Annotated in this window: 52 protein-coding genes (1 of these 52 running past the window's edge); 25 read left to right on the forward strand and 27 right to left on the reverse strand. The window is 67.8% G+C overall.

The window, feature by feature from the left end:
- The first annotated feature begins 188 nt into the window (after positions 1–188).
- Entirely contained in the window at positions 189–974 is a 786-nt protein-coding gene (locus A7D27_RS10465; protein WP_069564826.1) for an ABC transporter substrate-binding protein, read from the forward strand.
- Between the two features lie 10 nt (positions 975–984).
- Here the strand turns inward: A7D27_RS10465 and A7D27_RS10470 are convergent, their stop codons facing one another.
- The 7 genes from A7D27_RS10470 to pqqA all read right to left on the reverse strand — a co-directional run bounded on the left by A7D27_RS10470 (position 985) and on the right by pqqA (position 7,276).
- Complete coding sequence (locus A7D27_RS10470; RefSeq protein ID WP_069564827.1) at positions 985–2,667, reverse strand: NahK/ErcS family hybrid sensor histidine kinase/response regulator; 1,683 nt, start codon at positions 2,665–2,667, stop codon at positions 985–987.
- Positions 2,651–3,814 carry an alcohol dehydrogenase-like regulatory protein ErcA gene (gene ercA / locus A7D27_RS10475; RefSeq protein WP_069564828.1) on the reverse strand — a complete coding sequence of 388 codons (1,164 nt, stop codon included), beginning with the start codon at positions 3,812–3,814 and terminating at the stop codon, positions 2,651–2,653. The genes A7D27_RS10470 and ercA overlap by 17 nt, the downstream gene beginning before the upstream one ends.
- A gap of 241 nt (positions 3,815–4,055) precedes the next feature.
- The gene (gene pqqE / locus A7D27_RS10480; protein WP_069564829.1) at positions 4,056–5,219 is read right to left on the reverse strand and encodes a pyrroloquinoline quinone biosynthesis protein PqqE; all 1,164 of its coding nucleotides are present in this window, start codon (positions 5,217–5,219) and stop codon (positions 4,056–4,058) included.
- Positions 5,191–5,469 carry a pyrroloquinoline quinone biosynthesis peptide chaperone PqqD gene (pqqD, locus tag A7D27_RS10485; RefSeq protein WP_069563618.1) on the reverse strand — a complete coding sequence of 93 codons (279 nt, stop codon included), beginning with the start codon at positions 5,467–5,469 and terminating at the stop codon, positions 5,191–5,193. The genes pqqE and pqqD overlap by 29 nt, the downstream gene beginning before the upstream one ends.
- On the reverse strand, positions 5,466–6,218 hold the full coding sequence (gene pqqC, locus A7D27_RS10490; RefSeq protein WP_069564830.1) for a pyrroloquinoline-quinone synthase PqqC: 753 nt from the start codon (positions 6,216–6,218) through the stop codon (positions 5,466–5,468). The genes pqqD and pqqC overlap by 4 nt, the downstream gene beginning before the upstream one ends.
- A gap of 28 nt (positions 6,219–6,246) precedes the next feature.
- A complete protein-coding gene (gene pqqB, locus A7D27_RS10495) occupies positions 6,247–7,161 on the reverse strand; it encodes a pyrroloquinoline quinone biosynthesis protein PqqB (RefSeq protein ID WP_069564831.1) in 915 nt (304 codons plus the stop codon).
- A 43-nt stretch (positions 7,162–7,204) separates the two neighbouring features.
- Complete coding sequence (gene pqqA, locus A7D27_RS27110) at positions 7,205–7,276, reverse strand: pyrroloquinoline quinone precursor peptide PqqA (RefSeq protein WP_072432761.1); 72 nt, start codon at positions 7,274–7,276, stop codon at positions 7,205–7,207.
- 426 nt (positions 7,277–7,702) lie between these two features.
- Between pqqA and A7D27_RS10500 the strand changes: the two genes are divergently transcribed.
- Genes A7D27_RS10500 through A7D27_RS10510 form a run of 3 tightly spaced genes read left to right on the forward strand, consistent with a single transcriptional unit; the run spans position 7,703 to position 9,832 of the window.
- Positions 7,703–8,245 carry a PQQ-dependent catabolism-associated CXXCW motif protein gene (locus A7D27_RS10500; protein WP_083265596.1) on the forward strand — a complete coding sequence of 181 codons (543 nt, stop codon included), beginning with the start codon at positions 7,703–7,705 and terminating at the stop codon, positions 8,243–8,245.
- Positions 8,246–8,286: 41 nt separating this feature from the next.
- Positions 8,287–8,949, forward strand: a complete 663-nt coding sequence (locus A7D27_RS10505) for a response regulator transcription factor (protein WP_069563621.1) — start codon at positions 8,287–8,289, stop codon at positions 8,947–8,949.
- Positions 8,950–8,974: 25 nt separating this feature from the next.
- Positions 8,975–9,832, forward strand: a complete 858-nt coding sequence (locus A7D27_RS10510; RefSeq protein ID WP_069564832.1) for an EamA family transporter — start codon at positions 8,975–8,977, stop codon at positions 9,830–9,832.
- Positions 9,833–9,897: 65 nt separating this feature from the next.
- On the opposite strand, the gene A7D27_RS27115 is transcribed toward A7D27_RS10510, so the two are convergent.
- From A7D27_RS27115 to A7D27_RS10535, 5 genes are all read right to left on the reverse strand, one after another.
- Positions 9,898–10,986 (reverse strand): DUF3396 domain-containing protein, encoded by a 1,089-nt coding sequence (locus A7D27_RS27115; protein WP_083265597.1) that lies wholly within the window; start codon positions 10,984–10,986, stop codon positions 9,898–9,900.
- A gap of 16 nt (positions 10,987–11,002) precedes the next feature.
- Complete coding sequence (locus A7D27_RS10520) at positions 11,003–11,710, reverse strand: VRR-NUC domain-containing protein (protein ID WP_069564834.1); 708 nt, start codon at positions 11,708–11,710, stop codon at positions 11,003–11,005.
- Positions 11,707–12,222, reverse strand: a complete 516-nt coding sequence (locus tag A7D27_RS10525) for a PAAR domain-containing protein (protein WP_069564835.1) — start codon at positions 12,220–12,222, stop codon at positions 11,707–11,709. The genes A7D27_RS10520 and A7D27_RS10525 overlap by 4 nt, the downstream gene beginning before the upstream one ends.
- Before the next feature lie 382 nt (positions 12,223–12,604).
- The gene (locus A7D27_RS10530) at positions 12,605–13,537 is read right to left on the reverse strand and encodes a p-hydroxyphenylacetate 3-hydroxylase reductase component (RefSeq protein ID WP_069564836.1); all 933 of its coding nucleotides are present in this window, start codon (positions 13,535–13,537) and stop codon (positions 12,605–12,607) included.
- A 59-nt stretch (positions 13,538–13,596) separates the two neighbouring features.
- Entirely contained in the window at positions 13,597–14,766 is a 1,170-nt protein-coding gene (locus A7D27_RS10535) for a p-hydroxyphenylacetate 3-hydroxylase oxygenase component (RefSeq protein ID WP_069564837.1), read from the reverse strand.
- Positions 14,767–15,086: 320 nt separating this feature from the next.
- Here A7D27_RS10535 and A7D27_RS10540 point away from each other — a divergent pair, with 320 nt between their 5' ends.
- Positions 15,087–16,283, forward strand: coding sequence for an MFS transporter (locus tag A7D27_RS10540; protein WP_069564838.1), 1,197 nt, complete (start codon positions 15,087–15,089; stop codon positions 16,281–16,283).
- On the opposite strand, the gene A7D27_RS10545 is transcribed toward A7D27_RS10540, so the two are convergent.
- The 4 genes from A7D27_RS10545 to A7D27_RS10560 are packed head-to-tail and all read right to left on the reverse strand — an operon-like array spanning position 16,247 to position 20,367.
- Positions 16,247–17,440, reverse strand: coding sequence for a Bcr/CflA family multidrug efflux MFS transporter (locus A7D27_RS10545; protein WP_069564839.1), 1,194 nt, complete (start codon positions 17,438–17,440; stop codon positions 16,247–16,249). The two genes, A7D27_RS10540 and A7D27_RS10545, sit on opposite strands and share 37 nt — an antisense overlap.
- 55 nt (positions 17,441–17,495) lie before the next feature.
- Positions 17,496–18,818: a TRAP transporter large permease gene (locus tag A7D27_RS10550; protein WP_069564840.1), complete on the reverse strand. Its 1,323-nt coding sequence runs from the start codon at positions 18,816–18,818 to the stop codon at positions 17,496–17,498.
- Positions 18,815–19,339, reverse strand: coding sequence for a TRAP transporter small permease (locus A7D27_RS10555; protein WP_069563640.1), 525 nt, complete (start codon positions 19,337–19,339; stop codon positions 18,815–18,817). Before A7D27_RS10555 ends, A7D27_RS10550 begins: the two co-directional genes overlap by 4 nt.
- Positions 19,340–19,344: 5 nt before the next feature.
- Positions 19,345–20,367, reverse strand: coding sequence for a TRAP transporter substrate-binding protein (locus A7D27_RS10560; protein WP_069564841.1), 1,023 nt, complete (start codon positions 20,365–20,367; stop codon positions 19,345–19,347).
- A gap of 314 nt (positions 20,368–20,681) precedes the next feature.
- Here A7D27_RS10560 and A7D27_RS10565 point away from each other — a divergent pair, with 314 nt between their 5' ends.
- Complete coding sequence (locus A7D27_RS10565; protein ID WP_069564842.1) at positions 20,682–21,944, forward strand: OprD family porin; 1,263 nt, start codon at positions 20,682–20,684, stop codon at positions 21,942–21,944.
- Positions 21,945–22,042: 98 nt separating this feature from the next.
- On the opposite strand, the gene A7D27_RS10570 is transcribed toward A7D27_RS10565, so the two are convergent.
- The 3 genes from A7D27_RS10570 to hpaR all read right to left on the reverse strand — a co-directional run bounded on the left by A7D27_RS10570 (position 22,043) and on the right by hpaR (position 24,040).
- The gene (locus tag A7D27_RS10570; protein ID WP_069564843.1) at positions 22,043–22,540 is read right to left on the reverse strand and encodes an AAA family ATPase; all 498 of its coding nucleotides are present in this window, start codon (positions 22,538–22,540) and stop codon (positions 22,043–22,045) included.
- A gap of 157 nt (positions 22,541–22,697) precedes the next feature.
- The gene (gene hpaA / locus A7D27_RS10575) at positions 22,698–23,597 is read right to left on the reverse strand and encodes a 4-hydroxyphenylacetate catabolism regulatory protein HpaA (protein ID WP_069564844.1); all 900 of its coding nucleotides are present in this window, start codon (positions 23,595–23,597) and stop codon (positions 22,698–22,700) included.
- Between the two features lie 20 nt (positions 23,598–23,617).
- Positions 23,618–24,040, reverse strand: coding sequence for a homoprotocatechuate degradation operon regulator HpaR (gene hpaR / locus A7D27_RS10580; RefSeq protein ID WP_069564845.1), 423 nt, complete (start codon positions 24,038–24,040; stop codon positions 23,618–23,620).
- A gap of 332 nt (positions 24,041–24,372) precedes the next feature.
- On the opposite strand from hpaR, the gene A7D27_RS10585 reads away from it, so the two are divergent.
- The 9 genes from A7D27_RS10585 to A7D27_RS10625 all read left to right on the forward strand — a co-directional run bounded on the left by A7D27_RS10585 (position 24,373) and on the right by A7D27_RS10625 (position 33,342).
- Positions 24,373–25,053, forward strand: coding sequence for a fumarylacetoacetate hydrolase family protein (locus A7D27_RS10585; protein ID WP_069564846.1), 681 nt, complete (start codon positions 24,373–24,375; stop codon positions 25,051–25,053).
- 11 nt (positions 25,054–25,064) lie between these two features.
- Complete coding sequence (locus A7D27_RS10590) at positions 25,065–25,838, forward strand: fumarylacetoacetate hydrolase family protein (protein ID WP_069564847.1); 774 nt, start codon at positions 25,065–25,067, stop codon at positions 25,836–25,838.
- A gap of 2 nt (positions 25,839–25,840) precedes the next feature.
- Positions 25,841–27,301, forward strand: coding sequence for a 5-carboxymethyl-2-hydroxymuconate semialdehyde dehydrogenase (gene hpaE / locus A7D27_RS10595; RefSeq protein ID WP_069564848.1), 1,461 nt, complete (start codon positions 25,841–25,843; stop codon positions 27,299–27,301).
- 132 nt (positions 27,302–27,433) lie between these two features.
- On the forward strand, positions 27,434–28,357 hold the full coding sequence (gene hpaD / locus A7D27_RS10600; protein WP_069563557.1) for a 3,4-dihydroxyphenylacetate 2,3-dioxygenase: 924 nt from the start codon (positions 27,434–27,436) through the stop codon (positions 28,355–28,357).
- 10 nt (positions 28,358–28,367) lie between these two features.
- Complete coding sequence (locus A7D27_RS10605; protein ID WP_044405200.1) at positions 28,368–28,760, forward strand: 5-carboxymethyl-2-hydroxymuconate Delta-isomerase; 393 nt, start codon at positions 28,368–28,370, stop codon at positions 28,758–28,760.
- An 81-nt stretch (positions 28,761–28,841) separates the two neighbouring features.
- On the forward strand, positions 28,842–30,152 hold the full coding sequence (locus A7D27_RS10610) for an MFS transporter (protein ID WP_069564849.1): 1,311 nt from the start codon (positions 28,842–28,844) through the stop codon (positions 30,150–30,152).
- Between the two features lie 13 nt (positions 30,153–30,165).
- The gene (hpaH, locus tag A7D27_RS10615) at positions 30,166–30,969 is read left to right on the forward strand and encodes a 2-oxo-hept-4-ene-1,7-dioate hydratase (protein WP_069564850.1); all 804 of its coding nucleotides are present in this window, start codon (positions 30,166–30,168) and stop codon (positions 30,967–30,969) included.
- A 22-nt stretch (positions 30,970–30,991) separates the two neighbouring features.
- Complete coding sequence (gene hpaI, locus A7D27_RS10620) at positions 30,992–31,795, forward strand: 4-hydroxy-2-oxoheptanedioate aldolase (RefSeq protein WP_069564851.1); 804 nt, start codon at positions 30,992–30,994, stop codon at positions 31,793–31,795.
- Between the two features lie 92 nt (positions 31,796–31,887).
- Positions 31,888–33,342, forward strand: coding sequence for an NAD-dependent succinate-semialdehyde dehydrogenase (locus A7D27_RS10625; RefSeq protein WP_069564852.1), 1,455 nt, complete (start codon positions 31,888–31,890; stop codon positions 33,340–33,342).
- A gap of 225 nt (positions 33,343–33,567) precedes the next feature.
- On the opposite strand, the gene A7D27_RS10630 is transcribed toward A7D27_RS10625, so the two are convergent.
- The 3 genes from A7D27_RS10630 to pedF form a co-directional block, all read right to left on the reverse strand.
- Entirely contained in the window at positions 33,568–34,500 is a 933-nt protein-coding gene (locus tag A7D27_RS10630) for a quinoprotein relay system zinc metallohydrolase 1 (RefSeq protein ID WP_069564878.1), read from the reverse strand.
- Between the two features lie 80 nt (positions 34,501–34,580).
- Positions 34,581–35,330: a quinoprotein dehydrogenase-associated SoxYZ-like carrier gene (locus A7D27_RS10635; protein WP_083265598.1), complete on the reverse strand. Its 750-nt coding sequence runs from the start codon at positions 35,328–35,330 to the stop codon at positions 34,581–34,583.
- 3 nt (positions 35,331–35,333) lie between these two features.
- Positions 35,334–35,774: a cytochrome c-550 PedF gene (pedF, locus tag A7D27_RS10640; protein ID WP_069564853.1), complete on the reverse strand. Its 441-nt coding sequence runs from the start codon at positions 35,772–35,774 to the stop codon at positions 35,334–35,336.
- 309 nt (positions 35,775–36,083) lie between these two features.
- On the opposite strand from pedF, the gene exaA reads away from it, so the two are divergent.
- Positions 36,084–37,949, forward strand: a complete 1,866-nt coding sequence (gene exaA / locus A7D27_RS10645; RefSeq protein ID WP_069564854.1) for a quinoprotein ethanol dehydrogenase — start codon at positions 36,084–36,086, stop codon at positions 37,947–37,949.
- 53 nt (positions 37,950–38,002) lie between these two features.
- Positions 38,003–38,689, forward strand: coding sequence for a pentapeptide repeat-containing protein (locus A7D27_RS10650; RefSeq protein WP_069564855.1), 687 nt, complete (start codon positions 38,003–38,005; stop codon positions 38,687–38,689).
- Between the two features lie 706 nt (positions 38,690–39,395).
- Here the strand turns inward: A7D27_RS10650 and A7D27_RS10655 are convergent.
- On the reverse strand, positions 39,396–40,604 hold the full coding sequence (locus A7D27_RS10655) for an ammonium transporter (RefSeq protein ID WP_069564856.1): 1,209 nt from the start codon (positions 40,602–40,604) through the stop codon (positions 39,396–39,398).
- 368 nt (positions 40,605–40,972) lie between these two features.
- On the opposite strand from A7D27_RS10655, the gene A7D27_RS10660 reads away from it, so the two are divergent.
- The 6 genes from A7D27_RS10660 (at position 40,973) to A7D27_RS10685 (ending at position 45,850) form a co-directional block, all read left to right on the forward strand.
- Positions 40,973–41,287, forward strand: coding sequence for a YqjD family protein (locus A7D27_RS10660; protein ID WP_044406086.1), 315 nt, complete (start codon positions 40,973–40,975; stop codon positions 41,285–41,287).
- 1 nt (position 41,288) lies between these two features.
- A complete protein-coding gene (locus A7D27_RS10665; RefSeq protein ID WP_044406089.1) occupies positions 41,289–41,678 on the forward strand; it encodes a phage holin family protein in 390 nt (129 codons plus the stop codon).
- Positions 41,675–42,010, forward strand: coding sequence for a hypothetical protein (locus A7D27_RS10670; protein ID WP_069564857.1), 336 nt, complete (start codon positions 41,675–41,677; stop codon positions 42,008–42,010). Before A7D27_RS10665 ends, A7D27_RS10670 begins: the two co-directional genes overlap by 4 nt.
- Positions 42,011–42,118: 108 nt before the next feature.
- Positions 42,119–43,282 carry an EAL domain-containing protein gene (locus A7D27_RS10675; RefSeq protein ID WP_069564858.1) on the forward strand — a complete coding sequence of 388 codons (1,164 nt, stop codon included), beginning with the start codon at positions 42,119–42,121 and terminating at the stop codon, positions 43,280–43,282.
- 102 nt (positions 43,283–43,384) lie between these two features.
- Positions 43,385–44,716, forward strand: coding sequence for a deoxyguanosinetriphosphate triphosphohydrolase (locus tag A7D27_RS10680; RefSeq protein WP_069560846.1), 1,332 nt, complete (start codon positions 43,385–43,387; stop codon positions 44,714–44,716).
- Positions 44,717–44,725: 9 nt separating this feature from the next.
- Positions 44,726–45,850: an FUSC family protein gene (locus tag A7D27_RS10685; protein ID WP_083265599.1), complete on the forward strand. Its 1,125-nt coding sequence runs from the start codon at positions 44,726–44,728 to the stop codon at positions 45,848–45,850.
- Positions 45,851–45,896: 46 nt separating this feature from the next.
- Here the strand turns inward: A7D27_RS10685 and A7D27_RS10690 are convergent, their stop codons facing one another.
- The gene (locus tag A7D27_RS10690; RefSeq protein ID WP_069560921.1) at positions 45,897–46,538 is read right to left on the reverse strand and encodes a response regulator transcription factor; all 642 of its coding nucleotides are present in this window, start codon (positions 46,536–46,538) and stop codon (positions 45,897–45,899) included.
- Positions 46,539–46,911: 373 nt separating this feature from the next.
- Here A7D27_RS10690 and A7D27_RS10695 point away from each other — a divergent pair, with 373 nt between their 5' ends.
- Complete coding sequence (locus A7D27_RS10695; protein WP_069564859.1) at positions 46,912–49,875, forward strand: HD domain-containing phosphohydrolase; 2,964 nt, start codon at positions 46,912–46,914, stop codon at positions 49,873–49,875.
- Between the two features lie 70 nt (positions 49,876–49,945).
- On the opposite strand, the gene A7D27_RS10700 is transcribed toward A7D27_RS10695, so the two are convergent.
- A complete protein-coding gene (locus tag A7D27_RS10700; RefSeq protein ID WP_044406107.1) occupies positions 49,946–50,287 on the reverse strand; it encodes a YggL family protein in 342 nt (113 codons plus the stop codon).
- Positions 50,288–50,480: 193 nt separating this feature from the next.
- On the opposite strand from A7D27_RS10700, the gene dacB reads away from it, so the two are divergent.
- A complete protein-coding gene (dacB, locus tag A7D27_RS10705) occupies positions 50,481–51,929 on the forward strand; it encodes a D-alanyl-D-alanine carboxypeptidase/D-alanyl-D-alanine-endopeptidase (RefSeq protein WP_069564880.1) in 1,449 nt (482 codons plus the stop codon).
- Between the two features lie 31 nt (positions 51,930–51,960).
- On the opposite strand, the gene A7D27_RS10710 is transcribed toward dacB, so the two are convergent.
- Both A7D27_RS10710 and rlmKL read right to left on the reverse strand, forming a co-directional pair.
- The gene (locus A7D27_RS10710) at positions 51,961–54,714 is read right to left on the reverse strand and encodes a diguanylate cyclase (RefSeq protein ID WP_256557156.1); all 2,754 of its coding nucleotides are present in this window, start codon (positions 54,712–54,714) and stop codon (positions 51,961–51,963) included.
- A gap of 132 nt (positions 54,715–54,846) precedes the next feature.
- Positions 54,847–55,919: the 3' end of a bifunctional 23S rRNA (guanine(2069)-N(7))-methyltransferase RlmK/23S rRNA (guanine(2445)-N(2))-methyltransferase RlmL gene (gene rlmKL, locus A7D27_RS10715; protein WP_069560849.1), read on the reverse strand. It continues 1,114 nt past the right edge of the window; 1,073 of the gene's 2,187 nt are visible here — the last part of the coding sequence; the start codon falls outside the window, past its right edge — the gene reads right to left on this strand; the stop codon is at positions 54,847–54,849.

Below are 55,919 nucleotides of genomic sequence, written 5' to 3' on the forward strand. Positions count from 1 at the left end.
TTTTTTATTGCCTGTCGAAAACCCCCAGGCGCATCACCCCACCCTTTCTGCCTGCGCAACCGCCGTAGAACGCAGACCGGTTCACATCCTCACCAACGAACCGGGACGGCCATTGGCCAGCATGGTAGAAAGCCGCCCCGTTCCCCCGGTCTACACTTCTCCGGGCACTCGCCCGGGATTGCCTGTTCATGCCGAGCTTCAAGCCACTTGTCTGCCTCCTCGCCTGCCTCCTCTGCCTGTCAGCCCGAGCGGACTCCACCGGTCCACTGGTGTTCTGCTACGAGGACCAGGACTCCTGGCCCTGGGTGATGCTCGATGGCAGCGGCCTCAACCAGGCCCTGCTCAGCCAACTCGGCAAGGACCTGCACCTGGACATCCGCCAGGTACCGATGCCCTGGAGACGCTGCCTTGACGGCCTCTCGCGGGGTACCTACGACGGCGCCGTCGCCGCTTCGTTCAACCTGGAACGCCAGGCGCTGGGCCTTTACCCCGGCCTCAAGGACGGCCTCCCGGACCGCGACTACCGCCTGCACGACGCCAGCTACTCGCTCTATCGCATCAAGGGCAGCGCCGCCGACTGGGACGGCCAGGCCTTCCACGGCATCAACGGCCGCGTAGCCTCCCTCGGCGGCTTCTCCATCATCCCGATGCTGCTCAGACACGGCCTGCAGGTGGAAGAGACCAGCCGCGACCCGGTGGCGCTGATGCGCATGCTCCACAGCCACCGCTTCGACGTGGCGGCCATGCAGACGCTGCGGGCGGACAAGGTCCTGGCAGACCACCCGGACCTGGCAGCCGACATCGAGAAGCGCCCCATTCCCCTGGAGCAGAAGGACTACTACCTGATGCTGTCCCACCAGCGGGTGCAGGGCTCGCCCGAACTGGCCCAGGCGATCTGGGATGAAGTGCGCCGCCAACGCGAGTCGGACGCCCACCACCAACGCCTGCAGCACGCCCTCGGCAAGGCACCCTGAACCGCCTTCGCTAGCCCAGCAGCTGGCTCAACACCGCCCGCAGCTTGCCCGGCTTCACCGGCTTGTTGAGCAACGGCGCGCCCAGCCCCTGCAGCTCGCGGCGGCAGTCGTCGCTGCGGTCGGCCGTGATCATCACCGCCGGGATCGGCCGCTCGAACTCATTCCGCAGGGCCCGCACCACCTCACAGCCGGTCACCCCATGGTCCAGATGGAAGTCCGCCAGGACCGCCTCGGGCGCCTGCCCCTGCAGAACCGCCCGTGCGGCCTCCAGATCCGGCGCCACCAAGACCTCGCAGCCCCACTGCCCGAGCAACGCGGCCATGCTGTGGAGAATGCTCACCTCGTTGTCCACCACCAGCAGGCGCCGCCCCGGCAGCGGGTCACCGGCCAGCGGGCGCGCCACCGCGCTATCACGGGCCGGCACCTCCGGCAGCGGCGCCAACGGCACGCGGATGGCGAAGACAGAGCCCCGCCCCGGCTTGGAGCGCACCTCCACCGGGCAACCGAGGATGCCGGCGATGCGGTCGACGATGGCCAGGCCCAGGCCCACGCCCTTGCGCTCGGCTGCCCTGCCCCGGTCCAGCTGGTTGAACTCCAGGAAGATCGCCCGCAGCTGGTCCGCCGGAATGCCCCGGCCGCTGTCCCACACCTCCAGGCGCACGGTATCGCCCTGCCGGCGGCACCCCAGCAGCACACGGCCACGCTCGGTGTAGCGGCAGGCATTGCTGAGGAAGTTGCGCAGGATGCGCGTCAGCAGGCGGAAGTCGGTGCGCACCGCCAGGTGCCGGGGAATGCGCGCGCGCAACTGCAGCCCGGCGGACTGCGCCACCCCCTCGAACTCCGACACCAGCGGCGCCAGCAGGTCCTGCACAGGGTAGGCCTCCACATCCGGGCGGATGGCGCTCTGGTCCAGCTTGGAAATCTCCAGCAGGTCGGTGAGCAGGTCCTCCGCCCCCTCCAGCGCCAGGTGGGTGCGCTCCACCAGTTGCTGCTCGGCGCTCGGCAGGCTGCGCTCGCGCAGGGTCGCCACCAGCAGCCGCGCCGCATTGAGCGGTTGCAGCAGGTCGTGGCTGGCCGCCGCCAGGTACTTGTCCTTGCTCAGGTTCGCCGCCATGGCGGCATCCCGTGCTTCGCGCAGCTGGCCGTTGAGCGCCTCCAGCTCGGCGGTGCGCGCCGCCACCCGCTGCTCCAGCTCATCGTTGAGGTGCTGCAGGCGCTGCTGGGCGAGGATGCGCTCGGTGATGTCGGCGACGAAGCCCTCCACCAGCCCCTCCTCGTCCGGCTTGAGCAGCAGGTTCATCAGCACGTCCACATGGCTGCCGTCGCGCCGCCGCAGGCGCGTCTCGTAGCCGAACAGCCCCGGCTTGCCGCGCAGGCGGGTACGGATGCGCTCCAGCTCCGCCGCGCCGTCGGCGAACAGCAGCGCAGCGAAATCCGCCGGCATCGCCAGCAGCTCGTCGGCCTGGGCGTAGCCCAGCATCCGGGCCAGCGCCGGGTTGGCCGCGCGCAGCCCGTCCTGCAGGCTGGCCTGGAAGATGCCGTGCACCGCGTGCTCGAACAGCCACTTGTAGCGGTTGCGCTCGGTCTCCAGCTCCTCCAGGCGGCTCAGCAGCTCGGGGTAATGGCTCTTGCGCGCGGAGTGGCTGCCCAGGCCCAGCAGGGCCTGGCGCTGCTCCTCAGAGTGCCTCGGCATACACCACTTCCACGTCCCGCTGGCTGGACTCGCGGGGGTTGGTGAGGATGCACGGGTCCTCCATGGCGTGGCGCGACAGGAAGGGGATGTCCGACACCGACACCCCGTGCAGGCTCAGGGTGTCGGCAAAGCCCACCGAGCGTTTGAAGGCCACCAGGTGTTCCACCAGGCGCTGGCGGGTCTGCGTCTGGTTCAGCCCGCGCACGTCCAGCCCCAGGGTCTCGGCCACCACGCGGAAGCGCTCCGGCGCGGCGTTGTAGTTGAAGGCCACCACGTGCTCCACCAGCGCTGCGTTGCACATGCCGTGGGGCAGGTCGAGGAAGCCGCCCAGGCTGTGGGACATGGCATGCACCGCCCCGAGGATCGCGTTGGAGAACGCCAGCCCCGCCTGCATGCTGCCGAGCATGATCTTCTCCCGGCGGCCGATGTCGTCGGGGTTGGCGATCATCTCCACCAGGTTGCCGCTGATCAGCCGCATCGCCTCCAGGGCATGGGGGTCGGTGAGCGGGCCGCTACCGGTGGAGACGAACGCCTCGATGGCATGCACCAGCGCATCGATGCCGGTACAGGCCGAGAGGAACGGGTCCATGCTCAGGGTGGTTTCCGGGTCGATCAGCGACACATCGGGCACCACCGCCTTGCTGACGATGGAGAACTTCATCCGCTCGGTCTGGTTGGAAATGATCACGAACTGCGAGACGTCCGCCGAGGTGCCGGCGGTGGTGGGGATCAGGATCAGCGGCGGGCTGGGCACGCGGATGGTGTCGACCCCCTCGAACTCCAGGATGCTGCGCCCGTGGGCCACCACGATGCCGATGCCCTTGGCGCAGTCCATCGGGCTGCCACCACCGACGGCGACGATCACGTTGCAGCCCTCGGCGCGGTAGACGTCCGCGCACTGGTGCACCTCCTCCACCCGGGGGTTCGGCGACACCTGGGTGAACAGCCGGTAGTCAATGCCCTGGACCGCCAGGCTGGCCTCCACATCGGCCACCCAGCCGGCCGCGACCACACCGGGGTCGGACACCACCAGCACCTTGCGCGCGCCGAAGGTGCTGGCGTAGTTGCCGACGTTATGCCGGCAGCCGGCACCGAAGATGATTTCCGGGGAGACGAATTTACGCAGTCGGCTGATGTCGTGGCGCATGAAACCGCCTGATTCTTGTTGTTATGGAATGGGCTAGCAGACTACTGCAAAAGATAACGTTTTCAATCCGACCATCGGGTGTCGGCCTGCATGAAAACCAGGCACCGCTCTCAGAATGACGCGCGGGTCGCCGAAGTCCCACGCATCGACCGCGCCGAAGGCGCTGGGCCAGGTCCCGAAAGGCAGGGCAGAGACGGCATGACGGCCCCCGTTCAGCGCCTCGGCAAGGAGCCTGCGCCCCTCACGCCTTGGCGATCAGCCGGGCGTTAGCCGGGTTGCGGAACACCAGAGCGTCCAGCCCGCCGGGCGCCTCATCGGCCTGGCGGCGGGCGTCGAGGATGATGCCGTGGTGCTTCGATTTGCTGCACACCGGATCGGCATTGGCCGCATCCCCGGTGAGCACGAAGGCCTGGCAGCGGCAGCCGCCGAAGTCGCGGTCCTTCTCGTCGCAGGAGCGGCACGGCTCGGGCATCCAGGCATCGCCGCGAAAGCGGTTGAAGCCGAAGGACTCCTGCCAGATGTGGCGGATGCTGTGCTCGCGCACGTTGGGGAACTGCACCGGCAGTTGCCGGGCGCTATGGCAGGGCAGCGCGGTGCCGTCGGGGGTGATGTCGAGGAACAGGTTGCCCCAGCCGTTCATGCAGGCCTTGGGGCGTTCCTCGTAGTAGTCCGGGGTGACGAAGATCAGCTTGCAGGGGTGGTTCTCGGCCGCCAGTTTTTCCCGGTAGGCATGGGTGATGGCCTCGGCGCGGACCAGTTGCTCGCGGGTTGGCAGCAGGCCGGCGCGGTTCAGCTCGGCCCAGCCGTAGAACTGGCAGGTGGCGAGTTCGACGTAGTCCGCCTCCAGCGCCAGGCACAGTTCGATGATGCGTTCGATGTGGTCGATGTTGTGCCGGTGGGTGACGAAGTTGAGCACCATCGGGTAGCCCGCCGCCTTCACTGCCCGGGCCATGGCCAGCTTCTGGGCGAAGGCCTTGCGCGAGCCGGCCAGCAGGTTGTTCACCGCCTCGTCGGCGGCCTGGAAGCTGACCTGGATATGGTCCAGCCCCGCCTCGGCGAACTCGGCGATGCGCGCCTCGGTGAGGCCGATGCCGGAGGTGATGAGGTTGGTGTAGTAGCCCATGCCACGTGCCGCGCGGATCAGCTCCGCCAGGTCCTGGCGCACCAGCGGCTCGCCGCCGGAAAAGCCCAACTGCGCCGCGCCCAGCTCGCGCGCCTGGCGGAACACCTCGATCCACTCGGCGGTGGACAGCTCTGCGCCCTGGCGGTCGAAATCCAGGGGGTTGGAACAGTACGGGCACTGCAGCGGACAGCGGTACGTCAGCTCCGCGAGCAGCCACAGGGGCGGGCCAGGTGGGTTGGCCGCACCGAGCGGTTCAACGCAGCTCGATCCAGAACTGAGCACTGGCCACCTCCATGAACGCGAGGATGTCCTCGTCCAGCCCCGGCACGCCGGGGAAGCGCTCGGCGAGCTGGTCGATGATGGCAGCGACGCTGCGCTGGCCGTCCACCCGTTCGAGGATCAGCCCGGCGCTCTCGTTGAGCTTCACCATGCCCTCCGGGTAGAGCAGCACGTGGCAGCCCTGGGCCGGCTCGAACTGGAAGCGGAAGCCCCGACGCAAGGCCGGTACGCGGATGCGCAGGTCCTCGCTCATAGCCCCAGCCCTCGGTGCCAGACCCGCTCGCAGGTCACCGTGTGGTAGGGCGGGCGCCCCAGCTCGTAGGCCATGCTCATGGCGTCAAGCATGCTCCACAGCACATCGAGCTTGAACTGCAGGATCTCCAGCATCCGCGCCTGCTGCTCCGCCGTGCGGTAGTGCGCGAGGGTGATGCGCAGGCCGTGCTCCACATCGCGCCGGGCCTGGGACAGGCGCGAGCGGAAGTAGTCGTAGCCGGCCGGGTCGATCCACGGGTAGTGGGTGGGCCAGGCGTCGAGGCGCGACTGGTGGATCTGCGGCGCGAAGAGTTCGGTCAGCGAGCTGCTGGCCGCCTCCTGCCAGCTGGCGCGGCGGGCGAAGTTGACGTAGGCGTCCACGGCGAAGCGCACCCCCGGCAGCACCTGTTCCTGGGACAGCACCTGCTCGCGGTCCAGCCCCACCGCCTCGGCCAGGCGCAGCCAGGCTTCGATACCGCCCGCCTCGCCCGGTGCGCCGTCGTGGTCCTGGATGCGCTGGATCCATTCGCGGCGGGTGTCGCGGTCCGGGCAGTTGGCGAGGATCGCCGCATCCTTCAGCGGGATGCACACCTGGTAGTAGAAGCGGTTGGCCACCCACCCCTGGATCTGCTCGCGGCTGACGCGGCCCTGGTACATGGCCACATGGAAGGGGTGGTGGATGTGGTAGTAGGCGCCCTTGGCGCGCAGTGCCTGTTCGAATTGCTCGGGACTCATGGCGGTCTGTTGCATGGACAGCTCCTTGTTATGCGCCACCGGCTCAGAGGCGGATGGCCATGCCATCGCGGGCCACTTCGATGCCGCGCGCGTCCAGTTCGGCGCGCTCGGCGGAATCGGCATCGAGGATGGGGTTGGTGTTGTTGATGTGGATGAGCACCCGGCGCTTGTCCTGCAGGCCGTCGAGCACCTCGAGCATGCCGCCGGGGCCGCTCTGGGGCAGGTGGCCCATCTCGCTGCCGAGCGTGTCGCCCACCTCGCACAGGCGCATCTCGTCATCGCGCCAGAGCGTGCCGTCCACCAGCAGGCAGTCGGCGCGGCGCATCCAGCCCAGCAGGGTCTCGTCCACCTGCCCCAGGCCCGGCGCGTAGAACAGCGAGCCGCCGCTGCGCCGGTCCTCGATGAACAGGCCGATGTTGTCCCCCGGGTGCGGGTTGCCCCGGTGCGGCGAATACGGCGGCGCGCTGCTGCGCAGGGGGATGGCGGTGAAGCGCAACCCCGGGCAGGCGGGAATGGTGAAGGGCTCGCCGTCCAGCGCAATGGGGTTCCAGGCCAGGCCGCCGTTCCAGTGCCGGAGCATCTCGAACAGCGGGAAGCCCCGGGTCAGGTCCTGGTGGACCATCTCCGTGCACCAGACCGCGTGCGGGCAGCCCTCGCGCAGGCTGAGCAGGCCGGTTACGTGGTCGATCTGGCTGTCCATCAGCAGCACTGCCGCGATGCCGGTATCCCGCAGGCGGCGGGCCGGGCGCAGCGGCGCGAAGGACTCGATCTGCGCGCGGATGTCAGGCGAGGCGTTGCACAGCACCCAGTTCACCCCGTCATCGCTCAGGGCGATGGACGACTGGGTGCGCGCCTCGGCGTCGAGGGTGCCGGCGCGCAGGCCGGCGCAGTTGCGGCAGTGGCAGTTCCACTGCGGGAATCCACCACCAGCGGCGGACCCGAGAATGCGGATATGCATGGGAGTCACCCCCGGACGCCCCGGCGAACCGGGGCGCTTCGGATCAGCGGTTGGCGAAGTACAGCGTCACTTCGAAGCCAATGCGCAGGTCGGTAAAGGCGGGTTTGGTCCACATGGGTCGATCCTCTTCTTATTGGAGGCCGGAGCATTCCGGCGCTTCGAGTTAAACACCGGCCCGGAGGGCTCCGAATGCTACTTTCGACGGAGTTCCGATCCTGATTTGGTAGGGGTCGGCGAGCCCCTGCGCACCGGCCGATCAGGTGACCGAACCCGCCACGACAAGGCCTCGCGTGCCTTACTCGGGGTTGGAGGGCCCGAGCCCGCCCAGAGTTCGAAGAAAACGGTGACCGGTGCCCTGCTCTCACTCACCCGACGCGACGCGCAGGTCGCCAAGCCGCGATTGACGAGGCCCTGCCTCCCCCAGCAGCCGCCCCTGGGCCCGCTCTACTACTTTGGTACCGCTTCAATCCGCAGAACGTAGGATTTGCAAGGCTCCTGCCCTGGCATGTAATGGGCCGACAAGAACAATGAGAACCTCGCCATGCGCCTCATCAAGAAGGCCCTGCTGGTCTGCCTGCTGTCCGTCCCTGCCTGGGCGGCGGACACCACCGCCCCGCTGTTCTCCCCGGACGGCTACCGCATCACCCAGTACCGCAGCCCCACCCCGGCCCGGCACGAGCAGGCCCGCACCCTCGACACCGAAAGCCTGCGCCAGTTGCTGGCCCACGAGCCGCGTACCCGTCTGGTGGACGTCTACCGGCGCACCTGGCTGAACGAGCGCTTCATCCCCGACGAGGTCCACGCCAACCTGCCCGGCAGCCTGTGGCTGGCCAACACCGGCGACGGCGCCCTGGCCCCGGACTGGCAGGCCTACTTCAGCCGCAACCTCGAACGCATCAGCCAGGGCGACAAGGACTGGCCCCTGGTGTTCTACTGCCGCTCCGATTGCTGGCTGGGCTGGAACGCCGCCCGCCGTGCCCACGCCCTGGGCTACCGCACCCTCTACTGGTACCGTGACGGCATCGACGCCTGGCAGCAGGCCGGCCTGCCGCTGACACCGGCCGAGCCGCAGCCCTTCCCCTGATCGCCGTCCACCCACAACCACAACAACGAGGTGACCTGGCCATGTACAAGATCCTGATCGCCGACGATCACCCCCTGTTCCGCGAAGCCATCCACAACGTCATCAGCGACGGTTTCCCCGACAGCGAAGTCATGGAGACCGCCGACCTGGACAGCGCCCTCGGCCTGACCCAGGAGCACGACGACCTCGACCTCATCCTGCTCGACCTGAACATGCCCGGCATGCACGGCCTCAACGGCCTGATCAACCTGCGCAACGAGGCACCGACCATCCCGGTGGTGATCGTCTCCGCCGAGCAGGACAAGCAGGTGGTGCTGCAGGCCATCACCTATGGCGCGGTGGGCTTCATCACCAAGTCCTCGCCGCGCGCGCAGATGACCGAGGCCATCGAGCAGATCCTCAACGGCAACGTCTACCTGCCCTCGGAGATCATCCGCACCCAGAAAGCCGCGCCGCGCCGGAGCCAGGACGAGCACGCCATCCCGCCGGAGCTGCTGCAGGCGCTGACCCGCAAGCAGCTGCTGGTGCTGGAGCGCATGACCAAGGGCGAATCCAACAAGCAGATCGCCTACAACCTGGACATCGCCGAAACCACGGTGAAGGCCCACGTCTCGGCCATCCTGCGCAAGCTCAACGTGCACAACCGGGTGCAGGCGATCCTCTGCGCCAGCGACATCGACTTCTCGGCCTACCTGCGCCGCTGACCAAGGCGCCCACGCCCGGAGGCCCATGCCCGCTCCACGTATCCTGCTGCTCACCGCCCTGGCCATGCTGGCCTTCGCCGGCAACTCCCTGCTCTGTCGCCTGGCCCTCAAGCACACCGCCATGGACGCGGCGAGCTTCACCGTGCTGCGCCTGGCGGCCGGTGCCCTGGTGCTCGGCCTGCTGCTGCGCCTGCGCCGCCCGCCCCTGGCCCCCAGCGGCAACTGGCGGGCCGCCGCTGCGCTGTTCGTCTACGCCGCCGCCTTCTCCTACGCCTACCTGCAACTGGATGCGGGCAGCGGAGCATTGCTGCTGTTCGGCGCGGTGCAACTGAGCATGGGCGCGGTGGGCCTGCTGCACGGCGAACGCCTGGGGCCGCTGCAGAGCCTCGGCTTCCTGCTGGCCGGCGGGGGGCTGGTGGTCCTGTTGCTGCCCGGCGCCAGCGCACCGCCCCTGGGCGGCGCCCTGCTGATGCTGCTGGCAGGCCTGGCCTGGGGCGCCTACACCCTGCTCGGCCGTCAGGCCGGCCCGCCGCTGGCGGCCACGGCGGGCAACTTCATCCGCGCCCTGCCCCTGGCCGGGCTGTTGCTGCTGCCTTTCCTCGGCCAGCTGAGCTGGGACGGCCCGGGCCTGGCCTATGCGCTGCTTTCCGGCGCGCTCACCTCCGGCATCGGCTACGCCATCTGGTACAGCGCCCTCCCCGGCCTGGGCGCCTTGCAGGCCGCCAGCGTGCAACTGAGCGTCCCGGTCCTGGCCGCCCTCGGCGGCGCCCTGCTGCTGGGGGAAGCCATCAGCCTGCGCCTGGCGCTGGTGTCGGTGGCGGTTCTGGGTGGTATCGCACTGGTGCTGCGGGGGCGGTTCCAGGCGAAGCCGGCAGGGCAGTGAAGGGCTTTCAGAACCTCTTGAGTCAGTACCACAGTTCTGTTCACCAGCTCTTTGAATAAGCCCTCTTACAAACGCTCTGGTAAGGCGTTGGAGGCATCCAGAATAGGCTCTTCATTGAGCAGCCTTTCACGCCACGCGGGGATTTCACTCTCTTCCACATCCAAACGCTTGAGCCACTGGTCAGCCGCCCACCCCACCAGCCGCAACTCACCATTGTGGGAGACGCCATGCAGCGAACCGACAGTTTCGTAACGAATGCCTTTGAGCACATGGTTCAACAGCACATAGGGGACGGGTCTGGGGTCTTCTCCGGCACTGCCCAGATACGGATAAGCACCGGATTGGATCACAACACCCGCACCATAGTCGTAGAACGCAAAATGGCTAGCAGGAAGTTGTGCACGCAGCGCATCCAGGCCGCCCACTAACTCCAGACGCGCGTTGTCGAGAACGGTCATCCAACTGACGGTTTTGATCCGGGTAAATTTGAATTTAGGGCGATTGGCCAATAACGCCGCTGTCCCAACATCCAGCCCAGGCATATGACCTGCCATAAAAGCTTCGGTGGGTTCGTTATCGTCCCAATTCGTAGGCGCAAGATTGAAAGCATATCCAGCATAGCCTTGCTCAGGAGACAACTGTCTTGAGCAATATAGAAATAGCTTTAGGAAATCCAGGGGATTCAGCTCTTGATGAAGTAGTGGAATCGAGAATTCCAAAACACTGAGGCCATTCCCCATATTGGCTTGCCAGCCGCGCTTTCCAAAAACATCAAATAGCCAAGAACTGGCATCATTCGATTTTTTGCCGCTGGTATAGCAAAAACTGAGATGATCATCTTCGTCCATTGCCCCCATCATCTCACGCAGCGAGTTTGCATCCGCATATGCCGTCAATGGCTTTCCCTCTGGGGGCTCTTCGCGCCAAAGCCAGGTGAGGTGAGGTTCAGCCAGTTGTTTGAAGGTATCAAAACACCGGCATAACGCCTCACGCACAATGGGAGTGTGAGCCTCTTTGAAGTACAGTGTGCCGCGCAAGCAAAGTAGTGCACCGATATAGTCTTCGGGGCCTCCCTTCATCAGCAAATTTCCGGGCATTTCCAGAATATGGGGCTGCTTGGCGAGTTCTTCGGCCAAGTTGATTGGCTCGTCCATAACACGTCCTCTTAATTCAATAGGCAGGAGAGGGGATTCTTGGTCCCGGTACAGGTCGACGGGTTATCACCCTCATCAATAAACGCGCGGCAGTCGCTGCCCAACCCAGTTGTTCGGCAGGCACTTTTGACTGCTGGCCTTCCTGACTGCAATCACACTCCGTTGACTTCATAACAACTACCTTACTTTCGTCGCCTGTAATTTCTGCGTATGCATCCGCTTGATCTTTTTTTCGTTGATCCGGCGGAAACTTCATCTCCACCACCTGCTTGATGTTGTCCTGCGTGGGCGGCTTCTTGGGGTCTTTGACGATGACCACGTCCGGCCTGCGAATCATCCCCCGCCCCGGTTTGAACGGTGGATGCTCCGGGTCGTCATCCCAGTACTTCTTGATCCACCCGGGTATCCAGCCGTGGGGGCTGCTGCCCGTCTCGCTATCGAGAATCGGCTGCGGTGGGCTCTTGGTCATGTCGTAGCTGACTTCAGGTTTGTAGGGGCTGCGTCCGTGCAGCACCTCGTTCAGTTCGTTCAGCCGCTGAGCGACACACGACTGCTTGAGGTTCTTGCCGTCCTCGCTGACGTTTGGGGTGCTCTCGCAGAAGCAGACGGCAGAGCACAGCACGCGCTTGTCTTGTGGGTCCAGCTTGGGGTCGAGAATGCCGACCGGGTTGGTGGTGCCCCCTGGGCTGGTGCCGCCTTGGGAGAGCCCGGGCTGGTCGCTCATGCCTCGCCCTCCTGCACCAGGTCGATGTAGATGGATTCGGAGCTGTCATGCCTGATCCATGACGTCAGGCCCTCGCTATCGGTGGTCTCGAAGGCGCTCCAGCCGCCGCTGGACCAGACCCGTACCCTGCGCCCGGCAGCCGGTTTTCCCGTTTCATGGTCGATCAACTGAAAGCGCCCGGAATAGGCGGTCGCGTTGTTGAGGGGGGTAACAGGTGTGAAGGAGGCGGGGTTAAAGGTGTCGCCGATGATGACGGTACCCGAACCGCTGATGATCACGTTGCCGTGCGCGCCGACACTGCCCAGAACCGCTGCGGGCTTGCCGTTGATCAGCACCGTGTTGGCCACGGCGGCGACTATTGCCCCGCCACAGGCCGTCAGATCGCCTTGCGCGGCGGCAGGCAAACCATCGAACAAGACATCAGGCGAGCCCTGGACGATGGGATTGACGCCGTGCCCGGGTATTGGGCACGCCGTTGGATCGGTAATGCGGGCAGCAGGATTTCCACTCATGGGGCACGTCCCTGTATCCGGTGACTGAAACTCGACACGGCTGGCCTATGGCCTTAAGGGATCTCAAAACCAAAGCCCCACTGACCGCTTCGAGACGAGCGCCGGAACCTAGCAGACCTAAGCTGTGCAACTTCTTGCGCAGCACCGCGCTAACCCTCGCGACTGCTGGCACAGCAAATTCTGTAAGTATTTATTTCTGATCATTTAGAGCCGTGCGAGAGTGTTTGCCACGACAGATTCAAGGTGGGTCCGCGTTAATTCCGAACACGCGGCATCGGCTCCTCTGCGTCGACACGGCGGCCATGAGTACTGTCGTCGTGGAGAGTCCGGGCAGGGTCTTGCACGACCCTGCCCGGCGCTTGACCGAGCCTGCCGGCACGGATCAGGCGGCGATGATGGCCTTGAGCACGCTGCGGAAGGTCTCCACCTGTTCGGTGCTGAACTGGCTGAAGACGCTGTCCTGCTGCTCCTGGGCGATGCTCCAGAGCGCTTCGGCCTGCTCCACGCCCAGCGGCGTGAGGGCGTAGCTGCCGCCCTGCTCCACCACCATGTCCTTGCGCCGGAGGATGGCGGCCGCTTCCTCGATCTCGCGCCTGGGCATCGCCACTTCGCGCTGCAGGCCGCACTCGTCGAGGCCGGCGTCGTTCTCCAGCACCATCAGCATGCGCGCCTCGCTGGTGCGCAGGCCGGTGGACAGCTGGCGCGGCTGGTAGGCGGCCTGGTAGCTGCGCAGGGCCTGGGTCATGAGGTAGTAGAGGTTGTGCCGCAGGCGGCCCTGGAAGGCGCTGGTGGCGGGGCGCTCCTCTTCCTTGCGGGTCATCCGCGCATGGGGCAGGACCATGGAATAGGCGCCCTGGTGGTAGAGCAGCGGGGAACGGCCGAAGTCGTCGAAGGCCACCACCTTGCCGATCAGGATCCAGTGGTCGCCGCCCTCGATCTGCGCCCACTTCTCGCACTGGAAGCGCGCCGAGCAGTCGGCGAACAGCGGGGAGCCGCCAAGGCCGACCTCGTGCTCGAAGCCGGCGAACTTGTCGTCCTTGGAGCGGGCGAAGCGGTTGGACAGGTCGATCTGGTCGGCGGCGAGGATGTTCACCGCGAAGTGGCTGGCCGCCTCGAACACCGGCAGGCTGCCGGAGCGCTTGTCGATGCTCCAGAGGATCAGCGGCGGGTCGAGGGACACGGAGTTGAAGCTGTTGGCAGTGACGCCGGCCTTCTCGCCCGAGGCGGTGGCGGCGGTGACGATGGTCACGCCGGTGGCGAAGTTGCCCAGCGCGCGACGGAAGTCGCGCGGGTCGAAGCACGCTTGGGTAGTCATAGTCGTCTCGCTGGCCGCCCTGCTGGCGAGGGCGGCGTTCTTGTTATCGGGTGGCGGGGTCAGACCATGCTCGGGTCCGGCTCCAGGCCCATCAGCTCGCGGCCGAGGATCTGCGCGCAGACGTCGTAGTCGGTGTAGGCGTGGGCGCCGGTCATGTGCGAGTCACGGAACAGGCGCTGCATCTCGTTGCCCTCGAACCAGGCGGTGCCGCCGGCGGCTTCGAACAGGCGGTCCACGGCCTGGATGCACATCTTCACGGCGTAGGCCTGGTTGGTGCGCCAGTAGGCCAGGGTCTCGCGGCTCGGGTACTCGTGGCGCTCGCCATGGGCGGCGTGGTCCTGCCAGGTCTTCTCCAGGAAGGCGCGGGCGGCGGCCACCTGGTGGGTCGACTCGGCCAGGCGCATCAGCGCCGGGGTGGCGGTGCCGACGCTGGCGCCGGTGTAAGCCCGCACGCGGTTTCTGGTCTTCTCCTTGAAGGCTTCCAGCATGCGCTCGGCGATGCCCAGGCTGATGGAGGCGAAGCCGCTGGCGAAGTATGGGCGGTATGGGGTGTAGAAGATCTTGCTGTCGGGGTACAGGCCGAAGCCGGCGGAGCGGCCTTCCATCATGTCCTTGGCGGCCTGGATGCGGTGGTTGGGGACGAAGGCGTCCTTGATCACCAGGGTCTTGGTGCCGCTGCCGCGCATACCGGCGGCGAACCAGTCGTCACGGATCTCGTAGTCGCTGCGCGGCAGCACGGCGAAGCAGTAGACCAGCTCACCCTCGGCGTTCTGCCGGCGGCAGCCGACGATGGCCCACTCGGCGTGGTCGCAACCGCTGCTCCAGCCCATTTCGCCGTTGAAGTGCACGCCGCCGTCCACTTCCTCGATGCGGCCGAAGGGGGCGATGGAGCTGCTGGCGGTGGCGTCCGGGTCCTTGCCCCAGATTTCGTCCTGCAGTTGCTTGGGGAACATCGCCAGTTGATGGCTGTGGGTGCACAGCAGGCTGAAGGCCCAGGCGGTGCTGGCACAGGCGCCGGCCAGGGCGATGACGCACTCGGTGAATTCCGGCAGGGAGATCTCCAGGCCGCCGTAGGCGCGGGGCTGGAAGGCACGGTGCATGCCGATGCCCTTGAGCATGGCGATGTTCTCGGCGGGGACCATGCGATCACGCTCGGCCTGGGCGGCATTGGCGGCGATGGCGGGGAGGATTTCCCGCAGTGCGTCGAGCAGGGGATTTGTCTTTTTCATCTGGAGGCCCTGGTTATTGTTGGTCGCAGGCAGGCGCTACCGCGAACGCTCCGGAACACCCGGCATGCGTGACATGCGGTCTGACTACCCGGTGGGGTTCGGGCACATTATGAAGATATGAATGATCCCCCTGAATGGACGTTCCACAGGGTCGATTGTACTTTTCATGGGATTTCCACGATTTCATGCCCGGCTTTCCAAGCGCTGCCGACGCCCTGCCCCGCCCGGCCCGGGAGGCACCCGTTGCGACAGACGTGAATATGTTAATGAACGGCGTTTTTCATTAGCATGGGCGCCCCGCCCCTTGCCGCCGCCCGACCATGACCTGGCCCACCGCCCTGCGTGCCCTGCGCCACCGCAACTTCCGCCTGTACTTCTTCGGCCATGCCGTTTCCACCCTGGGCACCTGGATCCAGCAGGTGGCGCTGGCCTGGCTGGTGTACCGCCTCACCGGCTCCTCGGCGCTGCTGGGGCTGGTGACCTTCGTGGCGCTGCTGCCGCAGTTGCTGGTGGGCCCGCTGGCCGGCGCCTGGATCGACCGGCACGACAAGCGCCGCCTGCTGATCGCGGTGGAGGCGCTGCTCGGGGTGCAGGCCGCCACCCTGGCGGCGCTGACCGCCAGCGGCCTGATCGGCCCGGGGCTGATCGTGTTCATGGCCGGGCTGCTGGGGGTGCTCAACGCGGTGGACACGCCGCTGCGCCAGTCGCTGCTCAGCCGCTTCGTCGACGAGCGCGAGGACCTGGCCAACGCCCTGGCACTGAACGCCATGCTCTTCACCCTCGCCCGCTTCGTCGGCCCGCCCCTGGCCGGGCTGCTGCTGGGGGTGGTCAGCGAGGCGCTGTGCTTCGCCCTCAACGCCCTCTCCTATGGCGCGCTGATGCTGGGCCTGTGGCGGGTGCGCATGGGGCCGATCCCGCGGGCCAGCGGCTCCTTCCGCAACGTGTTCGGCGAAGGGGTGGCCTATGCACGGGGCACGCCGGCGGTGAAGGCGATGATGCTCAGCGTGATGGCGGTCAACCTCACCGCCTCCAGCTACGTGGTGCTGCTGCCGGTGTTCGCCAAGGACATCTTCGCCGGTGATGCCACCACCCTCGGCTGGCTCTGGGGCGCTGCCGGGCTCGGCTCGCTGGCCTCCAGCGTGCTGCTGGCCAACCACCGGGCGCCGAGCGCCCTGCCCCGGGTCATCCTCGCGTCGGCGGCGGCCAGCGGGTTGGCCATGCTGGTGTTCGCCTGGAGCACGCAGCTGTGGCTGTCGCTGGTGGCGATGGCGGTGCTGGGCTTCGGCATCTCCAGCAGCAACGTCGGCACCAACATCGTGCTGCAGAGTTCGGCCCCGGAAACCCTGCGCGGGCGGGTGGTGTCGCTGTACACCTCGGTGCGCTTCGGCTTCGACGCCATCGGCGGGCTGCTCGCCGGCCTGCTGGCGGCGCAGCTGGGCGCGCCGCCGGTGCTGGCCGCAGCCGGCGTGCTGTTGCTGCTCTATTGCCTGTGGGATGCGCGCCGGGCCAGCCGGTAGGCCAGCAGGCAACCGATGCCGGTGGCGCCGATCACCAGGCACATGGGCAGCGGGGTGCCGTCGTACAGGGCACTGACCAGCGCGCTGCAGGCGGTGCCCAGGCCGAACTGGGTGGCCACCGCCAGCCCGGCCGCCGCACCGGCCTGCCCCGGATAGGCTGCCAGCAGGCAGGCCAGGCAGTTGGCGCCGAGCAACCCGGTGACGCTGACGTACGCCACCACGCAGGCCACCACCATCGGCAACCCACCGACCCCGGCGAGCCCCACGCCGGCCAGGGCCTGCCCGGCCACGGCGGCCACGGCGGTGCCCCAGGCCAGCATGCGCTCGGGCGACACGCGCCCCACCAGCCGGGCATTCAGGAAGGTGGCGACGATGATGCCGGCGATGTTCAGCCCGAACAGCCAGGCATAGCCCAGGGGCGAAACGCCGAAGTAACCGATGTAGACGAAGGGCGAGGCGGTGATGAAGGCGAACATGCCGGCGAAGCACAGGCCCATGCAGAAGATGTAGCCCAGCGCCAGGGGCTGCAGCGCCATGCGCCCGTAGGCGCGGAAGGCCTCGCCCAGGGTGCGACCACGGGCCTCCGGCAGGTGCGTCTCGGGGATCTTCCAGGCGGTGGCCAGCAGGCACAGCCCGGCGAACACCATCAGCACCACGAACAGCGAGCGCCAGCCGGCCACCAGCATCAGGTAGCCGCCCAGCAGCGGCGCCACCAGGGTGGCGAACATGGTCACCAGGTGCATCAGCGAGAGCACCCGGGCCGCATCGCGCAGGGGGAACAGGTCCCGCACGATGGCCCGCGCCAGCACCGAGGCCGCGGCTCCGCCGAGGGCCTGCAGCAGGCGCCAGGCGATCAGCGCTTCGACGCCGCTGGCCAGCACGCAGCCGAGGCTGGCCACCAGGTACAGGGCGATGCCGCCCAGCAGCAGGCGGCGCCGGCCGTAGCGGTCGGACAGCGGCCCGTAGGCGAGCATGCCCAGGCACAGCCCGGCGAGGAACACGCCGATGGTCAGCTGCACCGCCGACTCCGGCGCGCCCAGGTCGGCGGCGATGCGCGGCAGGCTCGGCAGGTACATGTCGATCGACAGCGGGGCGAAGGCCACCAGGGCGGCCAGCAGCACGATCAGGCGCTGGGGCTGGGCAACGGTCGGGGTCATGGGCGGGTTCCGCAGCGGCAGGAAGGAAACGGCCGCCCGCAGGCGGCCGGGTGGATCAGAGGCTGAGCAGCCACAGGCTGAGCCCGGGGAAGGCCACCAGCAGGGCGATGCGCACCAGGTCGGAACAGAGGAAGGGGACGATGCCCCGTGCCGTCTCGCCGTAGGGCACGTCGCCGGCGGCACGCTGGACGATGAACAGGTTCATGCCCAGGGGCGGGTGGATCAGGCCGATCTCCACCACCATCAGCGCGAGGATGCCGAACCAGATGGACTTCTCCGTCTCGCCGAGGCCGAAGAAATCCAGGCCCATGATCATCGGGTAGAAGATCGGGATGGTCAGCAGGATCATCGCCAGCGAATCCATCACGCAGCCCAGCAGCAGGTACAGGGCGAGGATCAGGATCAGCACCAGCATCGGCGCCAGGCCGCTGCCGATCACCCAGGCCGCCAGCTCGCCGGGCATCTGGGTCAGCGCCAGGCCGGAGTTGAGCAGGTCGGCGCCCAGCAGCACGAGGAAGATCATCGCGGTGGTCTCGGCGGTGCCCAGCAGGCTGGCACGCAGCCCGCTCCAGCGCATGCCGCCCTGCAGCATGGCGAGCACGCCACAGGCGGCGGCGCCGATGGAGGCGGCCTCGGTGGGGTTGGCCCAGCCGCCGTAGATGCCGACGATCACCACCAGGAACACGCCGATCACCGGGCTCACGCTCAGCAGCGCGCGCAGCCGCTCCGCCGTGCTGGCGCGGGGGGAGACGGTGGCCTGGCTCTCGTCCCGCGCCACCATGATCCGCAGCACCAGCATGTAGCCGAGGATGGCGATCACCCCCGGCACGATGGCGGCGACGAACAGCTTGGCGATGGATTCCTGGGTCAGCACCGCGTAGATGATCAGCGGCACCGACGGCGGGATGAGGATGCCCAGGGTGCCGCCCGCCGCCACCGTGGCGGTGGCCAGGCGCCCGGAATAGTTGTGCCGACGCAGCTCCGGCAGGGCCACGTGGCTCATGGTGGCGGCGGTGGCCAGGGACGATCCGCAGATGGCTCCGAAGCCGGCGCATGCGCCGATGGCGGACAGGCCCATGCCGCCCTTCCAGTGGCCGATGAAGGCCGAGGCACAGCGGAAGATGGCCCGCGACAGGCCGCCGTGGGTGGCGAACTGGCCCATCAGCACGAACAGCGGAATCACCGCCAGGTCGTAGTTGGACAGCCGCGAATAGGCCAGGTCGTTGAGGGTGAACAGCAGCGACGACAGGTCACCGTCGTTGACCGCCCAGAAGCAGGCGGCGCCGCCTACCAGCATGGTGATGCCGATGTGCACCCGCAGCAGCAGGAGGCTCATGGTGATGGCGAGGGCGATCAGCCCGAGGGCGAGGCCGCTCATGCCGCACCCCCGCCGCCCAGTACCCGCGCCGCCCGGGCCAGCGCGCACAGGGCGAGCAGGCCGAGGCTGGGCACGATCAGCGCCAGGGGGATCCACAGCGGCAGCGCCAGCAGCGTGGTGGCATCGCCGTATTCGCGGTTGTCGACCATCTGCAGCGCGGTGCGCCAGGCCAGCAGGCCGGCCGCGGCGGCGCACAGCAGGTGGGCCAGGGTGTCCAGGCCACGGCGGATGCCCGCCGGCAGCCAGTTGCTCAGGGCATCGACGCGGATGTGCATGCCGCGCAGCTCGCACAGCGGCAGGAAGGCGGCGATGGCGATGGCCGCGCCGACTTCCATCAGCTCCATGTCACCGCGCACCGGGGTGGAGAACAGCTTGCGGCCGATGATGGAGAGCATGGACATGCCCACCAGGGCGATCAGCACCAGGCCACCGGCCAGGGCGAAGGCCTCGGCCACCCGCAACAGGCCCCGCTGCAGCGGACCGAGGTCCGCCGCCGGAGTGAAATCCAGGGATTCCTTCATGGTGCTTACCGGGCCTCGCTGGCGAGGGTGCGCACACCGTCGACCAGGGCACGGCCGTCCAGGCCCTTGCCGTCGGCTTCGCCGATCCACTGCTCGACGGCACCGGCCGAGGCCTTGCGCAGGGCTTCGTAGTCGGCCTCGGCGAAGGTCACCCGCGCGTCGGCCGGGGTGGCGGCGACGGCGGCATCGGTGGCCTTGTCCCAGGCACTGGCGAAGCGTTCCGACAGGGCCTTGCCACTGTTGCGCTCGATGATGGCCTGCAGGTCCGGCGGCAGGCTGTCGAACTTGCGCGGGTTCATCAGCATCGCCAGCACGGTGTAGCCCACGGCGGGCTGCCCTTCCGGCACGTCGGTGTGGTACCGGGTCACTTCGTCGAGCTTGGTGGCAGGCACCACTTCCCAGGCGGCCAGGGCGCCATCCACCACGCCCTTGGAAATGGCTTCGGTCATCTGCGCCGGCGGCATGCTCACCGGGGTCGCGCCCAGGCTTTCGACGGTCTTGGCGGCGGTGCGGCTGGAGGCCCGCAGCTTCAGCCCGGCCAGGTCCGCCAGGGTCTTCACCGGCTGGCCACGGGTGTGCAGGCTCATGCCGCCGTCACCGTGGACCACCAGCACCTTGTAGCCCTTGAAGTCGTCCTTGGCGTAGCGCTCGTAGTAGTCCCAGATGATGGCGTTGCCCCGCGCACCGCCGCTGGGCAGCACGAACGGCAGCTCCAGCGCCTCGACCCGGGGGAACTTGCCGGCGGAATAGGCCGGGGCGGTCCAGACGATGTCGGCCACGCCGTTGCGCGCCATGTCGGCGAGCTTGGCCGGCGTGCCGCCGAGCTGCATCGAGGGGTAGAGCTGGCAACGCAGGCGCCCGGCGGAGTCCTCGGTCAGCTGCGCACACCAGGGCTCGATGATGTTGGCCTGGGCGTTGGAGGTGGAAGGCAGGAAATGCGCCACCTTGAGGGTGATCACATCGGCGGCCTGGGCCAGGTGCGCCAGCGGCAGGGCCAGGCACAGGGTAGCGAGGGGAAGGATCTTCATCGGGGTGGCTCCTTGTTGTTCTTGTAGGGTGGGACGGGGAACGCAATTCCGTTAATAAGTTAATTTTATTGCGCGCACTGTCAACACCTCTTCGCGGGGCCGCTGCGTCTCAGATGGGCTTATCTCGCGTCCTGAATTCAATTAATCACATATAAATCAATTAGTTAAATATCAGCCAACATACACAAAGGTCACCCACCCAACCAAGGTAGGTCTCCAGTCGTATTGTTAAAATATTAACTAAATGCCTAGAGTATGCCCGCCATCGCCCACCCGACGGCGATGGTTTCCCCTCAATCCTGGAGACAAGAACAATGATCAGGACCCCGAAACCGCTGGCACTCGCCTGCCTGCTGGGCCCCGCGCTGGGCCTCGGTGGCGTGGCGCAGGCCGACTTCCTGGCCGACAGCAAGGCCAGTGTCGAAGCCCGCAACATGTACATGAACCGCGACTTCCGCCAGCACGGCGCCGCCCAGGCCAAGGCCGAGGAATGGGCCCAGGGCTTCACCCTGCGCTACGAGTCCGGCTTCACCGAAGGCACCGTCGGCTTCGGCCTGGACGCCATGGGCCAGACCGCCATCAAGCTCGACTCCGGCAAAGGCCGGCGCGGCACCGGCCTGCTGCCCTACGGCGCCCGGAGCCACGAGCCGGAGGACACCTACAGCGAGCTGGGCGTGACCGCCAAGCTGCGCCTGGCGCGCAGCGTGCTGAAGCTCGGCACCCTGCAGCCGCAGCTGCCGGTGGCCGCCTACAACGACGTGCGCCTGCTCTCCTCCACCTACTCCGGCGGCCTGCTGACCTCCCAGGACGTGGATGGGCTGACGCTGAACGTCGGCCGGCTGGAGAAGATCAACCTGCGTGACTCCTCCAGCAACGACGAGATGAACTACGGCGGCGTGGAAAGCGCGCACCTGGACCTGATCGGCGGCAGCTACGCGGTCAACCCGGGGCTGACCCTCAGCTACTACGCCGCGCAGATGGAGGACATCTACCGCCAGCACTTCGTCGGCCTGGTGCACAACGCCAGCCTCGGCGACGGGGTGACGCTGAAGACCGACCTGCGCTACTTCGACACCGGCGAGCACGGCGACCACCGCTACCGCAGCGCCAAGCGGGTGGACGGCGGGCGCATCGACAACCGTTTCTTCAACGGCATGCTCACCCTCGGCATGGGCGCCCACAAGGTCGGCCTGGGCTACCAGAACCTCTCCGGCGACGGCGACTTCGCCTACCCGGGGCTGGACCCGTACTCGGTCAACCTGGTGACCTTCAACGTCTTCACCAAGGCAGAGACGGACGCCTGGCAGGCGCGCTACGACTTCGACTTCGCCGCCCTGGGCATCCCCGGCCTGAGCTTCATGACCCGCTACGTGAGCGGTGAACACGTGCAGACGGCCAGCGTGCGCAACGGCAAGGAATGGGAGCGCGACACCGACCTGGCCTACGTCTTCCAGGACGGCCCGCTGAAGGGCTTCAACGTGCGCCTGCGCAACGCCACCTTCCGCTCCAGCAACGGGCTGACCACCGACGTGGACGAGAACCGGCTGATCCTCGGCTACACCCTGCCGCTGTTCTGAGCCCCGTCGCGTCTCCCCGGCGGCCACACGGGCCGCCGGGGAGCCGGCATTCGGCGCGCCCCGGCGGCGGCTCGGTGCCGGCGTGAGCGTGGAGGGATCTAGACCGGAAGCGATAGGTGGGTGCGGATCGCCTCCAGCGCCGCGTCCACCGTCAGCCGGGCCGTGTCGACGGTGAAGGGCGGGCTGTCCCACGGGTCGAACTCATGCCGCTGCACGGACGCCCAGGTGGGCGGCACCAGGCCCGGGATGTCGCCCTGGCGCGTCTCGACCCGGCGCCGGTGCTCGGCCGCGTCACTGCAGACCACCTGCACGTCGCACAGCCTCACGCCCGCATCGGTCGCCACCTGCGCCCAGACCTGGCGGCTCTCGGCCACCGGGTTGACGCAATCCACCACCACCCGATGCCCCAGCCGCAGGTTGCCCAGGGCCAGGCCGTTGGCCACGCGGTAGCCGCTGGTGCCCACGTCGGCGGCGATGCCGGCCTCGCGGATGGCCTGCTCGATCACGTCGAGCCGCAGGTACACCGCGCCCAGCTCGCGGGCCAGGCGCGATGCGAGCGTGGTTTTGCCGGTGCCCGGCAAGCCACTGAAGGGCACCTCTAGAAACTACCTGCGTTGTCATCGCCGCGTTAAAAACAGGCTCAAAATGCTCATTTACAGTACGTAAACTGCGCTTTTTCGCCTGTTTTTGCCTTGCGCTGACGGCCTCGCCTACGTTTCTAGAGGCGCCCTGACGACGATCAGCACGCTCATCTCATTCCGTCCCTCGGCTGCTGCGGTAGGCCCCCGGGGTCATCCCGGCGTGGCGGGTGAAGAAGCGGCTGAAGTAGGCCGGGTCCTTGAAGCCCAGGCGGTAGCCGATGCCGTTCACCGACTCCCCGGTGAACAGCAGCAGGCGCCGCGCTTCCTGCATCAGCCGTTCGAACACCAGGCGCTTGGAGGGCATGCCGGCGATGCGTCGGCACACCTCGTTGAGCCGTGCCTCGGTCACGCCCAGCGCATCGGCGTACTGGCCCAGGCCCCAGTGCTCGGGATAGCGCTGTTCGATCAGCACGTTGAAGCGCTGGAAGATGTGCAGGTCCTCGCGGCGGGCCGGCTGAGCGGCCAGGGAGCGGCTGGAGAGGCGCAACAGGCTGATGAAGATCAGCTCGGTCAGTGCCACCAGGCTCAGGGCGCGGCCCGGTCGGCTGTCGGCGAACTCCTGGCGCAGTTCGTCGAACAACAGGTTCAGGCGCGCCACCTCCCCTTCGTAGCGCGGCTCCAGCGCCCCCACCGACACGCACAACGGCGCGATGCGCGGGCCGCTGGCAAGCCCGGCGTGGGCCTCCAGCAGCGGCCACACCAGTTGCTGGCGCACGGTCAGCACATGGCCGTCGCTTTCCGCATCGGTGACGAAGGCGTGGGTGACGGTGGGCGGGGTGAGGAAGAACATCGGCCCTTCCTGGACGAAGCCCTCGTCGTCGAGGAACACCCGCACGGTGCCGCTCTTGACGTAGTGCACCTGGAAGAAGCGGTCGTGGCGGTGCACCGGCATGTTGCGGCCGAAGAAGTCGGCCAGCTTGCCGAGGGCCTCGTAGTGCACGTCGGCATCGGCGTAGCGCTGGTCATAGACCTGGCCGATGTCGATGTTGGGGATGGGCGAGGACACCGCCATCGTGGCCGCCTCCGCGGGGCTCAGGGCTTGATCTGCTTCAGCTCGTTGAGCAGCTCCAGGAGCTGCTGCAGCTTGGCCTCGCCGAACTGCTGGTGGATCTTCTGGTAGTTGCGCTCCATGCCATCGCTCATGGACACGAAGCACTGCTGGCCCTTCTCGGTCAGGCCGACGAAGACCCGGCGCTGGTCCTGGGCGGACTTCCAGCGGCGCACCACGCCATCACGCTCCAGGCGCGCCAGCACGCCGGTCATGCTCGGCTTGAGGATGCAGGCCTGCTGCGCCAGCTGATGGCTTTCCATCTCGCCGGACTGGCGCAGGATGCGGATGACCCGCCACTGCTGCTCGGTCAGCCCGTGCTGGTTGAGCAGCGGCCTGAAGAAGGCCATGGCGGCCTCGCGGGCCTGCAGCAGGGTCAGGGTCAGGGACGGTCGTGGGGTCGACATCAGGCGGTCTCGGTGGGAAGTGAAGGTGAAGAATTTAATCAACAACCGCCGAACCGAGGCAATTACCTTCCTGCTGTCACAGCCTGTAAGCCCCCGCCTGGCAACCCGGTGCAACTCGGTTTGGCAGCCAGCGACAAGTCCCGTTTGCCCTCCGCGCTTTAAATAGCCACAGCCCGATCGCACGACCAAGGCTTGATTGTCGTTAACATATTAACTATAAAAGTTAACCTGTTAATGAGTTAACGGTTTTCAGGTGCTGCGCTCCCACCGTCGAGCCCACCTGGTTTTTTCATCGGGGCCCTGCCCCACCTGCGTCAGGAGTGAATGGATCCATGCGTCGCGCCACTAGCGAAGTCGCCCAAGGCACCCTGTTCGGCGTCGCGCTGAACTACAGGGGGCTGCTGGAAAGCCGACTGCCCGAGTTCAACGAGCCGCCCTACCAGAAGCCGCCGGTCAAGCCGGTGCTCTTCATCAAGACCCCGAACACCCGCAACCACGACGGCGGCGCCGTGCCCTTCCCGGCGGGCGAGCGCCTGCAGCCGGGCCCGGCCCTGGGTGTGGTGATCGGCCGCGACGCCAGCCGCGTCAGCGCCGAGGACGCCCTGGCCCACGTGGCCGGCTACCTCATCGTCAACGAGTTCAGCCTGCCGGAAACGAGCTACTACCGCCCGGCGGTGAAAGCCAAGTGCCGCGACGGCTTCTGCGCCCTCTCCGACGAGTTGGTGCCGGTCGAGAGCATCGGCAACCCGCACGCGCTGGGCATCCGCCTGCGGGTGAACGGCGAGCTGCGCCAGGAGAACAGCACCGCCAACCTGGTGCGCAGCATCCCCCAGCTGATCGCCGAGATCAGCGAGTTCATGACCCTGCACGAAGGCGACGTACTGATCACCGGCACCCCGGAAGGCCGCGTCGACGTACAGCCCGGCGACGAGGTGGTGGTGGAGATCGACGGCCTCGGCCGCCTCGCCAACACCGTGGTTGCGCAGATGACTGCGCAAACGGTTGCGCAATAAAGGAGTCCCCGATGAAACACGCACGCATCCGATACCAGGGCGACATCCACGCCGTGACCGTCGAAGACGGCAACGCCGTCCGCCTCGCCGATGGCCGCCTGCTGGCCGAAGACCAGGTCGAGTGGCTGCCCCCGGCCACCGGCAGCATGTTCGCCCTCGGCCTGAACTACGCCGACCACGCCGCCGAACTGGCCTTCAAGGCCCCCACCGAGCCGCTGGCCTTCATCAAGTCCCCCGGCACCTACACCGGCCACAACCAGGTCACCTGGCGCCCGGACAACGTCGCCTACATGCACTACGAGTGCGAGCTGGTGGCGGTGATCGGCAAGCCCGCGCGCAACGTCAAGCGCGAGGACGCCCTGCAGTACCTGGCCGGCTACACCGTCTGCAACGACTACGCCATCCGCGACTTCCTCGAGAACTACTACCGCCCCAATCTGCGGGTGAAGAACCGCGACTGCACCACCCCGGTCGGCCCCTGGATCGTCGACGCCGCCGACGTGCCGGCCCCGTCGAAGCTCAGGCTGCGCACCTGGATCAACGGCGAGCTGAAGCAGGAAGGCACCACCGCCGACATGATCTTCGACATCCCCTACCTGATCGAATACTTCTCCAGCTTCATGACCCTGCAGCCGGGCGACATGATCGCCACCGGCACGCCGGAGGGCCTGGCCGACGTGGTGCCGGGCGATGAAGTGGTAGTGGAAGTGGAAGGCGTCGGCCGCCTGGTCAACCGAATCGTCAGCGAAGCCGAGTTCTTCGCGTCCCGTAACAACGAGGTCTGAACATGATCAAGCACTGGATCGATGGCCGTGAGGTCGAAAGCAAGGAAGTCTTCACCAACTACAACCCCGCCACAGGCGACGCCATCGGCGAAGTCGCCAGCGGCGGCGCCGAAGAGATCGCCGCAGCCGTCGCCGCCGCCAAGGAGGCCTTCCCCAAGTGGGCCAACACCCCGGCCAAGGAGCGCGCCAAGCTGATGCGCAAGCTGGGCGAGCTGATCGATGCGAACGTGCCCAAGCTGGCCGAGCTGGAGACGCTGGACACCGGTCTGCCGATCCACCAGACCAAGAACGTTCTGATCCCCCGCGCCTCGCACAACTTCGAGTTCTTCGCCGAGGTCTGCACCCGCATGGACGGCCACAGCTACCCGGTGGACGACCAGATGCTCAACTACACCCTCTACCAGCCGGTGGGCGTGTGCGGCCTGGTTTCCCCGTGGAACGTGCCGTTCATGACCGCCACCTGGAAGACCGCGCCCTGCCTGGCCCTGGGCAACACCGCCGTGCTGAAGATGAGCGAACTGTCGCCGCTGACCGCCAACGAACTGGGTCGCCTGGCGCTGGAAGCCGGCATTCCCAAGGGCGTGCTCAACGTGGTGCAGGGTTACGGCGCCACCGCCGGCGACGCCCTGGTCCGCCACCCGGACGTGCGCGCCATCTCCTTCACCGGCGGCACCGCCACCGGCCGCAAGATCATGCAGACCGCCGGCCTGAAGAAGTACTCCATGGAGCTGGGCGGCAAGTCCCCGGTGCTGATCTTCGATGACGCCGACCTCGACCGCGCCCTCGACGCCGCGCTGTTCACCATCTTCTCGCTCAACGGCGAGCGCTGCACCGCCGGCAGCCGCATCTTCATCCAGGAGACCGTCTACGACCGCTTCGTCGCCGAGTTCGCCGCCCGCGCCAAGCGCCTGATCGTCGGCGACCCGCAGGACCCGAAGACCCAGGTCGGCTCGATGATCACCCAGGCCCACTACGACAAGGTCACCGGCTACATCCGCATCGGCATCGAAGAAGGCGCCACCCTGCTGGCCGGCGGCCTGGAGCGCCCGGCGGGCCTGCCCGCGCACCTGTCCAGGGGCCAGTTCATCCAGCCCACCGTCTTCGCCGACGTGGACAACCGCATGCGCATCGCCCAGGAAGAGATCTTCGGCCCGGTGGTGTGCCTGATGAAATTCAAGGACGAGGCCGAGGCCCTGCGCCTGGCCAACGACACTGAATACGGCCTGGCCTCCTACATCTGGACCCAGGACATCGGCAAGGCCCACCGCCTGGCCCGTGGCATCGAAGCCGGCATGGTCTTCATCAACAGCCAGAACGTGCGCGACCTGCGCCAGCCGTTCGGCGGTGTGAAGGGCTCCGGCACCGGTCGCGAAGGCGGCCAGTACAGCTTCGAAGTGTTCGCCGAGATCAAGAACGTGTGCATCTCCATGGGGAGCCACCACATTCCCCGCTGGGGCGTGTAGCCACGCCGGGTACTCATGCAGAACGCCCAGGTGCCGGGTCCCGGCACCCAGGGCGTCGTATCAGCTGGCGTGCATCCACAACCACAAGAATCCCGGCCGCCCCACCAGGCGCCCGCCACCAGGAGAACCGTCATGGGCAACGTTGCTCTGGCTGCCAAGATCACCCACGTCCCCTCCATGTACCTGTCGGAGCTGCCCGGCCCGCGCCACGGCTTCCGCCAGGCCGCCATCGACGGGCACATCGAGATCGGCCGCCGCTGCCGCGAACTGAACGTCGACACCATCGTGGTGTTCGACACCCACTGGCTGGTCAACGCCAACTACCACGTCAACTGCGCCGCCCAGTTCGAAGGGCTCTACACCAGCAACGAACTGCCGCACTTCATCAGCAACATGGACTACGCCTTCCCCGGCAACCCCGAGCTGGGCCGCCTGCTGGCCGAGGAATGCAACCGCCTGGGCGTGGAGACCATGGCCCACGACGCCACCACCCTCGCCCCCGAGTACGGCACCCTGGTGCCCATGCGCTACATGAACACCGACCGCCACTTCAAGGTCATCTCCGTCTCCGCCCTGTGCACCTCCCACTACCTCAACGACAGCGCCCGCCTCGGCTGGGCCATGCGCCAGGCCGTGGAGAAGCACTACGACGGCAACGTCGCCTTCCTCGCCAGCGGCTCGCTGTCCCACCGCTTCGCCCAGAACGGCCAGGCCCCCGGGTTCGCCACCAAGGTCTGGAGCCCCTTCCTGGAGACCCTCGACCACCGCGTGGTGCAGATGTGGCAGGACGGCGAATGGGAAGACTTCTGCGCCATGCTCCCCGAGTACGCCGTCAAGGGTCATGGCGAAGGCTTCATGCACGACACCGCCATGCTGCTCGGGGCACTGGGCTGGTCGAAGTACGACGGCAAGGCAGAGGTCGTGACCCCCTACTTCGGCTCCTCCGGCACCGGCCAGATCAACGCCATCTTCCCGGTCACCCCCCAGGACGGCTCGGCCATTCCCGCCGCCCAGGCCTCCAACCCCGGCGGCAACCCCACCGGCAGCCGCCTCTGAGGACCGCGCCATGCCGCACTTCATCGCCGAATACACCCACAACATCGAAGCCGAGGCCGACCTGCCCGGCCTGTTCGAGAAGGTCCACGCCTGCCTGGGTGCCTCCGGGGTCTTCCCCCTCGGCGGCATCCGCAGCCGTGCCGTGCGCCTGGACACCTGGCGCATGGCCGACGGCCAGCACGACTACGCCTTCGTCCACATGACCCTGAAGGTGGGCGCCGGCCGCGACCTGGCCACCCGCCGCCAGGTGGCCGATGCGCTGTTCGAGGTGATCAGCGGCCACTTCGCCGCGCTCCAGGCCCGGCGCCTGCTGGCCCTCTCCTTCGAGATGACCGAGCTGGACGCCGAGCTCAACTACAAGCTCAACAACGTCCACGCCTTCCTCAAGGGCCAGGCCGGCTGACCCCCGGCCCACCGCCGGCGCGGGGTGGCAACGCCCCGCGCCGCGCACCCCGACGCGACTCCCAACAAGAAGTACAAGACCATGAGCACCGCCCACACCGCCTGCCCCACCGGCGCTGACCACGCCACCCGCGACACCACCCACCGCACCGTCACCTGGCGGCTCATGCCGCTGCTGCTGGTGTGCTACCTGTTCGCCCACCTGGACCGCATCAACATCGGCTTCGCCAAGATGCAGATGAGCGCCGACCTGCAGTTCAGCGACACCGTCTACGGCTTCGGCGCCGGTCTGTTCTTCATCGCCTACGCCCTGTTCGGCGTGCCCAGCAACCTCGCCCTCGACCGCGTCGGCCCGCGCCGCTGGATCGCCACCCTGATGGTGGTCTGGGGCGTGCTCTCCACCAGCATGTTCCTGGTGCAGGGCGCCACCGGCTTCTACGTCCTGCGCTTTTTACTGGGGGTCGCCGAGGCCGGCTTCTTCCCCGGCATCCTCGTCTACCTCAACCGCTGGTACCCGGCCCGCCGCCGCGCGCAGATCACCGCCCTGTTCGCCATCGCCGTGCCCATGGCCGGGGTCATCGGCGGGCCGCTGTCCGGCGCCATCCTCGAAGGCTTCCACGACGCCCTCGGCCTGCGCGGCTGGCAGTGGATGTTCCTCCTCGAAGGCGCCCCCGTGGTGCTGCTCGGCCTGCTGGTCTGGGCGCGCCTGCCGGAGCGCTTCGATGACGTCGCCTGGCTCGACGACGCCCAGAAGCGCCAACTGCGCGAAGACATGGCCCAGGAGGAACAGCGCAAGCCGATCACCTCCTTCGCCGGCATCCTGCGCGACCGCCACGTCTGGCTGCTGGTGGCCATCTACTTCGCCGTGATGCTCGCGGTGAACACCCTGGCCTTCTGGATGCCCACCCTGATCCACGGCGCCGGCGTCGCCCGCGACAGCCAGGTCGGCCTGCTCAGCGCCGTGCCCTACCTCGCCGGGGTGTTCTTCATGCTCGCCTGCGGCCGCTCCTCGGACCGCCACCGTGAACGCCGCTGGCACCTTTGCGTGCCGCTGCTGATGTGCGCCATCGGCATCGCCAGCAGCGGCCTCGCGCCCACCAGCGCGATCCCCGTGCTGGCCGGCCTGATCGTCGCCGGCATGGGCGCCAGCGCCGCCCTGCCGATGTTCTGGCAACTGCCGCCGGCCTTCCTCTCCGACAAGGCCCAGGCCGCCGGCATCGGCCTCATCAGCTCCTTCGGCAGCATCGCCTCGTTCCTCGCGCCCTACCTCATCGGCTGGATGCGCGACACCACCCAGAGCGCCAGCCTCGCGCTGTTCGTCCTGGCCTTCTTCATCGCCCTCGGCGCCGGACTGGTGCTGCGCACCCCGGCCGCCCTGGTCAACCCACGCTAAGAGAGACCCCACCATGCTCGACGCCACCCTGATCCAGCAGGCCGCCGCCCGACTCGACGCCGCCGAACGCTCGCGGCAGCAGATCCGCCAGTTCTCCCTGGACCACCCTGGCATCACCCTCGAAGACGCCTACGCCATCCAGCGCGCCTGGGTGGCGCAGAAGATCCAGGACGGGCGCAAGCTGGTGGGCCACAAGATCGGCCTCACCTCCCGCGCCATGCAGGTGTCCTCCAACATCACCGAGCCGGACTACGGCGCGCTGCTGGACGACATGTTCTTCGACGAAGGCAGCGACATCCCCTTCGAGCGCTTCATCGTTCCGCGCGTGGAAGTGGAACTGGCCTTCATCCTCGGCAAGCCGCTGCGCGGGCCGAACGTCACCCTGTTCGACGTGCTCGACGCCACCGAGTGGGTCATCCCCGCCCTGGAGATCATCGACGCCCGCATCCAGCAGGTGGACCCGCAGACCCAGGTCACCCGCAAGGTCTTCGACACCATCTCCGACAACGCCGCCAACGCCGGCGTGGTGATGGGCGGGCGCGCCGTGCGCCCCACCGAGATCGACCTGCGCCGCGTGCCCGCCGTGCTCTACCGCAATGGCGTGATCGAGGAATCCGGCGTCTCCGCCGCTGTGCTCAACCACCCGGCCAAGGGCGTTGCCTGGCTGGCCAACAAACTGGCGCCCTACGACGTCACCCTGGAAGCCGGACAGATCATTCTCGGCGGCTCCTTCACCCGCCCGGTGGCCGCCCGCCCCGGCGACACCTTCCATGTCGACTACGATCAGTTGGGCTCGATTGCCTGCCGCTTCGTCTGAGACCCGCCCACAAGGAGTCCCCATGGACATGCCCGTCAACACATTCAAGCAACGCCTACTGGCCGGTGACGCCCAGGTCGGCCTGTGGCTCGGCCTGGCCGACCCGTACTGCGCGGAGCTGGCCGCCAACGCCGGCTTCGACTGGTTGGTGATCGACGGCGAGCACGCCCCCAACGACCTGCGCAGCCTGCTCGGCCAGTTGCAGGCCGTGGCGCCCTACCCCGCCCAGCCGATCATCCGCCCGCCCATCGGCGACCCGGTGCTGATCAAGCAACTGCTCGACATCGGCGTGCAGACCCTGCTGGTGCCCATGGTGGACTCCGCCGCCCAGGCCGCCGAGCTGGTGCGCGCCATGCGCTACCCGCCCTTCGGCATCCGTGGCGTCGGCAGCGCCCTGGCCCGCGCCTCGCGCTGGAACAGCGTGCCCGGCTACCTGGACCAGGCGGACGAGCAGATGTGCCTGCTGGTGCAGATCGAGAACCTCGACGGCCTGGCCAACCTCGACGCCATCGCCGCCGTGGAGGGCGTGGACGGCGTGTTCATCGGCCCGGCCGATCTCTCCGCCGCCATGGGCTATCGCGGCAACCCCGGCCACCCCGAGGTGCAGGCCGCCATCGAAGACGCCATCGCCCGCATCCGCCAGGCCGGCAAGGCCGTCGGCATCCTCAGCGCCGACGAAGCCCTGGCCCGCCGTTACCTGGCGCTGGGCTGCAGCTTCGTCGCCGTCGGCGTCGACACCAGCCTGCTGATGAAGGCTCTGCAAGGCCTCGCCAGCCGCTTCAAGGGCACGCCCGCGCCGCCGCCCAGCGCCGGCAGCGTCTACTGACCCGCATTCCCGACCCACCCCCATCAACGTCCGCCCCGGTGCTGCGCGCAGCGCCGGGAACGGGCGACGACCGTCCGAAACAAGGCAGACCGATGAAACTCAACGACCTCAACCTGCTGCGCGAACAGGCCTACGTGAACGGCCAGTGGATCGAAGCCGACGACGAAGGCCGCTTCGCCGTGACCAACCCGGCCAACGGCGAGCTGATCGCCGAAGTCGCCTCCCTCGGCCGGGTGGAAACCGCCCGCGCCATCGACGCCGCCCAGGCCGCCCTGCCCGCCTGGCGCGCGCGCACCGCCAAGGAGCGCAGCACGATCCTGCGTCGCTGGTACGAGCTGATCCTGGCCAACCAGGAGGACCTGGCCCGCCTGCTCAGTTGGGAGCAGGGCAAGCCCCTGGCCGAGAGCCGGGGCGAGATCGCCTACGGCGCCAGCTTCATCGAGTGGTTCGCCGAAGAAGCCAAGCGCGTCTACGGCGACGTCATCCCCCACGACAAGCCCGGCCGCCGCCTGGTGGTGATCAAGCAGGCCATAGGCGTGGTCGCCGCCATCACCCCGTGGAACTTCCCCAACGCCATGATCACCCGCAAGGTCGGCCCGGCCCTGGCCGCCGGCTGCACCGTGGTGCTCAAGCCCGCCTCGGAGACGCCGCTGTCCGCCCTCGCCCTGGCCGCGCTCGGCGAACGCGCCGGGATTCCCGCCGGGGTGCTGAACATCGTCCCCGGCACCCGCTCGCGGGAGATCGGCGCCGAACTGACCGGCAACCCGCGGGTGCAGAAGCTCTCCTTCACCGGCTCCACCGGCATCGGCAAGCTGCTGATGGCCCAGTGCGCCGAGACCATCAAGAAGGTCAGCCTGGAACTGGGCGGCAACGCGCCCTTCATCGTCTTCGACGACGCCGACCTCGACGCCGCCGTGCAGGGCGCCCTCGGCTCCAAGTTCCGCAACAGCGGGCAGACCTGCGTCTGCACCAACCGCCTGCTGGTGCAAAGCGGCGTGCACGACGAATTCGCCCGGCGCCTGGTGGCGGCGGTCAACGCCCTCAAGGTGGCCCCGGCGGAGGAGGACGGCGCCCAGCAGGGCCCGCTGATCAACGCCAAGGCCGTGGCCAAGGTGGAGGAACACATCGCCGACGCCGTCGCCAAGGGCGCCCGTGTCCTGGCCGGCGGCAAGCCCCATGCCCTGGGCGGCCACTTCTTCGAGCCCACCGTGCTCGGCGAGGTGACCCCGGACATGCTGGTGGCCCGCGACGAAACCTTCGGCCCGCTGGCGCCGATCTTCCGCTTCGACACCGAGGAGCAGGCCATCGCCATGGCCAACGACACCGAATTCGGTCTCGCCTCCTACCTCTACACCCGCGACCTCGGCCGCGCCTGGCGGGTCAGCGAAGCCCTCGAATACGGCATGGTCGGCGTCAACGAAGGCCTCATCTCCACCGAAGTCGCCCCCTTCGGCGGCATCAAGCAATCCGGCCTCGGCCGCGAAGGCTCCAGATACGGCATCGACGACTACATCGAGCAGAAGTACATGTGCCTGGGCATCGCCTGATGCCCAACCCGCACAGCACATAGCTTCTCCATCCCCATGGCGCTCGGCCTGGCTACGGCGGTGGAACGCTGAAGCGCAATCCACCCTGGGGACCCTGCGTCCCCACGGGAACAGGCGGCTGAAACGAACGGACACGGCCGACGCCGGACTTTTACGGGCCAAGGGTGAGTGGATGCTAGAAGCGCGCCGCTCCAACGGTTTGCGCCCATGGGTGCGGTGGCCTCCTCATTCGCTCGTAGCACTGTGCAGCACGGCCTGTTCGTAGCGGGGATAGAGGTGGCTGACGCTGCGCACCAGCTCGAAGCGGCTGAGGCTGACGGCAGCGAAGCGCTCGGGAATCGGCGCGCGGATCAGCTCGTTCATGTCCGCGCCCTGGGCCGCACCCTCGCGCAGCAGGCCGTCGAGCCAGCCCAGGTAGTCGCGCATCTGCTCGAAGGCGGCGGCGTCCTCGGTGACCGGCCCGTGGCCGGGCACCAGGTGCTTCCAGGGCAGCGCCTGGAGCTGGCGCAGGTCGTCGAGCCAGACCTCCAGCCCCGGGCTGTTGGGGGTGGTGAGGGCACGCTGGTAGAACACCAGGTCGCCGGCGAACAGCACGCCGGTGCGCGCGTCGAGGATGGCCAGGTCGGCCCCGGTGTGGCCGCGCAGGGCCAGCAGGCGCAACGGGTGGCCGCCAACGGTGCGGGTGCCCGCCTGCACGGCCTGGTCCGGCAGGCGCACTTCAGTGCCGCGCATCCAGTCGCCCACCAGGCGGTACATGTTCTCGGCCATGGCGTCGCCCTGCTGGCGCAGCAGTTCGGTGGTGCCGGGCAGCGCGGCGATGGGCACGTCGGCGAAGGCCTGGTTGCCGAGCACGTGGTCGGGGTGGTGATGGGTGTTGAACACCAGCACCACCGGGCGCTCGGTGACCCGGGCGATGGCACGGCGCAGGCTTTCGCCGTAGCGCCGCGAGGGGCCGGTGTCGATCACCACCACGCCGGCATCGGTGACGATGAAGGCGCTGTTGACCACGTTGCCGCCGTTGGCGCTGCTGAAGTTCTCGGTGCTGCCCTCCAGCAGCCAGGTGCCCTCGGCGATGCGCCGGGGCTCCAGGGGGTACTCCGGCTCGGCACGGGACAGCAGCGGCAGCAGGATCAGGAACCCCAGCACCAGCAGGCCCATCGCCGGGCGGGTGGCCACGGGCCGTGGTTCGCGGGGATGGGGCTGGTGATGGCGCACGTCTATCTCCTTGAGCGCAGGGTTCAGAAGTCGGCCTCGAACTCGTTGCCGTTATTGTCCCTCAGCCACAGGTGGGTCGGCTCCGGGGTGCGGGTCTCCAGGCTGAGGGTGGGGTTCTCGGCCAAGGCGGGGAAAAGCTCCAGGCTGGCGAGGACCTCGCCCGTGGGGCTGCGCAGTTCGGCCTGGTTGAGGAAGAACTCGGGCACGCCGCCGACCAGGCCGTTGTCCATGGGGTGGTCGATGCGCAGGCGCAGGCGGCTGGCGCCGTCGTGGGCGAAGCGGGCGCCCTGGATGTGCCCGAGGCGCTGCTCCCAGCCCGGTTGGGCGCGCACCACGCTGGGCGCGGTGCAGCCACCGCCGGCGGCGTCGACCCAGGCGGAGCCGACATGCCAGACACCGTCATCGGTGAGCGCGGCAACCCGCACGGCGGTGGCTTGCTCGACACGGATGCGCACGGCCACCACCGGCAGCACCCGCTCGCCGGGGCGAAAGTCGAAAATCCGCGGGATGGGATTCAGCTCGGCCCAGGCCACCAGCCGCCGCACCGGGCCGGGCAGCGCCTGGGCGTCGACCTGGATCGGCACCTGCCGGGCGTCCTCGGCGAAGGGCGGGGCCTGCAGCACCACGCGCGAGTCGAAGACGAAGGGGGCCCCTTCTAGGATGCGCGGGTGGTGGTAGGCCCACATCACCGATGGCACCGGGTCCGGGCCCGGATCGGGAGCGGCCTGGACGTTCAGGCACAGCCCCAGGGCCAGTGGCAGCCAGCGGCGCATGGCTCACTCGTCCACGTGGACGCTTTCCAGGTAGGCGCGGATGGCCCAGAGCGCTTCCTGGCTGAGGAAGTCGGCCATCTTCGGCATGTACACGGCCCCATCGCGCACGGCGCCGTTGATCACCCGCTCCTTGAACCACTCGTCACCGCTGGCGTCGGTCTCCAGGTAGCGCAGGTCGGGGGCGATGCCGCCGGACTTGGCTTCCAGGCCGTGGCAGCGGGCGCAGTTCTGGTTGTAGGCCGAGGAACCGATCTCCACCGCCAGGGCGTTCTTCTCGTAGGGCGCACGGTAGGGGTTGGTTTCGCGCCACTCCTTGCCCAGGGGTTCGAGGCCTTCGGTGTTCACCGCCTGGGGCACCACGTCGCCGTGGGCCAGGGCCAGGCCGGAAAGGCCCAGGCCGGCGAGCAGCAGCAGACCGCGCAGGGTGTTCTTGTTGTTGTGCATGACGTCCATCCTCATCGAGATGCTGGGCAAGGCAACGCTCCCCTGGAGCGTGGTGCCGAGGATGGTAAGGAGGCCCCCAGGGGGCCCCGAATGCTGCTTTGGTGGGCGCGCGCTACGCCCTTGGTAGCAGGCCCCGGGGAGGTGCCGGGGGAGGCTTTGGCAGCACGTCCAAGTCATGTCCGGACCGGGAATTTTTCCCGGCCATCGCGGGAGTTTTTCCGTATCCCGGCAAGGGGGTCGCTTCCACTATGCGATACGCCAGGACGCCAGGTGGCGCACTGGTCCTCAACGACCACGGGAACCACAAAGATGACAACAAGATCGCTCCCCCGCTCCCCGCTGGCCCTCGCCGTCAAGGGTCTGCTCCTCGCCGGCGGCCTGGCTGCCACCAGCGCTGCCTTCGCCAAGAACGTCACCTGGGAAGACATCGCCAACGACCATGTCTCGGTCAAGGACGTGCTGCAGTACGGCATGGGCACCAATGCCCAGCGCTGGAGCCCCCTGGCCCAGGTGAACGACCAGAACGTGTTCAAGCTGGTGCCGGCCTGGTCCTTCTCCTTCGGTGACGAGAAACAGCGCGGCCAGGAGTCCCAGGCCATCGTCAGCGACGGGGTGATCTACGTCACCGCGTCCTATTCCCGCGTGTTCGCGCTGGACGCCAAGACCGGCAAGCGCCTGTGGGTCTACAACCACCGCCTGCCGGCCGACATCCGCCCGTGCTGCGACGTGGTCAACCGGGGCGCTGCGATCTTCGGCGACAAGATCTTCTTCGGCACCCTGGACGGCCGCCTGGTGGCGCTGAACAAGGACACCGGCAAGGTGGTGTGGAACAAGAAATTCGGCGACCACACGGCGGGCTACACCATGACCGGCGCACCGACCCTCATCAAGGACCAGAAGACCGGCAAGGTGCTGCTCATCCACGGCAGCTCCGGTGACGAATTCGGCGTGGTCGGCCAACTGTTCGCCCGCGACCCGGACACCGGCGAGGAAGTCTGGATGCGCCCCTTCGTCGAGGGCCACATGGGCCGCCTGAACGGCAAGGACAGCACCCCCACCGGCGACGTGAAGGCCCCCTCCTGGCCGGACGACAAGGACTCCCCCACCGGCAAGGTGGAAGCCTGGAGCCACGGCGGCGGCGCCCCCTGGCAAAGCGCCAGCTTCGACGCCGAGACCAACACCATCATCGTCGGCGCCGGCAACCCCGGCCCGTGGAACACCTGGGCACGCACCGCCAAGGGCGGCAACCCCCAGGACTACGACAGCCTCTACACCTCCGGCCAGGTGGGCGTGGACCCGAGCACCGGCGAGGTGAAGTGGTTCTACCAGCACACCCCGAACGACGCCTGGGACTTCTCCGGCAACAACGAGCTGGTGCTGTTCGACTACAAGGGCAAGGACGGCAAGACGGTGAAGGCCACCGCCCACGCCGACCGCAACGGCTTCTTCTATGTGGTGGACCGCAGCAACGGCAAGCTGCAGAACGCCTTCCCCTTCGTCGACAACATCACCTGGGCCAGCCACATCGACTTGAAGACCGGTCGCCCGGTGGAGAACGAAGGCCAGCGTCCGCCGCTGCCCGAGCCGGGCCAGAAGCACGGCAGGCCGGTGGAGGTCTCCCCGCCCTTCCTCGGCGGCAAGAACTGGAACCCGATGGCCTACAGCCAGGACACCGGCCTGTTCTACGTGCCGGCCAACAACTGGAAGGAGGACTACTGGACCGAGGAGGTGAACTACAAGAAGGGCTCCGCCTACCTGGGCATGGGCTTCCGCATCAAGCGCATGTACGACGACCACGTCGGCAGCCTGCGCGCCATGGACCCGACCACCGGCAAGGTGGTGTGGGAGCACAACGAGCACCTGCCGCTGTGGGCCGGCGTGCTGGCCACCAAGGGCAACCTGGTGTTCACCGGCACCGGTGACGGCTTCTTCAAGGCCTTCGACGCGAAAACCGGCAAGGAGCTGTGGAAGTTCCAGACCGGCAGCGGGATCGTCTCCCCGCCCATCACCTGGGAACAGGATGGCGAGCAGTACATCGGCGTGACCGTCGGCTACGGCGGTGCCGTGCCCCTGTGGGGCGGCGACATGGCCGAGCTGACCAAGCCGGTCGCCCAGGGCGGTTCCTTCTGGGTGTTCAAGCTGCCGAGCTGGGACAACAAGACCGCCAGCCGCTGACCATCCTGACCGGCGCGCCCACGGGTGCGCCGGTTCTCGTTCCGGGAGCCGCCATGAACTACCTGCCCATGTTCCTTCCCCTGCTCATGCTGGTCTTCGGCCTCGCCTGGGCCCAGCCCGAATCCACCCAGCCTGCCGCCGCCGACAGCGATGCCGACGCCGTGCGCGTGATCGACGGTTGCCGCCTGGAGCCCGGCGCCCGCTGCTCGGGGGCCAACCTGTCCAACGCCGACCTGAGCAACCTGGACCTGCGCCGCATCGACCTGTCCGGGGCCAACCTGGCCGGTGCCAACCTGCGCCACACCAACCTCGACCTGGCCAACCTGGAGAAGGCCCGGCTGGTGGGCGCCAACCTCACCCGCGCCAGCCTGCAGCAGACCAACCTGCGCCTGGCCGACCTCAGCGATGCGCACCTGATGGCTATCCAGGGCTGGGGTCTGTTCGGCCAGGGCGCGCAATTCAAGAGGGCCGACCTGACCGGCGCCTACCTGGAATTCGCCCGCCTCTCCGGCGCCAAGCTGCACGACGTGAACCTGCAGGCGGCCGACCTGGAGATGACCTTCCTCAGCCGTGCCGACCTCAAGGGCGCCCGCCTCAACGACGCCAACCTGCAGGAGGCCAAGCTCACCGACGCCAACCTGGAAAACGCCGACCTCAGCGGCACCCGCCAGCACTACGCCTCGTTCCAGGGCGTGAACATGGAAGGCTGCACCGCCTGCCCCCTGGATTGGGAGAAGTAACCGGCACTCCACACACGTTTCTGCAAGGGGCCAGGGAAGGCTCCTTTTTGTGCCTGTACACCCCAGCAATTCGGCAGATCGGTGAAGCACACAGCCCCGCAGCGATGGGCTTCGCACAGCTCAGCCCATCCTACGAACCGAGCAGCCGTAGGATGCGGTGAGCGGTGCGAACCGCATCAACCCGAGGCACCCGGCACGGCGGCGGCGGTGGATCGATGGAGCGCGATCCACCCAACGGCGTTTCGCCGGGAATCGCCTGCCGGGACACGATGGGCTTCGCACAGCTCAGCCCATCCTACGAACCGAGCAGCCGTAGGATGCGGTGAGCGGTGCGAACCGCATCAACCCAGGGCGCCCCGCACGGCGGCGGCGGTGGATCGGTGGAGCGCGATCCACCCAACGGCGTTTCGCCGGGAATCGCCTGCCGGGACACGATGGGCTTCGCACAGCTCAGCCCATCCTACGAATGGAGCAGCCGTAGGATGCGGTGCGCTGTGCGAACCGCATCAACCCGAGGCACCCGGCACGGCGGCGGGAGTGGATCGGTGGAGTGCGATCCCCCTGCGCCACCTGAGCCCCCGTAGCCCGGACTTCAGTCCGGGAATGGGCTGCACCGGATTCCTGGGCTGAAGCCCAGGCTACGGGCGGAGCGCCCCAAAAACGAAAAGAGGCGCACAGGTGCGCCTCTCCGTGCCCGCTGCCGGGGTCAATCCTGGCTGGTCGCGCCGATGCGGTGGATCGACAGGTCGGCGCCGTAATACTCCTGCTCCTGGCTGAGGCGGATGCCCAGGGTCTTCTTCAGCAGGCCATACACGGCGAAGCCGCCCACCAGCGCCACCACCAGGCCCAGCGCGGTGCCGATGAACTGGCTGGCGAGGCTGACGCCGCCGAGGCCGCCCAGGGCCTGCTGGCCAAAGACGCCGCAGGCGATACCGCCCCAGGCGCCGCACAGGCCGTGCAGGGGCCAGACGCCGAGGACGTCGTCGATCTTCCATTTCACCTGGGTGGCGGTGAAGGCCCAGACGAACAGCCCGCCGGCGATGGCGCCGGTGGCCAGGGCGCCCACCGGGTGCATCAGGTCGGAGCCGGCGCACACCGCCACCAGGCCGGCCAGCGGCCCGTTGTGCAGGAAGCCGGGGTCGTTGCGGCCCACCAGCAGCGAGGCCGCCGTGCCACCCACCATGGCCATCAGCGAGTTGACCGCCACCAGGCCGCTGACGCCCTGCAGGGTCTGGGCGCTCATGACGTTGAAGCCGAACCAGCCGACGATGAGGATCCACGAGCCGAGGGCCAGGAACGGTATGTTCGACGGGGCGAAGGCGATCAGCCGGCCGTCACGGTAGCGGCCATCGCGGCGGCCCAGCAGCACCACCGCGCCGAAGGCCAGCCAGCCGCCCACGGCATGCACCACCACCGAGCCGGCGAAGTCATGGAAGCTGGCGCCGAAGCTGGCTTTCAGCCAGTCCTGCAGGCCGAAGTTGCCGTTCCAGATCAGCCCTTCGAAGAAGGGGTAGACGAAGGCGACGATCAGCGCGGTGGCGCACAGCTGCGGGCCGAACTTGGCGCGCTCGGCGATGCCGCCGGAGATGATCGCGGGGATGGCGGCGGCGAAGGTCAGCAGGAAGAAGAACTTCACCAGCGCGTAGCCGTGGTCCTCCGCCAGGACGGCGGCCGGCTGCAGGAAGTTGACCCCGTAGGCCACCCAGTAGCCGATGAAGAAGTAGGCCAGGGTGGAGACGGCGAAGTCCGAGAGGATCTTCGACAGGGCGTTGACCTGGTTCTTCTGCCGCACGGTGCCGACTTCGAGGAAGGCGAAGCCGGCGTGCATGGCCAGGACCATGACCGCGCCCATCAGGATGAACAGGGTATTGGAGCCGTGGATCAGGGTTTGCACGGCGCTGTTGAGGTTTTCCATCGAGAGGGGCTCTCCGGCAGTGAAAGGGCACCAAGAAAGGTCACAGCACCATCACAGCGCACCAGACTGATGCCACCCCACCGGGGACCGCTCCCTGGCGATGCCCCGCAACGGGGCGAAAGGCAGTGTGAAGCATCAGCTGACTCATGACTTTTTCTTTATTTATCAGTCGCTTGACCAATCAAGCGTGCACCTCGGCAGGCCGCCTTGCCGCTCGATAACGGGGCGCTTTCCAGCCGGGCGCACCAGGGCAAAGCAAGCCGCATACCAAGGCACGGCGGGCGTTGGCGGATGGCTGGGCAAATTTCCCCTGAACCCTTTGCGCCAGGCAGGACTCAGAACCCCTGAGCCTTTCAAGGAGAACCGCCATGCCCCGCAACAACGCCTCCCGCGCCCAGGATGACCTGATCGCCGAATTCCAGGCCCTCGTCGGCGACACCGAGAAACTGCTGCAGCACACCGCGAGCCTGGCCGGCGAGCAGGCCGAGGACCTCCGCCTGCAGATCCACGACTCCCTCAAGCGCGCCCGGGAAACCCTGAACCTCGCGGAAGAACGCCTGGTGGACAAGGGCAAGGCCGCCGTCGCCGCCACCGAGGGCTACGTGCAGGAGCACCCGTGGCAGACCATCGGCCTTGCCGCCGGGGTCGGCTTCCTGCTCGGCCTGCTGGCCAACCGTCGCTGACATGCAGGCGGACGCGCCCAACCCCGAGGCCGGCGAGCCCGGCCCGTCGCCGCGCCGCCTCGGCGCGGCCGTGCTGGGGCTGCTGCACAGCCATGTGGAGCTATTCGGCATCGAGCTGCAGGAGCAGAAGGCCAACAGCCTGCGCCTGCTGCTGTTCGCCGGGCTGGCGCTGGTCTTCGCCCTGCTGCTGCTGATGAGCCTGTCGGCGCTGGTGCTGGTGCTGTGCTGGGACGCCTGGCGCCTGCAGGCCATCGGCGGGCTCTGCCTGTTCTACGGGCTGCTCACCGTCTACTGCGCCTGGCGCCTGAAGCAGGCCGTGGACGACGAAGCCTCCCCCTTCGCCGGCACCCTCGAAGAGCTGGCCCTTGACCGCGAGCGCCTGCTGCCATGACCCAGCCGCCCCTGCCCTCCTCCCGCCGTGAACTGCGCAAGGCGCTGGTCCGCCTGCGCCTGGAGATGCACCGCCAGGAGATCCGCCACGAAGCCCAGGTGATCACCCGGCCCCTGCGCCGGGTGAGGGGCCTGGCGCAAGGCTTGCAGAATCCCCTGGGCCAGGGGCACGCACCACTCTGGGGCATTGCCGGCATCGCTGCGCTGGGTTTCTTCGCCGCTCGCGGCGGCTCGCTGGCGCGCTGGGTCCGCCTGGGTGGCACCCTGCTGCCGCTTCTGGGTGCCCTGTGGAAGCAACGCAGCCAGGCAATGGACCGCCCGCCCCGCTCCTGATCGTCGGACAAGCTGGCCACGTTCTTGCTAATGGATCGGTCCGGGCATCGCCCGCCGTTCCCGCGCTGGCCTGCGCGGACCCTGGGTCATTACAACAAGGAGCCGCCCGTGATCGAGGGGCAACCACTCGCCTCTTTCCAGCCCTTCATCGATACCGCCACCGGCCGGATCGCAGGGGTCGAGGCCCTGGGTCGGCTGCGCATGGAGGACGCCACCCTGCATTCGGTGGGCCCGCTGTTCGTCGACCCGCGCATCCCGCCCGCCGCCCTGCGCCGGCTGGACCGGGAGATCCGCGAGGACGCCCTGCGCCGCCTGCACGAAGCACCGGTCGACTGGTTCCTCAGCCTCAACATCTCGCCCCGCTGGATCAGCCGGCTGCGCCCCGGCCAGGCCCTGCCCAGCCTCAAGCAGCTGCAGCGCAACGGGGTGAGCCCCGAGCGCATCGTCTTCGAGATCACCGAACTGGGCGGCGCCAGCCAGCGCCTGCCGGACGTGGTGGCACGCTACCGGGAGGCCGGTGCACGCATCGCCATCGATGACTTCGGCGCCGGCTATTCGCAGCTCGACCGGGTGCTGGCGTTGCAGCCGGACATCCTCAAGCTGGACATGCAGCTGTTCCAGGCCGCCGCCCGGGGCGGGCCGAGCGGCGAGGTGGTGAAGGCGCTGGCGCAGATGGCGGAGAAGACCGGCTGCTGGATCATCGCCGAGGGCGTGGAGACCGAGGCCGAGCTGGACTTCGCCCTGGAGTGCGGCGCCCGCTACGTGCAGGGCTACCTGTTCGCCGCGCCGCACCTGGCGTTCTTCCCGGCGGATGCCTTCGTCGCGCGCTTCGCCGAGCTGCGCGATCGCTACGTGAAACGCAAGCTGGCCCAGCGCTCGCAACTGATGGACATGCGCCAGCAACTGAACCGCCTGATGAACCAACTGAAGGCCTGGGCCGAGGCCGGCGGCGACCACCAGGCGCTGCCGAACCCCGCCGAGTTCCCCAGGCTGCTGCGCATCTATCAGTGCGACCGCACCGGCACCCAACTGACCCCCAACCTGGAATGGCATCAGGGCGCGTGGCGGGATGACGCCCGCTACCAGGGCCACAACTGGTCCTGGCGGCCGTACTTCTACCAGTTGCTGGCCGAGGGCTGGGAGGAGCGCCGCCTGACCCTCTCCAGCACCTACCGCGACGCCACCACCAACCAGTACTGCCTGACCGCCGGCCAGTTCATCGACAACGGCCGCCGCCTGCTGCTGGTGGACATCGACGCCGCCGGGCTCTGAGCCAGGCGCGGAACTCCTGCGGCCGTCCCAAGGTCCACTTGCCTCGCCCGGGCTTAACCGGGAAGCTAGCCTCCCATTGAGCCACTGAGGCGAGGACAGGCATTGGACTGGCAGACACTGCTTACGCGGGAACGGCTCGGCAAGCCGGTGCACAGCACCGAGGAGCTGGGCCGCAGCCCGTTCCACAAGGATCACGACCGCATCATCTTTTCCGGCGCCTTCCGCCGCCTGGGCCGCAAGACCCAGGTGCACCCGGTCTCCAGCAACGACCACATCCACACCCGCCTGACCCATTCCCTGGAGGTGGGCTGCGTCGGCCGCTCCCTGGGCATGCGCGTGGGCGAGGTGCTGCGCGAGGCGCTGCCGGACTGGTGCGAGCCCTCGGACCTGGGGGTGATCGTGCAGTCCGCCTGCCTGGCCCACGACATCGGCAACCCGCCGTTCGGCCACTCCGGCGAGGACGCTATCCGCCATTGGTTCCAGCAGGCGGCCGGGCGCGGCTGGCTGGATGCGATGAGCGACGTCGAGCGTGCCGACTTCCTCAGCTTCGAGGGCAATGCCCAGGGCTTTCGCGTGCTCACCCAGCTGGAGTACCACCAGTTCGACGGCGGCACGCGCCTGACCTACGCCACCCTCGGCGCGTACCTCAAGTACCCCTGGACGTCCCGGCACGCCGAGGCATTGGGCTACAAGAAACACAAGTTCGGCTGTTACCAGAGCGAACTGCCGCTGATGGAGCAGATCACCCAGAAGCTCGGCATGCCGCAACTGGAACCCCAGCGCTGGGCGCGCCACCCGCTGGTCTACCTGATGGAGGCGGCCGACGACATCTGCTATGCCCTCATCGACCTGGAAGACGGCCTGGAGATGGAGCTGCTGGACTACGCCGAGGTGGAGGCGGTGCTGCTGGGCCTGGTGGGCGACGACCTGCCGGAAACCTACCGCCAGTTGGGCCCTCACGACTCGCGCAGGCGCAAGCTGGCGATCCTGCGTGGCAAGGCCATCGAACACCTGACCAACGCCGCCGCGCGGGCCTTCGTCGAACAGCAGGACGCCCTGCTCGCCGGCACTCTGCACGGCGACCTGGTGGAGCACATGGACGGCCCGGCCAAGCGTTGCGTGCTGCGCGCCAAGGCCATCGCCCGCGAGCGCATCTTCCAGGACAAGCGCAAGACGCTGCATGAGATCGGCGCCTACACCACCCTGGAAATCCTCCTCAACGCCTTCTGTGGCGCGGCGCTGGAGCAGCACGGCGGGCGTACGCCGTCCTTCAAGAACCGGCGCATCCTCGACCTGCTGGGCAACAACGCGCCCAATCCGGGCTGGCCGCTGTACCGCTCCTTCCTGCGGGTGCTGGACTTCATCGCCGGCATGACCGACAGCTACGCCACCGAGATGGCCCGGGAGATGACCGGCCGTTCGAGCCCGGTCTAGGGAAGCGTCATGCGTCAGGCGATCAGGCAGAGCTTTCACTGGCACGCCGGCCCTCCGGCCTGGGGCCCGGCGGCCATCGCCGGCCTGGGCTGCGGCCTGCCGCTGCTGCTGGGCCTGTTCACTGCGCACACGGGCTTTCTCTGGGCAGCCACCGGGGCCTTCCAGGCGGCGCTGGCCAACCCGATGCACCGCTTCGGCATGCTGCGCATGCTGCTGCTCACCCTGCTCGGCGCTCTCAGCGCAGGCATCGGCTTCTGGGCTGCCAGCCATCCCCTGGCCAGCCTCGGCACCTTCGCCCTGTGGGGGTTCCTGCTGGCGGTGCTGCAGCGCTACGGCACGGAGCTGGGCAAGCTGGGGGTTGGCCTGGCGGTGTGTCTGTGCCTGGGCCAGGGCCAGGCCGGCAGCGGCAACCTGCACAACGGCCTGGCGGTGGGCGCGCTGTTCGCCATCGGCGGGCTGTGGGTGATGCTGCTGGCGTTCTTCCTGCGGGGCGCCCATGGCCTGCGCCTGTGGCCGGTGCTGCCGCGCCTGGGCGGGTTCATCAAGGTGTTCGGCCGGCACGCCGGGCGCCTGCCGCAGCGGCTGTGGTGGATCCACGCCCTGGCCTGCACCCTGGCGGTTGCCCTGGCGGGCCTGGCGGCCAACCTCAGCGGCCTGCCCCGGGGCTACTGGCTGACGCTGACGGTGGTGACGACCTTGCAGATGGAGCTGGACAGCAGCCTGGTACGGGCCATACAGCGCAGCCTCGGCAGCCTGGCGGCAGCGCTGGCACTGATCCTGTTCGGCCACTGGATGGAGAGCCCGGGTTGGCTGGTTACGGCGATGCTGCCGCTGATCGTGCTCAGCCGTGCCTTCATCGCTCAGCACTACGGCCTGTTCGTCGCCCAGACCACGCTGTGCTTCGTGCTGCTGGCCGAGAGCCTGGCCCACGACTGGCACCTGCCGGAAGTGCGGCTCTACAACAGTCTGCTGGGCGCAGCCTTGGCACTGCTGGTGGCCTATGGCGCGCACCGGGCACGCCTGCGCTGGGCGCCACGGGCGCCGGCGGAGGCAGAAGTGGAGGTAGGGGAAACACGTGGGGCGACTGGACCGGCACCGCTGGCGGAGCCCGTCACCAAGCCCCTGCGCGACTGACCCCCGCAGCGCCGCCGATCTCGACGCCTACGGGGTTGCAATGCGCTCAGACCAGCGCGTTGCGATTGGCGAATTCCACCAGCTCGATCAACGAGCGGGCGTTGAGCTTGAGCAGCAGGCGGGACTTGTAGGTACTGACGGTCTTGTTGCTGATGAACATCTCGTCGGCGATGCGCTTGTTGCTGTAGCCGTTGGCCAGGTACTTCAACACCACCAGCTCGCGGTCGGAGAGGCGGCTGATCAGCTCCTGCTCGTCGGGTACGCCGACCTGGCGCTTGCCGGAACGGATCACGTCGCTGGGGAAGTAGCTGTAGCCCGACAGCACCGCACGCACCGACGACGCCAGTTCGCCCAGGTCGCCTTCCTTGCAGACGAAGCCGGCAGCACCGGCCTGCATGCAGCGGGCGGCGTAGTGGCTGGGGTTCTGCCCGGTCAGCACGAGGATGCGCAGCGGCAGCTCCAGCGAGCTGAGGCGGGCGATGACGTCGAGGCCACCCAGCTTGGGGATGCCGATGTCGAGGATGATGAGGTCCGGCACGTGTTCCCGGGCCAGTGCGATGGCGTCCACGCCGTTGTCGGTCTCGGCGATCACTTCATACCCCTCGCGGTTGAGAAGCAGGCGCACGGCCAGGCGGATTACGGGGTGATCGTCGACGATCAGCACCTTGCTCGGTGCCTCGTTCCCCATGCGCAGGAACTCATCCAGGTCTACCAGTTTGCTCACCTTGTTATCTCCCTTGAGGTGTACGGGTTTCGCCAAGATAGAGATGACGGGAGACCTGTCGAGCGTCGATGGGGTGGATCGCAGGGATTAGGGACGCAGCCGTCAGAACCTTAGGAATAGTCCTACTTACCAGCCGCAGTGTCAGGGCCAAAACCCGTCTTTTCCCTCTGATTCCCAGCGTCCGCCAGCCTGGATACAGGTGCACAGCGCACCCGATTGTGCTTGGCAGCCTGAAGCCTTGCGGCAAGCGGCTCTTTTTCTGCCGCCACCGGCACTGACTCCGACCCTCATCTATGCTGCACACGCGCCTCAACGACAGGGATCAGGAGCTTCGGCAATGCCAAGGTCGCTCGAACGTCGATTTCCATTGCATGTCCACATCAGCCTGCTGTTCACCCTGCTTCTGTTGATCTCCGGAGTGGTCCTCGGCGTCTTCAACTACCGCCAGGCGACCCAGATCATCCTGTCCAGCAGCGATGCGCTATTCGGACGGATCAGCCAGCAGGTGGAGGCGGACCTGGAAGGCACGTACCGCCCCATCGATACCCTGCTCAACCTCATGGCGCTGACCCCAGGCAACGCGCAGGATGCAGCCTGGCAGCGCCAGGAGCGCCTGCTCAGGCCCTTTGTCCAGGCCCTGCGCGACCACCCCAAGCTGGCCGCCCTCTATCAGGGGTACGACGACGGTGACTTCCTCATGGTCCGCCCGCTGCGCACCGAGGCGTTGAAGAAGCGCTTCGATGCCCCACCCGGTGCGGCCTTCCAGGTCTGGAGCATCGAGCGCAACAACCTCTCCCGTGCCCAGTCGGAATCACTGTTCCTCGACGACAACCTGGCGGTGATCAGCCGCCGGCAGAACCTCAACGAGCGCTACGATCCGCGCGGCCGCCCCTGGTTCAACACCGCCCTGGAGCAGGGTGACCACATCGCCACCGCGCCCTACGTGTTCTTCTCCAGTGGTGCGGTGGGCACCACCCTGGCCATGCCGGCGGGCGAGGACTCGGTGATCGGCGCCGACCTGACCCTGGACGACCTGTCCGCCACCCTGGCCGCGCACCGGGTCACCCCCGGCACCCAGGTGGTGCTGTTCGCCCCTGGTGGCGAGGCGGTGGCGTATCCCGACAGCGCGCGCCTGATCACCCACATCGACGACAAGCCGCGCCTGAACATGGCCCGCGACCTGGACCCGGCCATTGCTGCGCTGCTCGCCCGCAGCGAGCAGGGTGACCTGCGCATCACCCTGAAACTGGCGGGACGCCAATGGGTGGTTTCCCGCCAGCACCTGCAGGCGGGCGGTCCCAAGGGGCTCTACCTGGCCCTGCTGGTCCCAGAGGACGAGCTGCTGGCCGATGCCTATCGCATCCGTTGGCAGGGCGGCGTGCTCACTCTGGTCACCCTCATCCTGTGCATCCCGATCGGCTGGCTGCTCTCGCGCATCCTGGTGAAACCCCTGCGGGCGCTGGTGGTGGAGGCCGAGGCCATCCGCCGCTTCGACTTCGCCGTCCCCGCACTCGGCCGCTCCCCGGTGCTGGAGGTGGACCAACTGGCCGTGGCGATGGCGAAGATGAAGGACACGCTGGGCAGCTTCCTCGACATCACCGCCAGCCTGTCGGCGGAGAAGCGTTTCGATGCGCTGTTGAGCCGAGTCCTCAAGGAGACCGTGGAGATCAGCGAATCCGCCGGCGGCATCCTCTACCTGCTGGACGCCGAGCAGGGGCGGCTCGAACCCCAGGCCCTGTTTCTCGACGGCCAGCAGCGACAACCCACGGAGCTGGGCCTGTCGGCACACGGCAGGGATGACCCCGCCCTCCCCGCCTGGATCCGCCAGCCCGCCACCGGGGGCGCGACCCTGGCCCAGGCGCTCGGCTACGACCAGGCCGGCGAGTTGGGGCCGCTGCTGAACGCCCTGGGCACAGCGCGCGCGCACCTGATGGGCACCGGCCTGCACAACCGCCAGGGCGACACCATCGGCCTGCTGGTACTGCTGCAGCGCGACACCGACGGCGAGGCCGACCCAGCCATGCTGCGGCCGGAGCGTGTCGCCTTCGTCGAAGCCCTGTCCGGCGTGGCAGCGCTGTGCATCGAGAGCCAGCGCCTGCTGGAACGGCAGAAGCAGTTGCTGGATGCGTTCATCCAACTGATCGCCGGTGCCATCGATGCCAAGAGCCCCTACACCGGCGGCCACTGCCAGCGGGTGCCGGAGATCACCCTGGCACTGGCCCGCGCCGCAGCCGAGAGCGCAGACGGCCCCTTCCGCGACTACAACCCCACCGAGGAGGATTGGGAGGCCCTGCACATCGCCGCCTGGCTGCACGACTGCGGCAAGGTGACCACCCCCGAGTACGTGGTGGACAAGGCCACCAAGCTGGAAACCCTCTACGACCGCATCCACGAGGTGCGGATGCGCTTCGAGGTGCTCAAGCGCGATGCCTGGATCGCCTACTGGCAGGCCCGTGCCGAAGGCGCCGACGAGGCCGTGCTGGCCGCGCAGCGGGACACCTTGCTGGCCACCCTGGACGACGAGTTCGCCTTCATCGCCCGCTGCAACCTGGGCGGGGAGTTCATGGCCGAGGCAGACCAGCAGCGTCTCCAGGCCATCGCCGGGCGCACCTGGCTGCGCACCCTGGACGACCGCCTGGGGGTGTCCTGGGAAGAGGCCCAGCGCCAGGCGCGCACGCCGCCCCGCCCCCTGCCGGCGGAGGAACCGCTGCTGGCCGACCGCCCCGAGCACCTGCTGGAGCGCGCCGAGGGCGAGCGCATGGCGGTGGACAACCCCTGGGGGTTCCGTCTCGACGTGCCGGAGTACAAGTTCAACCGGGGCGAACTGCACAACCTCGCCATCGCACGCGGCACGCTGACGGCGGAGGAGCGCTACATCATCAACCACCACATCGTGCAGACCATCCTGATGCTCAGCCGCCTGCCCTTCCCGCCGCACCTGAAGAACGTGGCGGAGATCGCTGGCGGCCACCACGAGAAGATGGACGGCACCGGCTATCCCAAGCGCCTGCTCCGCGAGCAGATGAGCCTGCCGGCGCGGATGATGGCCATCGCCGACATCTTCGAGGCGCTGACCGCCGTGGACCGCCCCTACAAGAAGGGCAAGACCCTCTCCGAAGCGCTGGGGATCATGGCCGGCATGTGCAAGGGCGCGCACATCGACACCGAGCTGTTCGGGCTGTTCATCCGCAGCGGCGTGTACCGGGACTACGCCGAACGCTTCCTGCGGCCCGAACAGGTGGATGCGGTGGACGAAGCGCAACTGCTGCAGCGGGCGGAGGTTGTGGGGAACCCGTCATAGCGGCTGCGGTGTTCCTGCAGACATGAAAAAAGGCGCCCTGGGGCGCCTTTTCTCCGAGTCACGTCGACGCTTACTGGGCGTTGATCGCGTTCTCGGGGTACCACACGTCGACCAGCGGGCTGAGGTTGAACTCGGCCAGTTCGCTGCGGCCCTTGAGCCAGGCTTCCAGGGCGGTGCGCTGCTCTTCGTTGACCGAGCCGCGCTTGGCCAGGCAGACGAAACCGTAGTCTTCGCCACCGACGTAGCCCAGGCCGTTGCCATCGATGGCTTCGACGATGAAGGCATCCAGGAAGTCCTGCAGTGCGTTGAGGTCCAGGCCTTCCTTGTAGGTCAGGCTGAGTTCGCAGCCCAGCTCCTGGAATTCATCCACACAGAGCTTCTTACGCAGGCGACGGGAGCGGTTCTTGGCCATCAGGCAGTCCTCAGAGGTTTTCAAGGCGCGCACTCTAGCAGGTTCGGCGCCGCTTGGCCCGTGCCGCATGGGCCCCTGCGCCCGGCGGTCGCTTGCGGCATAATGCGCGCATTTTCCCCAAACCACCGTGGGAACACCTTGCCATGCATGCCCCCGTTGTCCACCTCCATCCGGAGGACCGCCGTTGATATCCCTGTTCAAGACCCTTCGCCCGCTCGCCTTCGCCGGCCTGTTCCTGCCCTTCGCCCTGCCGGCCCAGGCCGTCCAGGTCAACGCGACCCTCACACCGAAGGTCCAGCAGGCCCTGAAGAAGAACAAGATCGCGCCCTCCTCGCTGTCGCTGGTGACCCTGCCGCTGACCGGCCCGGGTGCCCAGACCATCTTCAACGCGGACGTGTCGGTGAACCCGGCCTCCACCATGAAGCTGATCACCACCTATGCAGCCCTGGAGCTGCTGGGTCCCACCTACCAGTGGAAGACCGAGTTCTATACCGACGGCACGCTCAAGGACGGGGTGCTCAACGGCAACCTCTACCTCAAGGGTGGTGGCGACCCGAAGCTGAACATGGAGAAGCTGTGGCTGATGATGCGCGACCTGCGCGCCAACGGCGTGCTGAAGGTCACCGGTGACCTGGTGCTGGACCGCAGCCGCTTCGTCCACCCGCAGTTGCCGGCGTTCAACGACGACGGCGGCGACGACAACAAGCCCTTCCTGGTGGGCCCGGATTCGCTGCTGGTCAACCTCAAGGCGCTGCGCTTCGTCGCCCGTGCCGATGGGGGCCGCGTGACCCTGGCGGCCGAGCCGCCCATCGAGAGCATCCGTCTGGACAACCAGATCAAGGTGACCAAGGCTGCGCCCTGCCCCGCCTTCCCGGACGTGCGCTACAACCCGGTGACCCAGTTCGACGGCACCACGGTGATCGCCATCGGCCAACTGCCGGAAGGCTGCAGCGCCCAGACCTACCTGTCGATCCTCGATCACCCGGCCTATGCCGCAGGTGCCGTGCGCGCCATCTGGAAGGAGCTGGGCGGCTCGATCCTCGGTAAGGACCGCCAGGCCGACGTGCCCAAGGACGCCAAGCTGCTGGCCCGCGCCTTCTCCCCGGATCTGGTGGAGATCATTCGGGACATCAACAAGTACAGCAACAACACCATGGCCCAGCAGCTGTTCCTCAGCATCGGCGCGCAGTTCCGCAATGAAGTGGATGGCGACGACGCCAAGGCGGCACAGCGGGTCATCCGCAAGTGGCTGGCTCAAAAGGGCATAACTGCCCCGCACCTGGTGATGGAGAACGGCTCGGGGCTGTCGCGCAACGAGCGGGTCAGCGCGCGGGAGATGGCCACCATCCTCCACGCGGCCTGGCAGAGCCCCTACGCCGCCGAATTCATCGCCTCGCTACCGCTGGTGGCGATGGACGGCACCATGCGCAAGCGCCTGCGCCGCACCCCCATGGCCGGCGAAGCCCACATCAAGACCGGCACCCTGAACACGGTGCGCGCCATTGCCGGCTTCAGCCGCGACGGCGCGGGCAACACCTGGGCGGTGGTAGCAATCCTCAACGACCCGCGCCCCTGGGGCGCCTCGTCGATTCTCGACCAGGTGCTGCTGGACCTGCACCAGTCCAAGGGCAGCGCCCGTTGAGATGAACGGCGGCCCCGACCGGGGCCGCCCGTCAGGCCGCGACGCAGACGCGATTGCGCCCGGCCTGCTTGGCGGCATAGACCGCCTCGTCGACCCTCCGCAGCAGGTCGTCGGCCAGTTCCCCCTCACGCCAGCAGGCCAGCCCGAAGCTGGCGGTGACCACCCCAACCTCCGGCAGCGCGTCCTTCGACAAGGTGCTCCACAACGCCTCGGCCAGCACCTGGACCTGGGCCTCCCCGGTGTTGGGGCAAATGACGATGAACTCCTCGCCCCCCAGACGACAGAACACGTCGATGCGCCGCAGCCGCTCGCCGACCCGCTGGCAGATGATCTTGAGCACCCGATCGCCGACCTCATGGCCGAAGCGGTCGTTGACCTGCTTGAAATGGTCGATGTCGAACATCACCACCGACAGCGGCCCTTCGCTGCGCTGGGCGCGGGCGATCTCCACTTCCAGGCGCTCTTGGAAGTGCCGGCGGTTGTACACACCGGTGAGGGCGTCGGTGATGGAGAGGGTGCGCAGCTCCTGCTCCACCAGCTTGTGGCCGGTGATGTCGGAGATGTAGCCATGCCAGAGCACGCTGCCGTCGGGCATGCGCTCGGGCACCGACTCACCACGCAGCCAGCGCACGCCCTTATGCGGCAGGAGCACACGGAAGTCCTCTCGCCAGGTCTCCAGGGTCTGGGCAGAGGCGAGGATGCTGCCCTGCACACGCTCAAGGTCCTCGGGGTGAACGCGCTGGTACAACCGCTCACCATCCAGCCGGGCGTCGAGAGCGCTCATCTCTACCAGGTCGTGGATGCCGGCACTGACATAGGGGAAGCGACTGGAGCCGTCGGGCATCAGCTGGTACTGGTAGATCGCCCCCGGTACCCGCGCGCTGAGCTTCTCCAGCAGGCGGTCGCGCTCCTCCAGGGCCTGTTGCACGCGCTTGCGCTCGGTGATGTCGGTGGAAATGCCGAGGAAGCCGATCAACTCGCCCGCCTCGTTGCGCACTTCGGTGAGGATCAGGTTGCCGATCAACTGGCTGCCGTCCTTGCGCACGTAGGTCCACTCGTGTTCGTCGTAACAGCGCCCGGCAGTTACCTCCACCACGTACCGATGGAGGTCGGGTACCGGGCGGCCGAGGCGCTGGGCCAGGGCCGCACAGCGCTCGCGCACCTCACTTTCGAGGTGCAGGGTGTGGGGACGGGTGCCAAGCATCTCCTCGGCGCTGTAGCCGAACATGCGCTCGGCACCGGCATTGAACTGCAGGATGTAGCCCTCGAGGTCAGTGGCGATGATCGACACCTCGGTCGCCGCGTCCAGCAGGCTGCGCAGGTTGCCGTTGGCCAGGGCCAACTGCAGCTCCACCACCTTGCTCTCGCTGATGTCGGTCTGGGTACCGATCAGCCGCAGTGGCGAACCGTCGTCGTTGACCTCCACCACCTGGCCACGCTCCAGCACCCAGGCCCAACTGCCGTCCTTGCGGCGCATGCGGTGCTCGCTGCGGTAGACGTCGACTTCGCCGTTCAGGTAGCGCCGCAGCGCCTCCAGCGAACCCTGCAGGTCATCGGGGTGGCGCAGCCCGAGCGCAGTGTCGAGGCTGTCCTCCAGCTCCCCGGGCAGGTAGCCGAGCATGGTCTTCCAGGCGGGCGAGAAGAACATCCGGCCGCTGTCCGGCTCCCAGTCCCAAACGCCATGACCAGCACCGTCCAGGGCGAAGCTCCAGCGCTCCTCGCTGAGCTTGAGCTGCATCTCCCGCTCGTGCAGTTCGGCGGTACGCTCGGCCACCAGGCGCAGGGCCCGCTGGCGCTGGCTGATGAGCAGCAGGACGTAGCCGCCCAGCATCAGGCTGAGGGCAATGCCGGTGCCCAGCACCAGGTGCCAGGAGGTGGTGCGGTTGTCAGCGAGGAACTTCGGGCTGGGGCGCACCTCCAGGCGGTAGGTCCGGTCGCCGAAAGCCAGGGTACGCTCCACCACCAACCCACTGAGGTCGGCGGCGGAATGGCTCTGGTAAAGGCGCTGCGGACGAGCCGGGTCGGTGATGTCGTCGAGCCGTGTGGGCAGGTTGGCGAGCATTTCGCTCGGCAGGCCTTCTTCCAGCTCCTGGCGCAGGCTGACGATGGCAACGACGAAGCCAGGCAGTGGCTCCTCCGCCCTGCCCAGCACCGGGGCGACGATCAGGACACCTTCGTGAACGTCGTCCGGCATGCCGTAGACCCGGACAAGGCCGGACACCGTCACCTGCCGCTCCACTTCGGCCTTGTTCAGCAGCGCCTGGCGCTCGGGCAAGGCGCGCATGTCCAACCCGATGGGCAGCGCGCTGTTGCGGCGTGCGGCGCCGTAGAAGAGCGGCAGGTAGTAGTCGCGAACAGGGCTGGCACCCTCCAGGTCATGGATGCGGAAATCCATCAGCCCCTCTCGGCGCGCCCTGGCCTCATAGGCGCCACGCTGCCCGGACTCAACCCGCGGCACCCAGTAATAGGCCAGTGCGTCCAGCAGCATCGGCTCGACGAAGCGCCGGTAGCGCTGCAGGTCGAGATGGGGCGAGTTGGCCACGAAGCGCTGCAGCGCATCCAGCTCCTTCAATTGACCGCTGAGGCGCTCCTCCACCCGACTGACGCGCTCGTTGGCGACCTGGGTGAAACGCTCCCGCAACTGGTGCTCCTCGGAGTCATGCACGGCACGGCAGAGCAGGCCGGTGAACCCCAGTCCGATGCCGATGACCAGTACGCAGATGAGCCAAAGCAGCCCGCGGTTGCCTGCAGGTGAGAAAGGGGACGTGGTTGCCTGGGCAGGCATGGCCATGCTCGAGCCTCGGTTCGTGATGGAGAAGACGTCCCTGTGATCACAAACCTAGCGGGGTGATGGCATTTTGCCTAGCGTCGGCGGGAAAAGTTCCGCCCCGCCCTTACGGGCGGAGACGGACGGTACTCAGCAGGCCGTCAGGCGCCAGGCTCGGTGGATCTTGCCGTTGCGGGCGAAGTCCGGGTCGAGGGTCTCGGCGCTGATCTCGCTGACCTGGTAGCGGGCGCTCAGGGCTTCATCCAACTGGAACTTGCGGAAGTTGTTGGAGAAGTAGAGCACCCCACCAGGGGCCAGGCGAGCCATGGCCAGGTCGAGCAGGTGAACATGGTCGCGCTGCACGTCGAACACCCCCTCCATGCGCTTGGAGTTGGAGAAGGTCGGCGGGTCGATGAAGATCAGGTCGTACTCGCCGCGATCCTCCTCCAGCCAGGCCATCACGTCACCCTGCTGCAACCGTTGCTTGTCGGAGAAGCCGTTCAGCGAGAGGTTGCGCCGTGCCCAGTCCAGGTAGGTCTTGGACAGGTCGACGCTGGTGGTGCTGCGGGCACCGCCCTTGGCGGCATGCACGGTGGCGGTGGCGGTGTAGCAGAACAGGTTGAGGAAGCGCTTGCCCGCCGCTTCGCGCTGGATGCGCAGGCGCATGGGGCGATGGTCGAGGAACAGGCCGGTGTCCAGGTAGTCGGTGAGGTTGACCAACAGCTTCACGCCGCCTTCGTTCACCTCCATGAATCGCCCTTCGGCGCCCTGGCGCTCGTACTGGCGGGTGCCGGTCTGCCGCTCGCGGCGCTTGACCACCACGCGGGACGGGTCGATCTGCAGGGCCTGGGGAATCGCCGCAAGGGCATCCAGCAGACGGGCCTGGGCCTTCTCCGGGTCGATGGAGCGCGGCGGAGCGTATTCCTGCACGTGCACCCAGTCGCCATAGAGGTCGACGGCCAGGGCGTACTCGGGCATGTCGGCGTCGTACAGGCGGTAGCACTGGATGCCTTCCTTGCGCGCCCACTTGCCCAGTTGCTTGAGGTTCTTCTGCAGGCGGTTGGCAAACATCTGCCCGCCCTCGGACAGGCGTGCCGGCTCTGCGGCAGGGGCTACGCCCGGTTGTGCTTCGACGGCGGAGTCCTGACGGCGCGAGCCGGTGACGAACTGCTCGGGCAGCACCTTGATCAACAGCAGCTTGCACGGCAGCGCGCCGTTCCAGA

The organism is Pseudomonas sp. 1D4, assembly GCF_001728925.1.
Lineage (GTDB): Bacteria > Pseudomonadota > Gammaproteobacteria > Pseudomonadales > Pseudomonadaceae > Metapseudomonas > Metapseudomonas otitidis.

Excerpts from the sequence above, each read along its gene's own strand:
- hpaD (WP_069563557.1), top strand. The coding sequence starts at position 27,434 with ATGGGCAACGTTGCTCTGGCTGCCAAGATCACCCACGTCCCCTCCATG.
- hpaA (WP_069564844.1), bottom strand. The coding sequence starts at position 23,597 with ATGGCGGTGTCCTCGCCCATCCCCAACATCGACATCGGCCAGGTCTAT.
- A7D27_RS10520 (WP_069564834.1), bottom strand. The coding sequence starts at position 11,710 with ATGAGCGACCAGCCCGGGCTCTCCCAAGGCGGCACCAGCCCAGGGGGC.
- A7D27_RS10465 (WP_069564826.1), top strand. The coding sequence starts at position 189 with ATGCCGAGCTTCAAGCCACTTGTCTGCCTCCTCGCCTGCCTCCTCTGC.
- A7D27_RS10655 (WP_069564856.1), bottom strand. The coding sequence starts at position 40,604 with ATGGAAAACCTCAACAGCGCCGTGCAAACCCTGATCCACGGCTCCAAT.
- A7D27_RS10565 (WP_069564842.1), top strand. The coding sequence starts at position 20,682 with ATGATCAGGACCCCGAAACCGCTGGCACTCGCCTGCCTGCTGGGCCCC.
- A7D27_RS10545 (WP_069564839.1), bottom strand. The coding sequence starts at position 17,440 with ATGACCCCGACCGTTGCCCAGCCCCAGCGCCTGATCGTGCTGCTGGCC.
- A7D27_RS10690 (WP_069560921.1), bottom strand. The coding sequence starts at position 46,538 with ATGGGGAACGAGGCACCGAGCAAGGTGCTGATCGTCGACGATCACCCC.
- A7D27_RS10555 (WP_069563640.1), bottom strand. The coding sequence starts at position 19,339 with ATGAAGGAATCCCTGGATTTCACTCCGGCGGCGGACCTCGGTCCGCTG.
- A7D27_RS10610 (WP_069564849.1), top strand. The coding sequence starts at position 28,842 with ATGAGCACCGCCCACACCGCCTGCCCCACCGGCGCTGACCACGCCACC.
- A7D27_RS10685 (WP_083265599.1), top strand. The coding sequence starts at position 44,726 with ATGCGTCAGGCGATCAGGCAGAGCTTTCACTGGCACGCCGGCCCTCCG.
- A7D27_RS10550 (WP_069564840.1), bottom strand. The coding sequence starts at position 18,818 with ATGAGCGGCCTCGCCCTCGGGCTGATCGCCCTCGCCATCACCATGAGC.
- exaA (WP_069564854.1), top strand. The coding sequence starts at position 36,084 with ATGACAACAAGATCGCTCCCCCGCTCCCCGCTGGCCCTCGCCGTCAAG.
- A7D27_RS10525 (WP_069564835.1), bottom strand. The coding sequence starts at position 12,222 with ATGAGTGGAAATCCTGCTGCCCGCATTACCGATCCAACGGCGTGCCCA.
- A7D27_RS10590 (WP_069564847.1), top strand. The coding sequence starts at position 25,065 with ATGAAACACGCACGCATCCGATACCAGGGCGACATCCACGCCGTGACC.
- A7D27_RS10660 (WP_044406086.1), top strand. The coding sequence starts at position 40,973 with ATGCCCCGCAACAACGCCTCCCGCGCCCAGGATGACCTGATCGCCGAA.
- A7D27_RS10585 (WP_069564846.1), top strand. The coding sequence starts at position 24,373 with ATGCGTCGCGCCACTAGCGAAGTCGCCCAAGGCACCCTGTTCGGCGTC.
- A7D27_RS10560 (WP_069564841.1), bottom strand. The coding sequence starts at position 20,367 with ATGAAGATCCTTCCCCTCGCTACCCTGTGCCTGGCCCTGCCGCTGGCG.
- A7D27_RS10605 (WP_044405200.1), top strand. The coding sequence starts at position 28,368 with ATGCCGCACTTCATCGCCGAATACACCCACAACATCGAAGCCGAGGCC.
- A7D27_RS10635 (WP_083265598.1), bottom strand. The coding sequence starts at position 35,330 with ATGCGCCGCTGGCTGCCACTGGCCCTGGGGCTGTGCCTGAACGTCCAG.
- A7D27_RS10510 (WP_069564832.1), top strand. The coding sequence starts at position 8,975 with ATGCCCGCTCCACGTATCCTGCTGCTCACCGCCCTGGCCATGCTGGCC.
- A7D27_RS10700 (WP_044406107.1), bottom strand. The coding sequence starts at position 50,287 with ATGGCCAAGAACCGCTCCCGTCGCCTGCGTAAGAAGCTCTGTGTGGAT.
- hpaE (WP_069564848.1), top strand. The coding sequence starts at position 25,841 with ATGATCAAGCACTGGATCGATGGCCGTGAGGTCGAAAGCAAGGAAGTC.
- A7D27_RS10710 (WP_256557156.1), bottom strand. The coding sequence starts at position 54,714 with ATGCCTGCCCAGGCAACCACGTCCCCTTTCTCACCTGCAGGCAACCGC.
- A7D27_RS10625 (WP_069564852.1), top strand. The coding sequence starts at position 31,888 with ATGAAACTCAACGACCTCAACCTGCTGCGCGAACAGGCCTACGTGAAC.
- pqqC (WP_069564830.1), bottom strand. The coding sequence starts at position 6,218 with ATGCAACAGACCGCCATGAGTCCCGAGCAATTCGAACAGGCACTGCGC.
- A7D27_RS10470 (WP_069564827.1), bottom strand. The coding sequence starts at position 2,667 with ATGCCGAGGCACTCTGAGGAGCAGCGCCAGGCCCTGCTGGGCCTGGGC.
- ercA (WP_069564828.1), bottom strand. The coding sequence starts at position 3,814 with ATGCGCCACGACATCAGCCGACTGCGTAAATTCGTCTCCCCGGAAATC.
- hpaH (WP_069564850.1), top strand. The coding sequence starts at position 30,166 with ATGCTCGACGCCACCCTGATCCAGCAGGCCGCCGCCCGACTCGACGCC.
- pqqB (WP_069564831.1), bottom strand. The coding sequence starts at position 7,161 with ATGCATATCCGCATTCTCGGGTCCGCCGCTGGTGGTGGATTCCCGCAG.
- pqqD (WP_069563618.1), bottom strand. The coding sequence starts at position 5,469 with ATGAGCGAGGACCTGCGCATCCGCGTACCGGCCTTGCGTCGGGGCTTC.
- A7D27_RS27115 (WP_083265597.1), bottom strand. The coding sequence starts at position 10,986 with ATGGACGAGCCAATCAACTTGGCCGAAGAACTCGCCAAGCAGCCCCAT.
- A7D27_RS10500 (WP_083265596.1), top strand. The coding sequence starts at position 7,703 with ATGCGCCTCATCAAGAAGGCCCTGCTGGTCTGCCTGCTGTCCGTCCCT.
- A7D27_RS10630 (WP_069564878.1), bottom strand. The coding sequence starts at position 34,500 with ATGGGCCTGCTGGTGCTGGGGTTCCTGATCCTGCTGCCGCTGCTGTCC.
- A7D27_RS10505 (WP_069563621.1), top strand. The coding sequence starts at position 8,287 with ATGTACAAGATCCTGATCGCCGACGATCACCCCCTGTTCCGCGAAGCC.
- A7D27_RS10540 (WP_069564838.1), top strand. The coding sequence starts at position 15,087 with ATGACCTGGCCCACCGCCCTGCGTGCCCTGCGCCACCGCAACTTCCGC.
- hpaI (WP_069564851.1), top strand. The coding sequence starts at position 30,992 with ATGGACATGCCCGTCAACACATTCAAGCAACGCCTACTGGCCGGTGAC.
- hpaR (WP_069564845.1), bottom strand. The coding sequence starts at position 24,040 with ATGTCGACCCCACGACCGTCCCTGACCCTGACCCTGCTGCAGGCCCGC.
- A7D27_RS10665 (WP_044406089.1), top strand. The coding sequence starts at position 41,289 with ATGCAGGCGGACGCGCCCAACCCCGAGGCCGGCGAGCCCGGCCCGTCG.
- A7D27_RS10695 (WP_069564859.1), top strand. The coding sequence starts at position 46,912 with ATGCCAAGGTCGCTCGAACGTCGATTTCCATTGCATGTCCACATCAGC.
- pedF (WP_069564853.1), bottom strand. The coding sequence starts at position 35,774 with ATGCACAACAACAAGAACACCCTGCGCGGTCTGCTGCTGCTCGCCGGC.
- A7D27_RS10670 (WP_069564857.1), top strand. The coding sequence starts at position 41,675 with ATGACCCAGCCGCCCCTGCCCTCCTCCCGCCGTGAACTGCGCAAGGCG.
- A7D27_RS10650 (WP_069564855.1), top strand. The coding sequence starts at position 38,003 with ATGAACTACCTGCCCATGTTCCTTCCCCTGCTCATGCTGGTCTTCGGC.
- A7D27_RS10530 (WP_069564836.1), bottom strand. The coding sequence starts at position 13,537 with ATGACTACCCAAGCGTGCTTCGACCCGCGCGACTTCCGTCGCGCGCTG.
- A7D27_RS10535 (WP_069564837.1), bottom strand. The coding sequence starts at position 14,766 with ATGAAAAAGACAAATCCCCTGCTCGACGCACTGCGGGAAATCCTCCCC.